Source organism: Veillonellales bacterium, from assembly GCA_039680175.1.
Taxonomy (GTDB): domain Bacteria; phylum Bacillota; class Negativicutes; order JAAYSF01; family JAAYSF01; genus JBDKTO01.
In genome coordinates, this window is sequence record JBDKTO010000045.1 from 57276 (window position 1) to 114946 (window position 57671).

The 57671-nt window shown below is 43.4% G+C and carries 58 protein-coding genes, 1 tRNA gene, 1 other RNA gene and 1 riboswitch (2 of these 61 cut by a window edge); all 60 genes read right to left on the bottom strand.

Annotation, left to right across the window (positions count from 1 at the left end):
* Positions 1–268 carry the 5' portion of a TldD/PmbA family protein gene (locus ABFC84_07395; GenBank protein MEN6412573.1) on the bottom strand. It extends 1067 nt beyond the left edge of the window, so 268 of the gene's 1335 nt are visible here — the first part of the coding sequence; it begins with the start codon at positions 266–268; its stop codon lies off the left edge, out of view.
* Positions 269–366: 98 nt separating this feature from the next.
* Positions 367–2022, bottom strand: coding sequence for a penicillin-binding protein 2 (locus ABFC84_07400; protein ID MEN6412574.1), 1656 nt, complete (start codon positions 2020–2022; stop codon positions 367–369).
* 132 nt (positions 2023–2154) lie between these two features.
* Entirely contained in the window at positions 2155–2373 is a 219-nt protein-coding gene (locus ABFC84_07405; GenBank protein MEN6412575.1) for a DUF4911 domain-containing protein, read from the bottom strand.
* Positions 2374–2376: 3 nt separating this feature from the next.
* Positions 2377–3597, bottom strand: a complete 1221-nt coding sequence (locus ABFC84_07410; GenBank protein MEN6412576.1) for a U32 family peptidase — start codon at positions 3595–3597, stop codon at positions 2377–2379.
* A complete protein-coding gene (locus tag ABFC84_07415; GenBank protein MEN6412577.1) occupies positions 3594–4202 on the bottom strand; it encodes an O-methyltransferase in 609 nt (202 codons plus the stop codon). The genes ABFC84_07410 and ABFC84_07415 overlap by 4 nt, the downstream gene beginning before the upstream one ends.
* Position 4203: 1 nt before the next feature.
* Positions 4204–5217 (bottom strand): endolytic transglycosylase MltG, encoded by a 1014-nt coding sequence (gene mltG, locus ABFC84_07420; protein ID MEN6412578.1) that lies wholly within the window; start codon positions 5215–5217, stop codon positions 4204–4206.
* A gap of 73 nt (positions 5218–5290) precedes the next feature.
* Positions 5291–5635: a DUF1292 domain-containing protein gene (locus tag ABFC84_07425; protein MEN6412579.1), complete on the bottom strand. Its 345-nt coding sequence runs from the start codon at positions 5633–5635 to the stop codon at positions 5291–5293.
* Between the two features lie 54 nt (positions 5636–5689).
* Complete coding sequence (gene ruvX / locus ABFC84_07430) at positions 5690–6118, bottom strand: Holliday junction resolvase RuvX (protein ID MEN6412580.1); 429 nt, start codon at positions 6116–6118, stop codon at positions 5690–5692.
* 44 nt (positions 6119–6162) lie between these two features.
* Positions 6163–6420, bottom strand: a complete 258-nt coding sequence (locus ABFC84_07435) for an IreB family regulatory phosphoprotein (GenBank protein MEN6412581.1) — start codon at positions 6418–6420, stop codon at positions 6163–6165.
* A 137-nt stretch (positions 6421–6557) separates the two neighbouring features.
* Positions 6558–9167: an alanine--tRNA ligase gene (alaS, locus tag ABFC84_07440; GenBank protein ID MEN6412582.1), complete on the bottom strand. Its 2610-nt coding sequence runs from the start codon at positions 9165–9167 to the stop codon at positions 6558–6560.
* Between the two features lie 88 nt (positions 9168–9255).
* The gene (locus ABFC84_07445; GenBank protein MEN6412583.1) at positions 9256–10281 is read right to left on the bottom strand and encodes an AI-2E family transporter; all 1026 of its coding nucleotides are present in this window, start codon (positions 10279–10281) and stop codon (positions 9256–9258) included.
* A gap of 53 nt (positions 10282–10334) precedes the next feature.
* A complete protein-coding gene (locus ABFC84_07450) occupies positions 10335–10535 on the bottom strand; it encodes a hypothetical protein (protein MEN6412584.1) in 201 nt (66 codons plus the stop codon).
* 221 nt (positions 10536–10756) lie between these two features.
* Complete coding sequence (locus tag ABFC84_07455) at positions 10757–11266, bottom strand: PRC-barrel domain-containing protein (protein ID MEN6412585.1); 510 nt, start codon at positions 11264–11266, stop codon at positions 10757–10759.
* A 101-nt stretch (positions 11267–11367) separates the two neighbouring features.
* A complete protein-coding gene (mnmA, locus tag ABFC84_07460) occupies positions 11368–12477 on the bottom strand; it encodes a tRNA 2-thiouridine(34) synthase MnmA (protein MEN6412586.1) in 1110 nt (369 codons plus the stop codon).
* Positions 12474–13646 (bottom strand): cysteine desulfurase NifS, encoded by a 1173-nt coding sequence (gene nifS, locus ABFC84_07465; GenBank protein ID MEN6412587.1) that lies wholly within the window; start codon positions 13644–13646, stop codon positions 12474–12476. Before nifS ends, mnmA begins: the two co-directional genes overlap by 4 nt.
* A gap of 56 nt (positions 13647–13702) precedes the next feature.
* Positions 13703–14965: a replication-associated recombination protein A gene (locus ABFC84_07470; protein MEN6412588.1), complete on the bottom strand. Its 1263-nt coding sequence runs from the start codon at positions 14963–14965 to the stop codon at positions 13703–13705.
* Between the two features lie 216 nt (positions 14966–15181).
* Positions 15182–15354: non-coding RNA, 6S RNA (gene ssrS / locus ABFC84_07475), on the bottom strand.
* A gap of 84 nt (positions 15355–15438) precedes the next feature.
* Positions 15439–17226, bottom strand: a complete 1788-nt coding sequence (gene aspS / locus ABFC84_07480) for an aspartate--tRNA ligase (GenBank protein ID MEN6412589.1) — start codon at positions 17224–17226, stop codon at positions 15439–15441.
* A 4-nt stretch (positions 17227–17230) separates the two neighbouring features.
* Positions 17231–18499 carry a histidine--tRNA ligase gene (gene hisS / locus ABFC84_07485; GenBank protein MEN6412590.1) on the bottom strand — a complete coding sequence of 423 codons (1269 nt, stop codon included), beginning with the start codon at positions 18497–18499 and terminating at the stop codon, positions 17231–17233.
* Between the two features lie 5 nt (positions 18500–18504).
* Positions 18505–20049, bottom strand: coding sequence for a coproporphyrinogen dehydrogenase HemZ (gene hemZ / locus ABFC84_07490; GenBank protein ID MEN6412591.1), 1545 nt, complete (start codon positions 20047–20049; stop codon positions 18505–18507).
* A complete protein-coding gene (locus tag ABFC84_07495) occupies positions 20039–20488 on the bottom strand; it encodes a Fur family transcriptional regulator (GenBank protein MEN6412592.1) in 450 nt (149 codons plus the stop codon). Before ABFC84_07495 ends, hemZ begins: the two co-directional genes overlap by 11 nt.
* A gap of 64 nt (positions 20489–20552) precedes the next feature.
* Entirely contained in the window at positions 20553–21581 is a 1029-nt protein-coding gene (locus ABFC84_07500; protein MEN6412593.1) for an AI-2E family transporter, read from the bottom strand.
* Between the two features lie 22 nt (positions 21582–21603).
* A complete protein-coding gene (locus ABFC84_07505) occupies positions 21604–22227 on the bottom strand; it encodes an MBL fold metallo-hydrolase (protein ID MEN6412594.1) in 624 nt (207 codons plus the stop codon).
* An 11-nt stretch (positions 22228–22238) separates the two neighbouring features.
* Positions 22239–22688, bottom strand: a complete 450-nt coding sequence (gene dtd / locus ABFC84_07510) for a D-aminoacyl-tRNA deacylase (GenBank protein ID MEN6412595.1) — start codon at positions 22686–22688, stop codon at positions 22239–22241.
* Positions 22685–24892 carry a bifunctional (p)ppGpp synthetase/guanosine-3',5'-bis(diphosphate) 3'-pyrophosphohydrolase gene (locus tag ABFC84_07515; protein MEN6412596.1) on the bottom strand — a complete coding sequence of 736 codons (2208 nt, stop codon included), beginning with the start codon at positions 24890–24892 and terminating at the stop codon, positions 22685–22687. Before ABFC84_07515 ends, dtd begins: the two co-directional genes overlap by 4 nt.
* Positions 24893–24927: 35 nt before the next feature.
* On the bottom strand, positions 24928–25467 hold the full coding sequence (locus tag ABFC84_07520; GenBank protein ID MEN6412597.1) for an adenine phosphoribosyltransferase: 540 nt from the start codon (positions 25465–25467) through the stop codon (positions 24928–24930).
* A 5-nt stretch (positions 25468–25472) separates the two neighbouring features.
* On the bottom strand, positions 25473–27509 hold the full coding sequence (gene recJ, locus ABFC84_07525; GenBank protein ID MEN6412598.1) for a single-stranded-DNA-specific exonuclease RecJ: 2037 nt from the start codon (positions 27507–27509) through the stop codon (positions 25473–25475).
* Positions 27510–27780: 271 nt separating this feature from the next.
* Entirely contained in the window at positions 27781–28212 is a 432-nt protein-coding gene (locus tag ABFC84_07530; protein MEN6412599.1) for a DUF456 family protein, read from the bottom strand.
* 75 nt (positions 28213–28287) lie between these two features.
* The gene (locus ABFC84_07535; protein ID MEN6412600.1) at positions 28288–29295 is read right to left on the bottom strand and encodes a hypothetical protein; all 1008 of its coding nucleotides are present in this window, start codon (positions 29293–29295) and stop codon (positions 28288–28290) included.
* A gap of 105 nt (positions 29296–29400) precedes the next feature.
* Positions 29401–30309, bottom strand: coding sequence for a protein translocase subunit SecF (secF, locus tag ABFC84_07540; GenBank protein MEN6412601.1), 909 nt, complete (start codon positions 30307–30309; stop codon positions 29401–29403).
* Positions 30310–30321: 12 nt separating this feature from the next.
* Positions 30322–31542 carry a protein translocase subunit SecD gene (gene secD, locus ABFC84_07545; protein MEN6412602.1) on the bottom strand — a complete coding sequence of 407 codons (1221 nt, stop codon included), beginning with the start codon at positions 31540–31542 and terminating at the stop codon, positions 30322–30324.
* A gap of 61 nt (positions 31543–31603) precedes the next feature.
* Entirely contained in the window at positions 31604–32269 is a 666-nt protein-coding gene (locus tag ABFC84_07550; GenBank protein ID MEN6412603.1) for a phosphohydrolase, read from the bottom strand.
* Between the two features lie 113 nt (positions 32270–32382).
* Positions 32383–32982 carry a 5-formyltetrahydrofolate cyclo-ligase gene (locus ABFC84_07555; GenBank protein ID MEN6412604.1) on the bottom strand — a complete coding sequence of 200 codons (600 nt, stop codon included), beginning with the start codon at positions 32980–32982 and terminating at the stop codon, positions 32383–32385.
* A gap of 10 nt (positions 32983–32992) precedes the next feature.
* Positions 32993–33298: a preprotein translocase subunit YajC gene (yajC, locus tag ABFC84_07560; GenBank protein MEN6412605.1), complete on the bottom strand. Its 306-nt coding sequence runs from the start codon at positions 33296–33298 to the stop codon at positions 32993–32995.
* A gap of 61 nt (positions 33299–33359) precedes the next feature.
* Positions 33360–34472, bottom strand: a complete 1113-nt coding sequence (gene tgt / locus ABFC84_07565) for a tRNA guanosine(34) transglycosylase Tgt (GenBank protein ID MEN6412606.1) — start codon at positions 34470–34472, stop codon at positions 33360–33362.
* 45 nt (positions 34473–34517) lie between these two features.
* A complete protein-coding gene (gene queA / locus ABFC84_07570; protein MEN6412607.1) occupies positions 34518–35540 on the bottom strand; it encodes a tRNA preQ1(34) S-adenosylmethionine ribosyltransferase-isomerase QueA in 1023 nt (340 codons plus the stop codon).
* 20 nt (positions 35541–35560) lie between these two features.
* Positions 35561–36934: a SpoIID/LytB domain-containing protein gene (locus ABFC84_07575; protein MEN6412608.1), complete on the bottom strand. Its 1374-nt coding sequence runs from the start codon at positions 36932–36934 to the stop codon at positions 35561–35563.
* A 17-nt stretch (positions 36935–36951) separates the two neighbouring features.
* Entirely contained in the window at positions 36952–37176 is a 225-nt protein-coding gene (locus ABFC84_07580) for a DUF2905 domain-containing protein (GenBank protein MEN6412609.1), read from the bottom strand.
* An 8-nt stretch (positions 37177–37184) separates the two neighbouring features.
* Positions 37185–38195: a Holliday junction branch migration DNA helicase RuvB gene (gene ruvB, locus ABFC84_07585; protein ID MEN6412610.1), complete on the bottom strand. Its 1011-nt coding sequence runs from the start codon at positions 38193–38195 to the stop codon at positions 37185–37187.
* A gap of 2 nt (positions 38196–38197) precedes the next feature.
* A complete protein-coding gene (gene ruvA, locus ABFC84_07590; GenBank protein ID MEN6412611.1) occupies positions 38198–38797 on the bottom strand; it encodes a Holliday junction branch migration protein RuvA in 600 nt (199 codons plus the stop codon).
* A complete protein-coding gene (gene ruvC, locus ABFC84_07595; GenBank protein ID MEN6412612.1) occupies positions 38794–39291 on the bottom strand; it encodes a crossover junction endodeoxyribonuclease RuvC in 498 nt (165 codons plus the stop codon). The genes ruvA and ruvC overlap by 4 nt, the downstream gene beginning before the upstream one ends.
* Positions 39292–39434: 143 nt before the next feature.
* Positions 39435–40010 (bottom strand): BofC C-terminal domain-containing protein, encoded by a 576-nt coding sequence (locus ABFC84_07600; GenBank protein ID MEN6412613.1) that lies wholly within the window; start codon positions 40008–40010, stop codon positions 39435–39437.
* Between the two features lie 81 nt (positions 40011–40091).
* Positions 40092–40829 (bottom strand): YebC/PmpR family DNA-binding transcriptional regulator, encoded by a 738-nt coding sequence (locus ABFC84_07605; protein ID MEN6412614.1) that lies wholly within the window; start codon positions 40827–40829, stop codon positions 40092–40094.
* Positions 40830–40912: 83 nt separating this feature from the next.
* Positions 40913–42409, bottom strand: a complete 1497-nt coding sequence (locus tag ABFC84_07610) for a 4Fe-4S dicluster domain-containing protein (protein MEN6412615.1) — start codon at positions 42407–42409, stop codon at positions 40913–40915.
* Between the two features lie 24 nt (positions 42410–42433).
* Complete coding sequence (locus ABFC84_07615; protein MEN6412616.1) at positions 42434–42676, bottom strand: NAD(P)H-dependent oxidoreductase subunit E; 243 nt, start codon at positions 42674–42676, stop codon at positions 42434–42436.
* Positions 42677–42696: 20 nt separating this feature from the next.
* On the bottom strand, positions 42697–43848 hold the full coding sequence (locus ABFC84_07620) for a SpoIIE family protein phosphatase (GenBank protein MEN6412617.1): 1152 nt from the start codon (positions 43846–43848) through the stop codon (positions 42697–42699).
* A complete protein-coding gene (locus tag ABFC84_07625; GenBank protein MEN6412618.1) occupies positions 43845–45545 on the bottom strand; it encodes a [Fe-Fe] hydrogenase large subunit C-terminal domain-containing protein in 1701 nt (566 codons plus the stop codon). The genes ABFC84_07620 and ABFC84_07625 overlap by 4 nt, the downstream gene beginning before the upstream one ends.
* Positions 45536–45790, bottom strand: coding sequence for an NAD(P)H-dependent oxidoreductase subunit E (locus ABFC84_07630; protein MEN6412619.1), 255 nt, complete (start codon positions 45788–45790; stop codon positions 45536–45538). Before ABFC84_07630 ends, ABFC84_07625 begins: the two co-directional genes overlap by 10 nt.
* Before the next feature lie 171 nt (positions 45791–45961).
* Positions 45962–46038: transfer RNA gene (locus ABFC84_07635), tRNA-Val, on the bottom strand.
* 45 nt (positions 46039–46083) lie between these two features.
* The gene (locus tag ABFC84_07640; GenBank protein MEN6412620.1) at positions 46084–47217 is read right to left on the bottom strand and encodes an acyl-CoA dehydrogenase family protein; all 1134 of its coding nucleotides are present in this window, start codon (positions 47215–47217) and stop codon (positions 46084–46086) included.
* Positions 47218–47317: 100 nt separating this feature from the next.
* On the bottom strand, positions 47318–47767 hold the full coding sequence (locus ABFC84_07645; GenBank protein MEN6412621.1) for a DMT family transporter: 450 nt from the start codon (positions 47765–47767) through the stop codon (positions 47318–47320).
* Between the two features lie 72 nt (positions 47768–47839).
* Entirely contained in the window at positions 47840–48568 is a 729-nt protein-coding gene (locus tag ABFC84_07650) for an alpha/beta hydrolase (GenBank protein MEN6412622.1), read from the bottom strand.
* A gap of 81 nt (positions 48569–48649) precedes the next feature.
* Complete coding sequence (locus tag ABFC84_07655; GenBank protein MEN6412623.1) at positions 48650–49231, bottom strand: peptidoglycan-binding protein; 582 nt, start codon at positions 49229–49231, stop codon at positions 48650–48652.
* 4 nt (positions 49232–49235) lie between these two features.
* Positions 49236–49409: riboswitch (cyclic di-AMP (ydaO/yuaA leader) on the bottom strand.
* Between the two features lie 48 nt (positions 49410–49457).
* Entirely contained in the window at positions 49458–50174 is a 717-nt protein-coding gene (locus ABFC84_07660) for a L,D-transpeptidase family protein (protein ID MEN6412624.1), read from the bottom strand.
* Positions 50175–50289: 115 nt separating this feature from the next.
* Positions 50290–51018: a 3D domain-containing protein gene (locus ABFC84_07665; protein ID MEN6412625.1), complete on the bottom strand. Its 729-nt coding sequence runs from the start codon at positions 51016–51018 to the stop codon at positions 50290–50292.
* 205 nt (positions 51019–51223) lie between these two features.
* The gene (locus tag ABFC84_07670; GenBank protein ID MEN6412626.1) at positions 51224–52444 is read right to left on the bottom strand and encodes a Zn-dependent hydrolase; all 1221 of its coding nucleotides are present in this window, start codon (positions 52442–52444) and stop codon (positions 51224–51226) included.
* Positions 52445–52489: 45 nt separating this feature from the next.
* Complete coding sequence (locus ABFC84_07675) at positions 52490–53161, bottom strand: hypothetical protein (GenBank protein MEN6412627.1); 672 nt, start codon at positions 53159–53161, stop codon at positions 52490–52492.
* A 124-nt stretch (positions 53162–53285) separates the two neighbouring features.
* Positions 53286–53417, bottom strand: coding sequence for a DUF2970 domain-containing protein (locus tag ABFC84_07680; protein ID MEN6412628.1), 132 nt, complete (start codon positions 53415–53417; stop codon positions 53286–53288).
* A gap of 157 nt (positions 53418–53574) precedes the next feature.
* On the bottom strand, positions 53575–55482 hold the full coding sequence (locus tag ABFC84_07685) for a glutamine synthetase (GenBank protein MEN6412629.1): 1908 nt from the start codon (positions 55480–55482) through the stop codon (positions 53575–53577).
* A gap of 182 nt (positions 55483–55664) precedes the next feature.
* Positions 55665–57671, bottom strand: partial view of a glutamine synthetase III gene (locus ABFC84_07690; protein MEN6412630.1) — the 3' portion only. The gene runs 75 nt beyond the window's last position; the window shows 2007 of its 2082 coding nt (coding positions 76–2082); its start codon lies off the right edge, out of view; its stop codon occupies positions 55665–55667.

The window sequence follows — 57671 nt, forward strand, 5'->3', positions numbered from 1 at the left end:
TAAAGCTATACTGACTATTAGCCAGTGCCTGACCTGCCAAATCCCCCAATTGATTAAAATTAGTGGAATAGGCAAATCCCACAGTACCTCTATCCGAGATAACCCGCAGTCCTATCCCCCTGTCCTCGGAAAATTTTAACGTTTCCAATTCATTATTAGCTACTTCGATCGTCAGGGATTTTGCGTCCAGCACATATGCCTCTGCTGCATAGCTGCCCATTCGTTTCGCTATCTGTACCGCTGCGTTTGCTAACGAAAGATATTCCAAAAATACCGCCCCCGTTTCGAGCTCTTGCAGCTCTATGTAACCAACATGAAGAACTTTCTCCGGCTGATTGGTGCTAAACTGTTCCTGCGTACTGCCTATTATGATTGGGATAAAATTGCAGTCATGATTTCCCGGAAGATCGGCGCGGCTACATCACCACCTGACATCCCTTCCTCTACAAGCACAACCATAACATATTGTGGATTATTCAATGGCGCATACCCGGCAAACCAAGCATGATTAATTCCCTGCCCCCTGCTATTCTGCCGCCCGGTTTCCGCTGAGCCGGTCTTACCTGCCGAGCCATAATTTTCCACATAAGCTGCCTGTCCGGTTCCATAATGAGTTACTGCCGTCATCATTTCCCGAATTTCTTTAGCGGTCTGCTTCGATAAAACCCGAGTGCCCTGGGAAACATGATCATTATGAATCACGACACCCGCAGAATTGGTAATCTTGCCAACCAGATAGGGATCCACTTTTACACCATTATTGGCGATAGTAGCAACCAATGATGCCATTTGTATTGGCGAGGCCTCCAAAGTACCCTGCCCGATTGCAAAATTTGCAAGTTCTCCCGGATAAAGATTCTCCGGGGAAGGTAAATTTCCTTCTGCCTCACCGTCAAAATCCAATTTGGTACGGTGACCAAAACCTAACTTTTGCGCAAAGGATACCAGTCTTTCCCCTCCCAGCCGTAATCCGACCTCAATAAACACAGGATTGCTGGAATAAGCCATTGCTTCAGTAAAAGTAAGACGTCCCCGACCGCCGCGATCAAAATCCCAGCCATTAAAGCGTAATTTATTTACATCAATATACCCGGGATCATAAAATATTTCATTAGGCCGTACCAATTCATTTTCTAATGCAGCCGCTGCTACCGCCAGCTTAAAGACCGACCCCGGCTGAAAGGCTGACACGGCACGGTTAAGCAAGGGAGCAGAATCATGCGAAAGATACTCATCAATATAATTGGCATCAAAATTTGGCCGAGATGCCATAGCCAAAACCTCGCCTGTTGATGAACGTAAAACAATAACCGCACCCATTTTCATGTGACGGTCCATAGACTCTTCCACTATTTTTTGTATATGAGTATCGAGAGTGAGGACTACATTATTGGGCCCGCTGCCATTTAAGAACCGCATTCTTTTATATCCTAAGCCGGGAATAATCTGCTGACCTGCGTCAACCAAAGCAGCTGCATATTCCGGCTGATTTCCCCTAAGCACATCATCATACATTGCCTCAATACCGCTGACTCCTTTATTGTCGGCCGTATTGATATAGCCGGTTATATGAGCTGCCAACGAACTATAACCGTAGCGCAGCTTTTCAGTGACTGCTACCACTCCCGGGATATTTAATCCATTAATTTTTTTTGCAGTTAACAAATCAATATCCGTCTTAAGTTTAAATGGCGAGCCATGTTCGGAAATTCTAGCGGCGATACGCTGCGGGTCCTGACCGGTAATATCCGCCAGACTGCCGGCTGTGGTATTCATATCCTGTACCTGGGCCGGAAAAACAACGATACTGAAACGCTGGGTTGTGTTTGTTAGGGGTACGCCGTTTCGATCAACAATTTCTCCTCTGGCGACCTCCACCGGAATTTCCTGCACCCGGCTGCTTAACCCTAAAACCGCTAACCTCTGACCGGTAAAAATTTGTAGATAAAACAACCGCCCAATCAACAATGTACTAATGAGCAGAAAAAAAAGCAACAGTTTGCCAATACGTAATCTTTCCATGCCGACTCACCCCAAACAGCCTTTCAACAAACATTCACTACTATTGTTGGCTGTTTAGGGGATTTTTACACATTGTCATGTTAGAAAATAGCTGCCGCCTAGTGATGAACATCGGTAGTTCACTCCAGCACTCTACCTATCCGTGTCGGAATCAAAATAGGTAATCTTCACTGCCAGATGATTTAAAATTTCCTTCACTTCTCCAGCTGTGTCCGGTGTAACTCTGACCAAAAGGATACCCTCTGCCTTATTCACAGTACTAACTACCCCTAAATATTCATATCCCTCCATAATCCGATTCACATAATTTATCACTTGAGGCTCGACCTGAATATAAATTTTTTCCGTCATATTTTATTGCACCCTTCGCCGTAGCATCGCATATTTAACCACCGGCCGGCCCATAGGCATCCTGACAAGCTGCTGGGGATGCGGCGCCACTGCCATAGTATTTCCCGCGGGATCCTGCATTTTACTGATAACCTGAGTAAAATTAGGCTGACCGGGCTGCATCACCTCAATGGTTTCACCTGTTTTCATATTGTTGCGCTGTTCAACGTCAGCCATCCCGGTCAACGGATCATACGTCTGCACCAAACCGACAAAATCATGGGTTTGTGTATAAGAGGAAGAGCCATAAATCTGATCATCCTTACTGGTTTGCTTAAAATAAAATCCGCTGGTATAAGCACGATGAGAAATCTTATTCAACTCTTCCAACCATTCTTGGCGTACTGCAAACTTATCGGGAGCCTCCATATACGCATCAATAGCTTCGCGATACACTTTAGTCACAGTGGCTACATAATGCACGCTTTTCATTCGCCCTTCAATCTTAAAGCTGTTCAGCCCACTTTGAATAAGCTCAGGCAAATAAGGCAATAAACATAAGTCCTTTGAATTAAAAATATAACTGCCGCGTTCATCTTCCGCGATAGGGAAAAATTGTCCCGGTCGCTTTTCTTCCGTCAAAGAGTATTTCCAGCGGCAAGGCTGAGCACATTCACCTCGGTTGGAATCGCGCTCCGCCAGATAATTACTCAGCAGGCAGCGCCCGGAATAAGAAATGCACATCGCGCCATGGACAAAAGCCTCCAGTTCAACACTCACTTTGTCCCGGATAGCTGCTATTTCCGACAATGACAGTTCCCGGGCAAGAACAACCCGGCGCACGCCAAGTTCCTGCCAGAATAGTACCGACGACCAATTCGTGTTATTTGCCTGCGTACTGACATGGACGGGTAATTCGGGTACTACTGCATGGGCAATCCGGTATACGCCCAAATCAGCGATAATAATTCCATCCACCTGGCAGTCCCTGAGGAAACGAAGATATCCGGAAAGTTCCGCCAAATCGTCGTTATGGGGAAAAATATTTACAGTAATATATACTTTTTTGCGGAGATGATGGGCAAAATCGACTCCTTTCCGCATTTCCTCTGCGGAAAAATTATCGCTAAAAGCCCTTAACCCAAATGATTTTCCGCCTAGATATACAGCATCGGCACCATAGAGCAACGCCATCTTCATTTTTTCCCAGTTGCCGGCCGGTGCCAATAATTCAGGTTTTTTCACTGTCTGCGCTCTCCTTGATAGTTCGAAACGGCGATACCGTCACCAACGTGATAGAAATCGGTTATAAAACGTTGATCCATAGTAACAAAATCAATATATTGCCGCAATCGTTTTACGATCGTCCGATAGCGGCGGGGCGGTTCCATATTTTCTTCTACTAACCCGCGAAAGAATATATTATCGGCAATAACAACGGCTCGCGCCATTAACTTATCCACTACCTTTTGCAAATAATCAAGATACTGTCCTTTAGCCGCATCAATAAAAACAAAATCAAAAGTACGGTCTAAGCGTGGTATTGCCTCTCCCGCATCGTCGATAAGAATAGTCACCTGGTCTAATTTACCAGCTTGTCTTAGATATTGCCGGGCTAACCTCGCTCGCTCCGGATTTTGCTCTATCGTCACAATTTTTGCCTGAGACGGTAACTGAGCAGCAATCAATAAGGTAGAATAGCCGATGGCCGTTCCTATCTCCAATACTGAGGAAGGCCGCCGCCGCCTCACTGTTTCTACCAAAAGACTTGCCCCAGCCGGACTAATGATGGGAACCCGATATTGTAAAGCGTACTGTTCCATTTGCGACAACAAACTTGTTTCCTTCATATTATTTACGTACCTGCTCAATCGCCGCCAGATGCTCTTCATATGTCCGGCTAAAATGATGCGCTCCTTGCTTATCCGCCACAAAATAAAGGTAATCTGTCACAGCCGGATACAAAACAGCCTGAATCGCCGCCTTTCCCGGGTTAGCAATAGGCCCGGGAGGAAGCCCTTTATTTTGATAAGTATTGTACGGTGAAGCAATCATCGTATCCTCAATTGACAATTCCGCTTTAGGATAACCTAAAATATACTGAATCGTTGCGCAGGACTGCAGCGGCATATCTTGCCGGATACGATTAAAAAAGGCACCGGCGATAAGGGGACGATCCTGTGCCAATTGAGCCTCCTTCTCTACTAAAGAAGCCAATATGACAACTTCTCGTATCGATAGCCCTAATTCTTTAACTCTTGCCCGCATTACCGGCGTAAACTGCTCATCAAACTGACTGACCATCATTGATAACAGCTGCTCTTCCGTTGTCCCCCGGGCAATGCGGTAGGTATCAGGGAAAATATAGCCTTCCGACTTATAAGTAACTCCTGTATTAGCCGTCGCCATATACGCATAAGGAGTATAATCCCGGGCCGCCGCTTTAAATTTTTCACTGCTGCCTAAATTTTTCTCCTCTACCAGCCTGGCAATTTGCTCAACGCTGTAACCTTCCGGTATCGTAATCTGTCGATAAGCCGTTTCTCCTTTGGCAAGCCTGGCTACAATCTGCTGCACAGACATCTCCCTGGTAAATGCATACTCTCCGGCTTGTAAAGAATTCTCCAGGTTATGCATCTTTGCCGCCAGATGAAAAACCATCACACTTTGAATCAGTCCTCGTTCATATAACAAATTGCCAATTTCATTAGCCGACATTCCCGGCTGTACGGTTATAATGACCGGATTTGAAATACTGGCAGCAACCGGCGTCACCCTTCCCTCATACACGGTGCTGACTATAATTATAATCGTTGTCATTACCACTATGAGCCATTTTACTGTAGTCGTATTATACTGCTGCATTTTGTCACCTCACTTGCTTCTATATACAAAATCATAACTACTATTATATACAAAAAGGCAAAAAAAATGAAGCCTATTCGGCTTCATTATCATCATCGGCCATCAATTCTTCATAAGCCTCGCGAACCTGTTCAAATTCCTCATCGGACGGGTCTACATATACTTCTTCGCCATTTTCGTCCACATCAATTCTAGCAATGTATACGTCTGTTTCGTCGCTGCAGCAATCACAACTGGAATCTTCGCATTCGCAGCCTTCTTCATCAATATCGATAGGTACTAAAATTGCGTATCGTTTGTCATCCACAGGAATAATCAGTTCTTCCCGGTAATAAAATTCATTACCCTCCTCATCTGTCATTACAACAACAATGTCTTCGTCCGTATCCTCAAGGTCTTCTTTATCAAAATCAGCCATTTTTTCACCTCATTTTTAAATGTAGTGTAATTTTATACTAGAAAACTTATCCTGTCAAGGAAGTTTTTGGTGTGATAAACTATCAAGATATCCTTGCAGGATAAACACTGCAGCCATCTTATCAATAACCCTTCGCCGTTTGGTTCGGCTTACATCAGCCGCAATCAGTGACTTCTCGGCGGCAACGGTAGATAGCCGTTCATCCCAGAACTGAATAGAAACCTGGGGAAATTCCTTCATGAGTGATTCAGCAAATTTTTGTACCAGTTCGCAGCGTGCGCCAATTGTCCCGTTCATGTTTTTTGGCAAGCCAATAACTAAAACATCCGACTCATAGGCCGCAATGAGCTCCCGCAATCTGAGTACATCTTTTTTTCTACCAGTTCTTCGAATCACCTCCACACCCTGGGCTGTTAAAAGCAATTCGTCGCTTGCCGCCACCCCGATAGTTTTATCGCCGACGTCAAGTGCTAGTATTCGCATACTTCCTCCTAAATATGTGCCTATACATCCGAATTATCCACGGATTATTTGTCTTTTAGATAAGCTCGCACCAGTTCTTCCAGTATTTCATCCCGCTCCAGTTTCCGGATTAACCCTCGTGCGTTATTGTGACTGGTAATATATGTCGGATCACCGGATAACAAATATCCAACCAGCTGATTAATTGGGTTATATCCCTTTTCTTTTAACGCCTGATATACGTTGCCGATGATGACCGACGCAGCATTACCTTCTTCACTGTCAACCCGGAACATCATAGTTTCTTGTGATAAATTGGACATTCCCCATCCCCCTCTCCACTATTATCTCCTTCTATATACCACTATATTCTACTGCCACTAAATTTTTCCTCTTACAATCGTAAAACTTATTCTACAAAAAGTGAGACAGACCGCTGCTGCCACCCTGCCCCGCTAAATTAACCAAGCTGATCTTTTATTACGTTCAATGCAGTTTGTAATGATGCCTGAATCTTTTCCGGCTGCCTGCCTCCGGCCTGCGCCATATCAGGACGTCCGCCGCCGCCGCCGCCGGCTACTTTTGCCGCAGCTTTTACAATATTGCCGGCATGGATCTTTTTAGCCACCGCCGCTTTTGTAGCCATCGCCACAAAGTTTACTTTATCCTGATGCACAGCGCCAAGTACTACCACCCCACAAGTTAAACGATTGCGAGCCATATCGGCTACCGACCGCAGTCCGTCCATATCCGCAGCCATAACCTGGCCGACAACGATTTGAACACCATTTACTTCCTGCATTTTGGCCATCAATTCCTGAATCTCCGTTTGGGCAAGCTTTGCTGTAAGTACAGCTACTTCATGCTCTACTTCCTTCAGCCGCAGCATGATACTGTCTATCCGGGTTATCACTTCTTCCGGACGGGCTTTTACAATAGCAGCAGCCTTTTTCACTACAGTTTCTTTTTCTTTGATATATTGAAGCGCTTCTCTGCCGGTTACCGCTTCAATTCTTCTGACACCGGAGCCAATGCCCGATTCACTGACAATTTTAAATAACCCAATTTCTGACGTACTGGATACATGGGTTCCGCCGCAAAGTTCTTTACTGCAGTCACCAACAATTACGACTCGTACCACGTCGCCATATTTCTCACCGAATAAAGCCGTAGCTCCCATTTCTTTAGCCAGTTCCTGAGTCGTTTCAATGATGCTGACGGCAATATTCTGCATGATAAATTCATTAACAATCGTTTCCACTTCGTCCAGCTGTTCTGGTGTTACCGGCGCAAAATGGGAAAAATCAAAGCGCAGCCGATCCGGTCCGACCTGAGAACCGGCCTGATTTACATGGTCTCCCAGAACCTGCCGCAAGGCACTTTGTAATAAATGAGTAGCAGTATGATTGCGGGTTGTATCCTGATGTCTGACTGTATTCAAAGCAATCCTAACGGTATCGCCGGTATTGAATGCGCCTTCAACAATCAGTCCAATATGATATCTGGCTCCATTAGGCAGTTTTTTGGTAGCTGTAACTTGCACCTTGCCCAGTGGTCCGAACAGAAAACCCGCATCTCCTACTTGACCGCCGCCTTCAGCATAAAAAGATGTTACATCAAGCACAATGCCAACCTCATCTCCGTCATGAGCTTCATCGACAATCTTTCCATCGCGCCACATTAGCTCAACTTTAGCCGTTTCAGCTTCAGGACTATAGACAAGCTTTTCAACCGATATACCGGACATATCCGGCAGTAAGACTCGCTCCTCGTGATTCTGACGGGCCAAGCGAGCCCTCTCCCGCTGTTCGTTCATTGATTGATCAAATACTGCCTTATCCAGTTCCAGATCATTTTCCTTAAGAATTTCCAGTGTCAGTTCCCAAGGGAAGCCAAAAGTATCATAGAGTTTAAAAGCAGTCACTCCGTCTAAAATTTTGCTGCCGGAGTGCTTTAATAATTCAATCTGATGATTCAGGAGCTCCATGCCTTGGACCAAAGTCGTCTGGAAGCGTTCTTCCTCCACTTGGATAACCTTCTTCAGGTACTCCTTTTTTCCCATTAAATCCGGATATGCTTCGGCAAACATAGCCACCACAATATCGACAATGTCCGCTAAAAAGGGCTTTTCAATTCCTAATAAGCGTCCGTGACGTATCGCCCGGCGCAGAATACGACGCAATACATAGCCGCGGCCTTCATTCGAAGGCAATATGCCATCACCGATCATCACCGTCATACTTCTGGCATGATCAGCAATGACTTTTAAAGAAATATCGGTTTTGGGTGACTGACCATAAGTTACTCCGGCCAATTGAGCAGCATGTTCAATAATGGGGAACAGCAAGTCCGTTTCAAAATTTGATCTTTTATTTTGCAGCACTGATGCAATCCGTTCCAATCCCGCACCGGTGTCAATATTTTTTTTGGCCAGGGGAGTATAGTTGCCGGCTTCATCCCGGTTATATTGCGTAAACACCAAATTCCATATTTCTAGATAACGGTCACAATCGCAGCCTACCCCACAGTCAGGAGAGCCGCAACCTCGTTCCTTGCCTAAATCAATATATATTTCGGAGCAGGGACCGCAAGGCCCAGGTCCGATTTCCCAAAAGTTATCTTCCATTCGTACAATTTTTTCAGCCGGAACGCCAATATCTCTGGTCCAAATATCAAATGCTTCATCATCGGTTGTATGTATGGTAATCCAAAGCTTATCCTGGGGCAGCTCGATAACTGTGGTGATAAATTCCCAGGCCCAGGCAATTGCCTCTTTTTTAAAATAGTCGCCAAAGGAAAAATTGCCAAGCATTTCAAAAAAGGTATGATGCCGGGCGGTACGTCCCACATTTTCGATATCACCGGTACGAACACATTTTTGACTTGTAGTAATCCGAGGATGAGGCGGTTTCATCTTGCCGGTAAAAAACGGTTTAAACGGAGCCATGCCTGCACCGATTAGCAGCAATGTCGGATCATTTTCTGGAATTAATGGATAGCTTTTCAATACTAAATGATCTTTACTGGCAAAAAATTGCAAAAATTTTTGGCGCAGTTCATTTCCTGTCATATTAATCAACCTAATCAACCTCCAGTTGTATGGGCGCATTTCTTATGGCATTATACATAATTCAGCTAACATTGTCAATAATTGGCGTCTATACAAGCAGACGATATACGTGAAAAATTACTACTTTTACAATCGCTGCAACCGGTACCCCTAACAACATACCTAACATTCCACCCACCTCTCCGCCGATAAAAGCAAAAAAAATAACGGATAATGGATGCATTCCTACGCTTTCACCTACTATTTTCGGATGAATAACGGTTCCCTCCAGCTGATGAATCAAAATAAAGAGAAGTGCTACTTTCAATGCCAGCCAAGGAGAATCCAACAGGGCCAGGGTCACCGCCGGAGCTGCCCCGATAATGGCACCAAAGTAAGGGATGAAATCAAGTATGCCTGCCAGCAGCGCTATAAGCAAGGCAAAATTAAGCTGTAATAAACAAAGTCCAATACTAACCAACAGCCCCACTATGACCGCTACGATAACCTGGCCTCTAATTATACCGCACAGCACTTTATCAATATCTTGTCCTATTAAAACGGCTTCCAGACGCCAGGCAGCGGGAAGCAGTTGAAGCAAATTTTTCTTTATTTCAAACCATTCCTTGAGAAGGTAGAAAGCCAATACCGGGCTAATCATCACGCCGATAAGATGACCGAAAAATTCAATAAATTCATTGATTATTGCAGCGATAAATTCCTGAATATTATTTTCCACTGTCAGCAATAAATCATCAAGGGCCAGTCGCAGGGAATAAGGTAAGGCGGAATTTTGATATTGGATTTGAAAGGCTTGAATCATAGCTTGTCCTCTTGCCGCCATTTCCGGAATATCCTGTCCGAATTCCTCCAATTCCCGCAATAGAATGGGGATAAGTTTAATGCCTGCCAGAATAAGCGAACTAAATAAAATGAAATAGATGATTAGGATTGACCAACCCCGCTTTACTCCCTGCTCCTCCAAATAGCAAACCGCCGGATTTAGCAAATACGCCAAAAAAGTAGCAATAACAAAAGGATATAATCCGCTGCGAACGAACCATAAAAAGCAGAATAATGCGGCAAGGGTAAAAATAATAACGCCTAAGCGTACGGATCGCTTTGTCGCACCCATATAGACCTCCTGATCAAGAGAATGAAAAAGGGAGACCTACGGTCTCCGGAGCATTATAAATCCATTTTCTTCATCAGCCGCTTACGGGTCCGTCTGGCTTGCCGCACGATACCGCGAGAAGTATCCAGAAGCGTATCCCTGCTGCGTTCGGCCATAAGTTTTTTTTGCGGCTTTGCTATTGGCGTTACTACAGCTCCTAAAACAGTTCCTAAAATACTACCCCACACCAATCCTTGCCAAAATCTTCCACTCATTTAATCACCCCTTTTATCCAAGTAAATTCATCGCAGCTTGTGAAGGAGCAACATATAAACTTAAAGTACCGTCATCTTGCACATTATAGATTTTGACATCTTGCCCTTGTAAAACAAATTCAACACAGCAATCCCAGCAATAATATTGATCGGTCCCTACTTTACCAATAGAACGGTGCCCGCACACAGGACAGGTTATCACCTTGAAACACCTCACACTCTTATATTGAATCACTTTCAGTATGAAGAAGTTTAGCCATTGATTCAGGAACAATCAACTTTTCTTCCCCGACTATCTGAACCGGCGGTAAGGGCATTGCCAGTCGTCCGGACAATAAATCGCCAACAACGCTGTCGGATACTTGGTAATCACTAATTTCACCGGTAACAGCATTAAATCGGATATCAACAAGCGTTCCCAGTTGAAGCCCTGCTTCAGTGAAAATTTGTTTATCAATTAGCTCCCGTAAATGATAGCTGCGGCTAGAAACAAAGGTTGAAAGCTCCTGTATTAGTGCAGAATTTCTGACCATGACGGCATCACGGCCAATGCTGTGTAGATTTCTAAACTCTATTCCCTGTTCCTGGGCAAACCAGTTAGCTGCTTTAAGAATAATGCCGCATACAGCTGCCTGCTCAATGTCCACAACAACTTCATAGACCTCACCAATCTGCCTTCCGGTCTCTATTTCCAATACCGGCAGTCCTAATAAGCTGCTTATTTTTTCCATTTACCGGCCTCCAAAACAGATTGTAAGCTTATTATAACCAAAAATCAAAGATTCTATTTGCCAAGCAATCATCAATATAACTAATTTTTTCTTCTATTGACTCACCGTACCACTTTTGCTATAGTTCCTCCGCCAATAACGATATCGCCGTCATAAAACACGACCGACTGGCCGGGGGTAATCGCTCGCTGGGGTTTATCAAAAACCACATGGACCGTTGTTCCGCCCGGAAGAGGTGAAATAACAGCAGCGGCAGGTTGAGCACTATAGCGAATTTTAGCCTCCACTCTGATGGCTTCTACAGGGGGATCAATTGCAATAAAATTTAAATCGTTGGCAAATAATTCACTGGCAAAAACATCCTCATTAGAACCAACGACAACTGTATTGGCGGTAAAATCCAATTCTACAACATAAAGGGGTTTTCCGGCAGCAAGTCCTAATCCTTTTCTCTGTCCGACAGTATACAGGGGCAGTCCCTGGTGAGTACCCAAAACATTTCCCCTGACATCGACGATCTTGCCTGGTTTCAGGGCTGCAGGGGCTTTTTCCGCCAAAAAACTTTTATAATCATCATTGGGTACAAAACAGATCTCCTGGCTATCCGGTTTATTGGCAACCGCTAAGCCAATTTCCCGTGCCAGCTGTCTGGTTGTCGTTTTATTATACTTGCCCAAGGGCATCAGAAAATGCTGCAAGGTATGCTGATTCAAATGATACAGCGCATAGGACTGATCCTTTGTCTGATCTATTCCTTTCCGCAGCAAATAGCGTCTGCGCTGTTCATCATACTCAATGCAGGCATAATGGCCTGTGGCCACATACTCTGCGCCCAACGCCATTGATCGCTGCAGCAATCCCGCAAATTTTACATAGCGGTTGCAGGCAATACAAGGGTTGGGAGTTTTGCCTGCGGCATATTCGCGAATAAAATAATTCACGACGGTATCCTGAAACATTTCACGAAAATTCAGCACATAGTAAGGAATACCAATCTTCTCCGCCACTCTGCGGGCATCGTCAACTGCCGACAGGGAACAGCAGCCGCGATGTTCCGGATCATCCTGGGACGATTGGTTATCCCAAATCTGCATTGTTGCTCCAATTACATCATAGCCCTGATGAACAAGAAGGGCGGCAGTTAAAGAACTGTCCACCCCTCCGCTCATCGCTACAACCACTCTGGTTTTAGCACACATAATCGAAATCACTTTCCTTTACGAGAAGCATTTACTGGTGAAATATTGCGTAACCGGTCAACAACCTCCGGGAGCACTGCCAAACAATAGTCAATCTCCTCTTGGGTATTGTCACGGCCTAAAGAAATTCTTAGAGATCCTTGAGCGACTTCCTGGGGCAAACCCATTGCCAGCAAAACATGGGAAGGATCAAGCGACCCGGAAGTGCAGGCGGAACCGCTGGATGCGGCGATTCCCTTTAAGTCCAAATTTAATAACAGCGACTCGCCTTCCACAGCTAAAAAGCTAAAATTTACACTGCCCGGCATACGAAGAACCGGATGCCCATTCAATTTAATATCAGAAACTTTTTCTTGAAGTCCCTTGATAAGTTTGTCCCGCAGTGCCGTTATATGAACAATTTTTTTTGTCATATCCCGTTTCGCAATCGCAGCGGCTTTACCCAGCCCAACAATACCCGGAACATTTTCGGTTCCGGCCCGCAGACTCCGTTCCTGTCCGCCGCCATGCTGAACCGCATCAATTCGTACCCCGCGGCGCACATATAAAGCACCGATTCCCTTCGGGCCATAAAATTTGTGCCCGGACAGAGTTAATAAATCAATGTTATATTCTTTTACATTAAGTGGATAATTTCCTGCTGCCTGTACGGCGTCTGTATGAAAATAAATTCCCTTCTCCCGGGCGAGTTTGCCGATTTCCGCAATTGGCTGAAGAGTGCCTACTTCATTATTGGCAAACATGACACTAATTAAAATCGTTTTATCCGTAATTGCCTGCTCGACATCTTCCAACCGTATCCGGGCATTCTCATCCACAGGCAGATAGGTAACGGCAAAACCCTGCTTTTCTAAATAATCACAAGTATGCAGTATGGCATGATGTTCAATGGATGTTGTAATAATATGATTGCCGCGCTGGCGATTTGCCAACGCAACTCCCTTGAGGGCAAGATTATCGCCTTCGGTTCCTCCGCTGGTAAAAAACAGCTCATCATTATTCGCAGCGATAAGGTCGCTTACCTGATCACGGGCCTCGCCAACCGCCTTTTTTACTTCCCTTCCAAAGGAGTGAACGCTTGATGGATTGCCGAATTTATCCGTCATATATTCCATCATTACGGAAGCAACTTCACTATCTACCGGGGTAGTAGCAGAATGGTCAAAATAAATTCTTTTCATACTGTCTCAGCTCCTTTATAAATATTTTGTATAGTTAGACTTGATATTATTCTGTATCAATTTTCTGGCGGCCTGTCTCGCAAACCAGCTAACCTTTTGGCAAATTCCCCTTCTTTGCCCCGGCCGCTGGGCTGATAATAAACAGTTCCCCTTAATTCATCAGGCAAATACTGCTGCTTTACATAGCCATCGGCAAAATCATGAGGATAACGATATCCGCTGCCATGGTTTAATTTTTTGGCGCCATGATAGTGAGCGTCCCGCAGATGAAGTGGAACTTTTCCGCATGATTTACTGCGAACATCCTTTAATGCGGCATCTATTCCCAAATAAGCGGCGTTACTTTTGGGTGCGGCGGCAATGTATGTCACGGCTTGAGCTAACGGAATTCGTGCTTCCGGCATACCGACAAACTGAACGGCCTGAGCCGCAGCCATGGCCAATTGGAGAGCCTGGGGATCGGCGTTTCCCACATCTTCCGCCGCACAAATTACAATTCTCCGGGCAATAAATTTAATATCCTCACCGGCTGCCAGCATTCTGGCCAAATAGTGTAATGCAGCGTCAGCATCCGAGCCCCGCATACTTTTAATTAACGCCGAAACAACATCATAATGATTGTCCCCCTGTTTATCATATACTTGTAACTTTTCGCCAACGACAGTTTCCACTACATGAATCGTAAGATTTTTGTTTTGCTCCGCTTCCAGCATAGCCGCCGCCTGTTCTAGAATATTTAACGCAACCCGGGCATCACCACCGGCAACAATAATAATCTTTTCTAGCGCAGCGTTATCATACTGCAATTGCAGCTTGCCAAGTCCCCGTTCCGAATCTCCCATAGCATTAATAAGAATTTGCTGCATTGCGGCAGAGCTGATTTCTTGCAGGTGTATAACGCGCATCCGCGATAGCAGAGGAGAATTGACCTCAAAATAAGGATTTTCTGTTGTAGCGCCAATGAGAATAATCCGCCCGTCTTCCACATAAGGCAATAGTGCATCCTGCTGTCCTTTATTAAAACGATGAATCTCATCAATAAACAATATCGTACGCCGCATATATAGTTTCAGCCGTTCTTTTGCGGCTTCCACCACTTTGCGAATATCGCTGACACCAGCTGCCACAGCATTTAGTTTTTCAAATTGGCAATTTGTCGAATTAGCAATCACTTGTGCTAATGTAGTTTTTCCGGTTCCTGGCGGTCCGAACAAAATAATGGAGGGTACCGTATCCGCAGCAATCATCTTCGGCAAAAACTTACCGGGTCCAATTATATTCTCCTGCCCCAAAAACTCTTTTAGCGTTCTTGGACGCATTCGCGCCGCTAACGGCGCAGCTTGAAGCAGATCATTTTTGTTGGCAAGTGAAAATAAATCCACGCTTACTCACCCTTTACCAAGTATTTCAAAATTGAAATTGCAAGGCCTTCATTGGCTTGCTAAATCAGCTTTTTATATCATTCTCGCAAAATCACCGAAATCCTATATAAAAAAAGAAAAACACTAACTCAAATCGGGTTAGCGCTGCTAAATTAAAACCCCGCCATGCCGTACTGCCGCTGTTTTGAACCTGCCTCGGCAGGTGGGTGCCCTCCTGATTACTTTATGTTTCCTTTTAAAGGCATACACGCCATAATCAGAGCGAGGCTCCCGCAGTAAATGTGTTGGCTCAAAACATTGGCATTACACGCACACAGTAGGGCTAAAGTTATTTCACTTTTCATACTTATCTTATCAAAGAAATCAGCAAATTGCAAGTCAGCCTGACAAGAAGATTTCTCCAAAGCAGTTTACTTTTTGAGCAAAATATTCGTTTTAATCGAAAGCTCCTTAAGCTGTTTCGTTGAAACCTCAGAGGGTGCTTGTGTCATAACGTCGGTAGCGCTCTGAGTTTTAGGGAAAGCGATGACATCACGAATCGAAGCTCGTTTCGCCATTAGCATAACCAGCCGGTCCAAGCCAAAAGCAATTCCGCCGTGAGGAGGAGTTCCGTACTCAAAAGCTTCCAAAAGATAACCAAATTTCGACATAGCTTCTTCCGGTGTCAACCCAATGGTCTTAAAGACCTGTTCCTGCAAATCCCGGTTATAAATCCGAATACTGCCGCCACCTATTTCAGTACCATTGAGTACCATATCATAGGCTTTTGCTTTAATCCGACCCGGATCACTTGCCAAATAATGTACATCTTCCATTCTTGGCGATGTAAATGGATGATGCATGGCAACCCAGCGTTTTTCATCATCATTAAATTCAAACATGGGGAAGTCCAAGACCCACAAAAAGGACAATTTGTCCGGATCGATTAAATTTAAGCGTCGAGCCATTTCCAGCCGCAATTGGCCTAAGGCAGCAGCTACAATATTCGGTTTGTCTGCAATAATCAATAATAAATCGCCAGTCTGAGCTTGTGTCTGTGCTGTAATCCGGTCAATAATTTCAGCCGAGAAAAATTTAGTAATCGGCGATTTAATTCCGTCGTCAGTATAACACATCCAGGCTAATCCCTTGGCACCATAATTTCCTACATAATTGATCAAGCCATCCAGTTCTCGTCGGGGAATTGCCGCATTACCTTTCACATTAATGGCCTTAACCTGCCCACCATGAGTCAAAACGGTTTCAAACACCTTGAAATTAGAACCTTTTACTGCCGATGAAATATCGATCAGTTCCATTCCAAAGCGCAAATCAGGTTTATCCGAGCCAAAGCGGGCCATCGCTTCGTCAAAGCTTAATCGCAAGAATGGGGTGGCAATTTCAGCCCCAATACATTGGTTAAAGAGGATGGTAACCATTTCCTCCATCATTTTTAAAATGTCCTCCCGATCAATAAAGGACATTTCGATATCAAGCTGGGTAAACTCCGGCTGACGGTCGGCTCTTAAGTCCTCATCCCGGAAACACCGCACGATCTGAAAATACCGTTCAAAACCCGATACCATTAATATCTGCTTAAAAAGTTGCGGCGATTGGGGCAACGCATAGAACTTTCCCGGATTCACCCGGCTGGGAACCAAATAGTCTCTGGCGCCTTCCGGTGAACTTTTAGTCAGCATAGGGGTTTCCACTTCCCAAAAACCATGCTTATCAAAAAAATCCCGCATTACTTTTGTGACCCGGTGCCGCAGCATTAAATTTCGCTGCATTTCCGGACGGCGTAAGTCCAGATAGCGATATCGCAGCCGCAGTGTTTCATCCACATCAATATGATCCTGAATATAGAAAGGCGGTGTTTTCGCGGCATTTAAGACGCGAAGTTCCGTACAATCCACTTCAATTTCGCCAGTGGACATATTGGGATTGATAGTCTCTGCTGTTCGGCGCTTTACTGTTCCTTTAATTGCCAGCACGTATTCAGAGCGAACCGCTTCGGCCTTTTTAAAAGCCTCCGTATCCATTTCCGGTGAAAAAACTACCTGCACCAAACCGGAACGATCCCTCAGATCAATAAAAATCAGGCCCCCATGATCCCTTCGGTGGGAAACCCAGCCGCATAAGACAACTTCACTGCCTTCATGCTGGGCTCGTAAGTCCTCGCAAGAATGTGTACGGTGTAAACCTTCCATTGTATCCATAATTTTATTCCTCCATCCCGGCTTGCACTTGCTGCACAACTTTGTCTGCATCCAGCAAATCCTGTAAACCTGTTTTCATATTTCGCAGCATCACTTTTCCCTGAGCTGCCTCGTCATCACCGATGATCGCAGTAAACTGGGCTAAATATTTATTTGCTTGTTTCATCTGTGCCTTTAGACTGCGTTCCATATAATCCATATCCGCTTTAATTCCCGCCTGCCGTAATGCCGATAAAAGCTTAACTGCACCAGCCTGGGCGCTATTATTTCCCAATGAAGCCACAAAAACGGTCAGTCGTCTGTTTGCTTCCGGCAGTAAGCCTTGCTTCTCCAAGGCCAGCAGCACTCGTTCCAAGCCAATGGCAAAACCAATACCCGGAGTTGAATCGCCGCCACATTCCGCGATCAGCCCGTCATAACGCCCGCCGCCGCATACTGCACTTTGTGCCCCAAGGGGCGCATATTGAATTTCAAAAGCAGTTTTGGTGTAATAATCCAGACCTCTTACCAGCCGGGGATTCAATGTATAAGTAACACCGGCCGCGGTGAGCATTTTCTGCAGCTGACTGAAATGCTCCTGACAGTCTTCACATAAACAGTCCGCTACTTGCGGCGCACCTTGGGAAAGCTGCCCGCAATTTTCATTTTTACAATCCAAAATACGCATAGGATTTCGTTCAAATCGTGACTGACAGTCTTTACACAGTTTTTCTAAATTTGGCCGCAAAAAATTCTGCAATTTTTTCCGATAAACCGGACGACATTGAGGACAGCCAACTGAATTCAAATAAAGCTGCAGATCATCCAAACCAAGCCGCTGCAAAAATTGAACTGCTAACATAATAATTTCCGCATCAATTCCTGGTCCCCTGGCACTTAAGGCTTCGACTCCAAATTGATGAAACTGGCGAAACCGTCCGGCCTGCGGACGGTCATACCGGAACATCGGGCCAACATAAAAAAGCTTAGTTGGCTGTGATTCCGCATACATTTTATGCTCCAAAAAACTTCTTACAACAGCTGCTGTATTTTCCGGCCGTAAAGTTACACTGCGACCGCCTCGGTCAATAAAAGTATACATCTCTTTTTCCACGATATCGGTGGTTTCGCCAATACCCCGAAGAAACAACTCCGTATGTTCAAAAATAGGAGTGCGAATCTCGTGATAGGAAAAGATACTGCAAATATCCCGCGCAATCTGCTCCACATACTGCCAGTGACCGATTGAATCCGGCAATATGTCTTTGGTCCCGCGCGGACCGGTTGTTAACATCCCTGCTACTCCTCCTCGCTGTCATCAAACAATTTCGCTACAAGCATCTGGCGCCTGCTCAGATAAATATCCAGATTCTTAATATATGTAGTAACATCCTTGGCATTATAACAACTTGTTAGATTGCCGGCTTTCCGGTTTACCGCTTTCGTAGCCGCAGCCGGCCCTATGCCAATAATAATTTGGCGTTCTTCCATGCTTTGAATATTGTATAAACAGGCAGCCCCAGGTTTTGTGTATCCTATATTTTCTAAATTACCCGTCATATATTTCTGCCTGTATAAATAATAAGGCTGCATGTCCATTTTACAAGCAAGAGAACCGGCGCTGTTTAACATTGCTGCCGTAGTTATCGAATCCGGCAGCAAATACTTGTGCTCCTCCATACTGTCGGCCTTAAGTGCTGATCCCTTTTTTAAGGCCAAAGTATGTACTGTAAGATTATCCGGACCAAGCAAATAAATTTGTTCCAATGTATTTCGCATATCCTGGATAGTTTCCCCCGGCAACCCGGCAATAATGTCCATATTGATCACCGGAATACCCGATGAGCGAATTTTACCGAATATGTTTATTATATCGTGTACAGTATGCATTCGTCCAATAAGTTTTAAAGTTTTTTGCTGCATGGTCTGTGGATTGACGCTTATGCGTGTAATCCCGTAATGCTCCATAATCTTGATTTTTCCGTCAGTAATACTATCCGGGCGACCGGCTTCCACCGTAAATTCATGTAAATCCTGTGTCACAAACCGCTCTGTTACCGAATCAAGCAGCCAGGCAAAATCATCGCTGTGTAAACTAGTAGGCGTTCCGCCTCCTATATAAATATTCTGAACCTTTAAATCATATCGTTGAATGATTTCCGCCGCCCGATCCATATCCTGCTCCAATGCCCGTAAAAATGTTTCCACCTGTTCTTGCTCCGGTAATATAGAGCCAGGGAAAGAGCAATACAGGCAGCGGGAAGGACAATAAGGGATCCCAATATAAATACTAATCATATTGTCGTCATCGTCCACACCGGATAAAATTTGATTTTGGCGGAGGGCAATATCTATAATCAAATCAATCTTTGCTGCATCCACCCCATAATCCCGATTTAGTTGCTGGCGAATTTCAGGCAGAGACATCCCCTGATCCAATAAGCGGTGTATCCTTTTGGTCGGTCGAACGCCGCGCAGAATTCCCCATGGGCCAGGGTTAATCCCGGTTATAGCACGCATTCCGTCTAAAAGGTTCAGCCGGACGAGACGATTAGCGGCGGCCTGGGGTGTTTCAGCTGTACAGTCGGAAGAGGCATGTCGATAGATCGTTTGCAAGGAGCCATCATCGGAACGGAACAGCAATTGAGTCGATACGCAAATATTGCCGTCATTTTCAATTCGATTCTGCACGCTGACAACACCTGGCGACAGGTCTTGCCGATTCTCAACAATACAGTCATGACATTCCTGATTCTCTGCAACTTGAAACAGTGCCATGATCTGCTTAACGGCATCTGCCAGCTGAGCATAAGGATGATTTACGCTAAACCAGTTAATTCTCACTATTTTTCTGGCACTCCTGGCAATAACCATAAAATTTAACTTGATGATCCACGATCTTAAAATTACTATTACGGGAAATAACTGTCTCGAGCGTTTCCAATAAATCATCCTCAAACTCTTTTACCTTACCGCAGGAAAGACAGATCAAATGATGATGTTGATGAGGTGTATCGGCCTCATTGATTTCATAGCGGCTGCGCCCGTCACCAAAATCCATTTTCCGTAAAACGTCTAAATCGCTTAATACTTCCAACGTACGGTAAACTGTTGCTAGCCCAATTTCGCTGGATTGACGGTGAACAATCATATGAACATCTTCCGCACAAAGATGTTCATCATGATGATCGAGAAAAACCTGTAGAATAATTTGACGTTGCGGCGTCAATTTATACTGACGTTCATGAAATTTTTTCTTTAGGTCATCCATATTAATTTTCATTTTGTCACCTATCTTTCACTTATTACTGAATAACACCGTATCCAGCATACTAAAAATCGACAGGCTATTGGTCCCACAGGTGTCTGATGAGCACTTTCAGCAAGGCTGCGACCGGGACTGCCAAAATCATCCCGACAATTCCAAACATCTGCCCCCCTATCAATAAACTAATAATGATAGTGGTGGGGTGCAAATCAATGGTATGTCCCATAATATTGGGTACAATGACGTGATTTTCGATTTGGTGAACTACTATAAAAAAAATCAGGACTTTTAAAGCCAATGATGGAGAGCCTAGATAAGCTAACAGTATCGCCGGGGCCGCCCCGATAATCGGACCAATAATGGGAATCGTTTCCGTAAGAGTGGCTAACAATCCTAAAACTAACGGGTATTCCACCCCTAATAAATACATCCCGCAGAAAACCGTGAAACCGATAGTGATGCTTACTAAAAACTGTCCCCGAATATATCCACTGACAACAGCAGCCAATTCGTCAATAATTCTGCGAGCCTTTTCCCGATTCTCAATAGCAAAATTCGCAACAAAGGATTCTTTCAGTACCTGCCAGTCTTTCAGAAAATAGTAAGTTAAAACCGGCACCACAATCAGCTCTATAATCCTGGTTGCAAAACTGAATACCGCATTTATGATTCTTTTCGTCAAGTCTATGGAATAAGCAGCTGCACTGGACACGATCTGTTCTACCATATTGGAAAGATTTTCCGGAACAGTTACCGAACTGACATGAATTTGAATTATTTTACTGATATCCTGGATTTTACTTATTAGTGATGGTAAATTAATGACAAATTTATCAAATTCGTTGATAAAAGGCAATAATACAAATGTTCCAATTACCACTGCCAATAAAATCGCACAACAAAAAGCCAAGAGCACGGCTGCTCCCCGCGCCATGTATAAGTGAGTAGGCCATAACCGAATACGGCAAAGATAACCGACCAATGGATTTAATATAAACGATAATACCACTGCGGCAATAAGTGGCAAATAAATTGAAGTCACCTGACTTAATAGTCCAATAAACAATAAAACGATTAGAATTTTAGTCCAATTTTCGCGAAACTTCACCGTTATCTCACCTGCATATCCATCACTGAATAAATGAGTTCATTTTACGTTCCCAGCCAATCGTCGTAGCCGGGCCGTGTCCGGGAAGCACTTTTATTTCATCCGGCAAGACCAGCAACTTTTCTTTAATGCTTGCAATTAATTGACTGTAAGATCCGCCGGGGAAATCTGTACGGCCGACCGACTCAGCAAATAAAGTATCACCGCAAAAAACAACATCCTCCGTTAACAAACTAATTCCTCCGGGAGTATGCCCCGGCGTGTACAATACTTTAAAGGTAAAAGATCCTACATGGATCAATTCTCCCTCAGCCAACAAACGGTCCGCAGGCTGTACGGCAACACTGCTGCCGCTAATAAACATAGATAAATTACGCTGCGCATTTGTCAGCATATCGGCGTCCTGCTGATGAATCAGCACCGGTGCACCCGTCGCCTGCCTTAGCGTATCGTTTGCTAAAATATGATCGGCGTGTCCATGGGTATTGATTATATAAGCAACAGATAATCGGTTGCGATTGAGCGCAGCGCTGATTTCTTCCGCATTGCCGCCAGGATCAATTATAGCAGCCTGTAATGTTTTTTCACAATAAGCAATATAACAATTGGTGCCAATATAGCCGACTTGAAGTTTTATGACTTTCATATCTGCACTCCTCAAAAATTTCTTTTACTATCCAAAAGAATAGTTACCGGGCCATGATTATCTAAGCGAACTATCATTTCTGCCTGAAATTGTCCATGTGAAACCCGAACACCGAATTCCTCACAAAAATGAATAAAAGTCAAATACAATTTCTTTGCTACCTCAGGGTCAGCAGCAGCAGCAAAGCTGGGACGGCGTCCTTTCCGGCAATCTCCCATCAAAGTAAACTGAGAAACTACTAGCAACTCTCCGGCGACATCAAGCAGAGATAAGTTCATTTTTCCCGCCGTGTCGGAAAAGATACGTAAATTTACAATTTTTTCCGCTAAATAGCGGGAATCCTGTTCGGTATCATCGCTGCTAATGCCTAATAGCACCGTTAAACTGTTGCCTACTTGAGCAATCAACTGTTTCTCTACAGTAACACTGGCCTTATCAGTACGTTGGATAACAGCTCTCATCCTGCTCCCCCTAAGTTTGGCGCCGCCCGGTAAACACTATAAACATCTTTTAATCGCCGCATTTTAGTCATTATATTCTCTAGTTGGACCAAATTTCGAATTTCCATACTTAATGTAATGGTTGCTGTTTTGTTTTTATGAGTTCTGGCATTAACCGAAGAAATATTCGTTTTACCCTCGGAAAGAATCATCATTAAATCAGTAAGCATTCCCGGCCGGTCCATACAAATGGCTTCTATCGTAACCTTATAAACGTTTTCCGAGGTAATATCCCAATTTACCTCTATCATCCGCTCATATTCTTCGGGTTGATTCAATATATTGGTACAATCCGCACGATGGACCGAAACGCCCCGGCCTTTGGTGATATAACCAATAATTGCATCACCGGGAACAGGATTGCAGCACCGCGCCAAGCGAACTAATACGCCTGATTCGCCTTCGACTAAGACGCCATGACTGGCTTTGCTTTTTGTATGTTTGGGCTTTAGCTCAGTTAAGAGCTGAGATAAATCCGGCGGAGTCGTACGTTTTAATTCCCTATTGTACGCTTCAATCAGCTTCGTCATGACTCCGTGCACGGTAACTCCGCCGTAACCTAAGGCGGCATACACATCCTCTTCTCCCGTAAGATTAAATTTTTTGGCAATCTCATTCAGACGATCACCTTTCGTCAATTCCCGCCAGTCATAGCCCAGTCTCTTACTATCCCGTTCAAGCAGTTCCCGCCCTTTATTGATATTTTCTTCTCGTTTTTCTTTTTTGAACCACTGGCGGATTTTATTGCGAGTTTCAGACGAAGCGACAATGTTCAGCCAGTCACGACTAGGGCCATTACTTTGTTTGGTAGTGATAATTTCGATAATATCGCCATTCACCAGCTTATATTCTAAAGGAACCATCTTACCGTTAACTCTTGCTCCTACACAGCGATGCCCGACATCGGTATGAATCCTATAGGCAAAATCAATTGGAATTGATCCTGCAGGCAAATCGACCACATCACCCCGTGGTGTGAACACGAAGACTTCATCGGCAAATACATCCAGCTTCAACGTTTCCATAAACTCTCTCGGATCCCGTAAATCCTGCTGCCACTCCAGCAACTGGCGCAGCCAGGATAATTTTTGCTCGAAGCCTTTGTCTGCTCCCTTGCCGCCTTCCTTATACCGCCAGTGAGCGGCGATACCGTATTCGGATGTACGATGCATTTCCCAAGTTCGGATTTGGATTTCCAAAGGCTGCCCCTCGGTTCCAATCACTGTTGTATGAAGGGATTGATACATATTGGACTTTGGCATGGCAATATAATCTTTGAACCGGCCCGGCAACGGCTTCCACATGGTATGTACAACACCTAGTGCGCCATAACAATTTTTTACCGAGTCCACAATAATTCGAACCGCCGACAGATCATAGATTTCACTTAAATCTTTATTCCCCTTGCGCATTTTTTTATAGATGCTGAAAAAATGTTTGGGGCGTCCTTGAATTTCCGCTTTTATGCCAACAATTTCCAATCGTTCAGCCAGTAAATGAATTGCTTCGTTTACAATCTGCTCCCGCTCACGGCGTTTCTGCTTTACTTTCTCAACTAATTCATAATACTTTTCCGGTTCTAAAAACCGAAAAGATTGATCTTCTAACTCCCATTTTATGTTTGATATTCCCAACCGATGTGCCAACGGGGCAAAAATCTCCAGTGTCTCTCGGGCAATCCGGCGCTGTTTGGCTTCCGGCATATATTTAAGCGTCCGCATATTATGAAGGCGGTCGGCTAGTTTAATCAGTACCACCCGTATATCCTTTGCCATAGCCAGAAACATTTTACGATAATTTTCCAGCTGCTGCTCTTCCTTGGATTTATATTCAATACGGCTCAGCTTGGTAACCCCGTCAACCAGTCGGGCAACTTCACTGCCAAACTTGTTTTCGATCTCTTCCATCGTAATGGCCGTATCTTCCACCACATCATGGAGTAATGCGGCACTGATAGTGATTGCGTCAATCTGTAAATCAGCCAATATTTTTGCTACTCCTAGGGGATGAAAAATATATTCTTCCCCTGAAACACGGAATTGACCGGTATGAGCATTTCGCGCAAAATCATAGGTTCTCTTGACTAAAGATAGCGGTGCATCCGGCTGATAGGACAATATTTGATTCATTATCTCTTCGATGCTTATGCTTTTATTGCTTCCCATATGTACATCTCCTGCGGCTTCCATTCTAACAAAGATTAATATATAACCAAGGAAACAATGTTATAATCAGAAAGCAATTGACGTCCGCCAAGATATGACAACTCAATCAAATATGATAAGCCTGCCACTTTTCCGCCGAGCTGCTCAACCAGATGAATAGCAGCCTGGGTAGTTCCCCCGGTCGCTAATAAATCATCAACAATCAATACCTTTTGTCCCGGTTGAATAGCATCCTGATGAATCTCTAATGAATCTTTGCCATACTCCAAATCATAACTATATTTCAAAGTAGCGGCCGGTAATTTACCTGGTTTGCGAATCGGAATAAATCCGGCTTGCAAAGCAAAAGCAACAGGCGCTCCGATGGCAAACCCCCGTGCCTCCGGCCCAACCACGACATCAATACCCGTTTCTTTAAACGGCCTGGCCATTTCAGCGATCGCTTGATGAAAAGCTGTTCCTTCTTTTAATAAGGTTGTTATATCTTTAAAGCTGACACCTTTTCCCGGAAAATCCAAAATCGTCCTGATCTTGTCGCCATAATTCATCGCATCATCTCCTCGTATCGTTGCCATCATAATTACGAAATTTCATACTGCAGCATTCCCTCAGAAAAAGTCGCTGAACAAGTAATATCCAATTTTTCCGCCGGTGGTGCAAGTAACGTGATAATCCTGCTTCCACCCGTTTCATACTGCCGAACCAGCCCCAATTCCTGTAAAACTGTCAGTGATATATCAATACCCCGCTCAGAAAGAACAGTCTTATATCTCAGTCGAATTTCCTGCATAATTTCTTTATTCGTTGCAGTAATGCCCTGGCTGCTTCCGGGAGAATGTTTTAATACCAAATAAACCTGACCGATTACAAGCCTGGCAGAATCACGCCGGCTATCACATTTAGCCGGTTTTACCGCAACAGAGTGTCGTATGTCGTGGACCCGCAATTGAACACTTCGCTGCCCCTGCCAGTCATTAAATCCGGGGTTAAATGCTATATCAACCGGCTGGTTGAGCTGCAGTTCTTCCGCTAAAAATCCCATCCCCCAGCCAACAACGCTTTTACTATGATTTCCCTGAATCACTTTGCCTTTCAAATGCTGTTTGCTTTGTCCCATCTTATATACGTCGGTCAAAATTATCCCCTGACAGGCAAATACCGGCCGGGAATTTCCCATACCATATGGTTCAAGACATGTCAGTTGTTCTAAAAAAGCAGTATCCATTTTATCGAGCATTACAGTGGAATCAATCTGCAGCTCCGGGATATAATCCTGCTCTGTTAGTACCCGTTCGGCAATATTATTCAGCCGCTTTCTCAACTCGTCAATATTGGAGGAAAGAATCGTTAATCCCGCAGCCATACAATGTCCACCGAACCGCAGCAATATCCCTTCGCACGACTGTAAAGCACTGTATAAATCAAATCCGGGTATACTGCGGCAGGAACCTTTACCGATACCGTCTTTTTCACTAATGATTACGGTCGGCCGGTAATATTTATCGACGATTCGTGACGCCACAATACCAATCACACCGGGATGCCAATTTTCACCGGCCAATACTATCACTTTGGCCTTTTCAACATTCATCCTGGCAAGAAGTTTCTCTGCTTCGGCAAGAATAGACAGTTCTAAAGCTTGCCGCTGAGTATTCTCCTCTTCCAATTTAGCTGCCAGTTTCGCTGCCTCGCTTTGATCTTCAGTAAGCAGCAATTCCACTCCCGCATCGGCCCGGCCTACACGCCCTACGGCATTTAGGCGAGGACCGATGACAAAGCCAACTTTACCGGCATCAATATTTTTATCTAAACCACAGACTTTCAATAATGCCTGTAAGCCTATATTTTTTGTCAACGGCAACAAGCGCAGCCCCATTTTAACCAACACTCTGTTTTCGCCTAACAGGGGAACAATATCCGCCACTGTACCGATGGCAACCAAATCCAAATACTGTAATAACGCTCCAGCAGCCTGATTTAACATTTGGCATAAAACCTGGCATAACTTATACGCTACGCCTACTCCCGCCAAATCTTTATTAGTATAATCACATTTTTTTTGCTGGGGGTTGACAATAGCATATGCTGCCGGTAAAATTTCCGGCGGTCGATGATGATCGGTTATAATGATATCCATTTTCCCCGCTAATAAAGCAACCTCATCCACAGCACTAATACCGCAGTCTACCGTAAGCAGCAGCGTAGTTCCGGAACAATGAAGTTCTTCCAGTGCACCACCGTTCAATCCATAACCTTCGCTTTGCCGATCCGGAATATAATAGTCCACCCGGGCTCCCAAATCGTCAAGGACTCTGTATAATAAGGCTGTCGACGTAATTCCATCTGCATCGTAATCACCATAAACAGTGATTTTTTCCTGCTTATTTAACGCTAAAATAATCCGTTTGGCAGCTTTTTCGACATCGCGCAGTAAAAACGGATCTTCTAAGCACTCCTCTCCACCGTATAAAAATGCTTTGGCCTCCCTCAAATTGGTAAGTCCCCTGTTTATCAAAACTTCCGCAACGATTCTAGAAACTCGCAGCTGGGTGCCCAATTTTTCAGCTAAATCTGAGTGATCTGCTAAAAAACTCCATCGCTTATGTATTTTAGTCATACATTCTCCCTAATATGAAAAATTATATCCAATTCTTTCATTTTATGCAAACTGGAAAAGTCATCAAAAAAGAAAGGCGTTAACTCGCCGCCTGTATGCCAATTATTATATATAAATTGTTTATTTAATTGTAACTAATTCTTGAATGCAACGCCATAATCCTGCCGGATGCAAAAAGAAAAAGTGCTGGTTAGCTACAGCACTCCCTGCACTCAATCCACGCCGCTTTAATCAGTACCTGTTGGGTTAGTTCTTCTCGTATATTTGTACCTTAAAAAATATACATCACCACAATGGAAATCATGAGCAAACCACAAGCAAACCGAAGCGCTGCCGCCGCCGCCAGCCGAAACAGGACTCTAGCGACTGTATTAAACCGGGGCAGCAATGTTTTACCTACAACCATTTCCCACAGCAGTGTGCCAAACACCGTACCGAATATGGCATCACTGGCAACTATTCCTGCAGCATTACCGATAGTAGTATCCGTACTAAAAATTCTGGAGACAGCAGCTGACCGCGTTAGATAAATACGTAATAATCTTCCGCCTGCTTCCGCTAACAGCATGAGCAACACTAAACTGAGAACAATATAAAAATGATAGTTTTCCCAGCCAAAAGCCAATCCATATAGCAGAGGACCCACTAAAATAATAATCGTTCCGGGAAGCCTTGGTAGTAAGGTACAAACAAGGCCTGTCATCATGATAAACATTGCGGCAAACTTTATAATCAAGGTGTTGTCCTTCCTTAACACATGCTGTCAGTATCATTATAACTATTTAATTCCATATTTATGTAAAAAATATACCGTATACCCAATAAACACTGCCATAATGACCCCGGTATAACTCATTAACTGCAATATAATGTCGAACCTTACGAAACTGCACACTCCTACGGCAGCTCCGGCAAAGCACATTGCCGGCCAATATGACAATCCGGTCAGAATGCTGATCTGTTTTGCATTCACCAGCATGGCCGGCGCCATGGTATTGATAAAGGCGCACAACAAAATAAAATTGAACAGCAGCATACCAAACGCCCCCCAGAAATGACCAACTGCTTGAACCAACGCTAAGGGTCCTTGGGATCCGGTAATAAGAATAACATGAGCCGCCGCCAATGTTATGACTCCTTCAAATAATTTAGCCAGGACAACCATGGCTATTGCCTTATAGCCTTGGCAGGCTAGTTGTGCAGCCGCCTCAACAACTAAAGCTGGACGCATTCCGCCGACATTATAGCCAATTAAAGCACAAACAAGCAACCAATCAACATGCCCTCCCATCGGTACGTTTCTAAATGATGGCACCCCATAGCCATAAAGTGTAATAAAAAGAATTGGCACCAATAACAATGCAACATAATTAGAAATTTTTAATAGTTCTTTACCATATCCGGCAGCCAATAAAGAAAAGGTGATAATACATATCGGCATTCCTAACCACAGAGGAATGCCGGTAACGGTAAACAAAATCCAGCCGGCAAAGTATCCCCCGGTAAGAGCGCTGGCAGGTAGGCAAATCGATAAAATAGTTATCGCCATCACTTTTTTCCCTGAATAACCAAACAATCGTTTAACCACACAAGTTAATTCCAACCCGGTTCTGACGCCAATCCAAGCCGCTAAACCGGCTACTATCGATCCAAATAGAATGTAGGCAAAAACAGAAGTTATATAGATATCCGATCCGATATTTGCAGCCATATCAGGTACTACTGCAATATTGTCGCCCGCGATATGGGCAATGGCAAGATAGATAGCAGTCAACAGCATCCACATGATGATTCACCTGCCTTTGTCGCTATTATGATATTAGAATAGCGATCGGATGGTGAATCAAAAAGGCTGTTGCTTTTTAAGCAACAGCCTTTCAATCAATTAGAATTATTTCGATCCTCTTGTTTTTACAGCCAGGCGCTTGCGATCGGAGATCTCCTTCCAGGTAACCCAAATTGGACTGGCGTTGCAGATGGAAGAATAACACCCACTCGTAAAGCCGATAATCAAAGCTAGAGAGAAAGTCTTAGTCGTCTCGCCGCCAAAGAAATATAAAGCAACAGTAGCAAACAAAACAGTGACAACCGTATAAATAGACCGGGTCATTGTTTGCCAAATGCTGCGATTGACTAAATCCTGAAAGCTCTCCGTCTTACGGTGTGTTTTTAAATTTTCCCGAATTCGATCAAAAATAACAATTGTATCATTAATTGAATACCCTACTATCGTAAGCAATGCCGCAACGAATGTTGCATCCACTTCTTTTTGCAGCAGCGAAAAGATACCCAAAACTACAAGAATGTCATGGACTAACGCTGCAATACCTGATACAGCAAATTTAAACTCAAAGCGATACGTAATATACAGAATCATAATAATCCAGGATATGACTACCGCAAGAATAGCATTTCTGGTAAGTTCCGAACCAATCGTTGCACCCACTTTTTCGACACGGAGCACATCAAAACTGCCGATATTTTGTTGAAAATTATCCAATACTACCTTGCGTTCATTTTCGGAAAGAACCCGCGTCCGAATAAAAACATTTTCAGCCGATTCAGATTGATCCGATAAAGCTAACTGAATCGTACTATTTTCCAGCTGTTCATCCTTTAATACTTCCCGCACCTCTGCCACTGATACCGGGCGGCTGAATTTCAAATCCAATAAAGTTCCGCCTGTAAAATCTATACCTAAGTTAAATCCCTGTACTGCAATTGAAATTAACCCAGGAAGAATAATCAGCGCAGAGAGCAGAAAAAACCAGTACCGCTTACTTATAATATTGAATTTCATTTCATCAGCCCCCTACGCCCCAAAAATTTTGCCATTTTTAAATATATTGGCATGCATCAGCATTCGCAGCATAAATCGTGTAATCGTAATTGCCGTAAACATACTTAAAACAATACCCAAGCCAAGGGTAATGGCAAAGCCTTTTATGGGGCCGGTGCCCAGAAAAAATAAAACAACAGCAGCAAGTAAAGTGGTAACATTGGAATCAAATATCGTCGCAAAAGCGCGAGTAAATCCCGCATCCATAGCAGTCCGCAGCGTTTTTCCTGCCCGGTATTCCTCTTTAAAGCGCTCAAAAATCAGCACATTGGCGTCAACTGCCATCCCTAATCCCAGAATAATGCCGGCTATACCCGGCAAGGTCAGTGTTGCATTCAGCATTCTCAAGGAAACCAGCAAAAGCATCAAATACAAAATCAAAGCAATATTAGCAACAAATCCGGATAACCGATAAAAGAATAGCATAAACAGGACAATAAATGCGATCCCAATCTCAAAAGCAAATATACTTTTCGCTTTCGAATCCTGCCCTAATGTCGGTCCTACTGTTCTGGTTTCCAGAACCTCAACTTTTACCGGCAAAGAACCGGAACGCAGCAAAATTGCTAAATTCTGCGCTTCCTCAATCGAACGGTTGCCGGTTATCACAGCTTTCCCGCCGGAAATGGGTTCTTCAACCACCGGGCTGGTAAGCACCTGCTTGTCCAATAAAATAGAAATATGCTTGCCGACATTTTTTGCTGTCAAATCAGCAAACTTTTTTCCACCTTCGTTTGAAAATTCCAGAGAAACCAAATTACGTTTGGACTGATCAATTTGCGCTTTCGCATCTTTCAGATCACTACCGGTCATCACCGTAATGTTGCTCTCATCCTGAAACTCAAGCAATGCGGTTTTCCCCAGCATTTCAATCGCCTTATCAGGATCTTTAACCCCAGGAAGCTCAACAATAATCCGTCGCTCTCCCTGCCGTTGGATCACTGGTTCGGTAAGACCTAGTTCATTTACCCGCCGTTCAATGATCTTAACCACCCGCTGCACGGCATCTTCATCCACTTTGGCCTCAGGCGTATCCACCGCTTCCAGCACAACGTGAGTGCCTCCTTGCAAATCAAGCCCTTGTTTCAGCGAATTTGCCAGGGGCGAAATACAATAGCCAAAAACGGCTAATACCGCAACGACTACTGCAATAAAACCAGACAATTTCCCCCATCTCAAAGATGTCTCCCCCATTCTTCTCTAATCCTAACATATATAGTCATTATAACTAGAATGTTATGGCAATGTCAACGAACTACAATAAACGGTTTCCATTAATAACCAAACCAAAGCGGCATTCTAAAAATTCAGCAGCCCTGCGGCACATAACCATTCGTGCCAAAAAAATTTCGAAGTATTCCATGACCGGACATATTTTAGTATCAATAGTCAATTCTAATGTAATAGTACGCGCCACTTTGTCTACCAGAAGAATACTGCATTCGGCAGCATAATTCACCCGGTCATGAATTTCAAAGGTAGCAAAATCCTTATTAGTAACACGTGTGCGATATACATCCGATTTATCGGCTAAAATTAAAGCGGAAGCTACATGATTGACAGCGTTGCCTCTTTCTTCTTCATGGTTGCCAACGGCTGAAATGACCAAAGCAATTTCCTCCGGCGGCAATTGAAGCCGGGATAAAATATGATGGGCCATAACTGCACCAGTGCCGCCATGATTAAACCGGTTAACCATATTGGCAATATCATGGATATATCCGGCAATAGCAGCAATCTGGCAATCCCGTTCGCTATAATCCAACTGCTGCAGAATCTCGTATGCCCGATCAGAAACAATCGCCGCATGGCGTTGACCGTGTTCCGTGAATCCTAACTGTCCTAAATACAAAGTGCTGCGGTTTAGATAAACACTGACTTCATGATCTTTTTTTAATTCCGCCACCGTAATAATAGGCATATGGAATCCTCCTCACAATTGCTATGAAGGTAGATGCAAAAAAACTAACAGCAGAGAACCAGTTTCGGGAAAGTGCTCTTTCCCCGTAGAGTAAAGGCAAAATGTAATGACAGTTACATTTTGCCTTTACCACAACTTAATATGCCCGCTTCCGTTAGTAAAAAATGCACCGGCCGATCATGTTTAGCAGTTGGAAGGTTGGTCAAAACATAAGATTGCCAGCAAACGCCAATCAAAACAGCTGAGGAAGCCTGCGGCAGAAAACGGTCATAATAACCGCCGCCCATACCTAAGCGGTTGCCAAAAACATCAAAAGCCACTCCCGGAATAAGTATCAGTTCAATGTTCCCGGGAGCAATAAATTGTAACCGATTGGGAGCAGGAACTTTCAGGCCGAACCGGCCTTCTGTCAGTTCACTCATATTGCTGATAAGTGCTGCATCCATCAAGCCCGGAGTTTCCCTTAAATAAGGAACACAAATCGATTTGCCATTTCCCCAGGCATGGGAAATAATTGCTTCCGTTTGCGGCTCGTCCGGCATTGACAAATATATCATTACCGTTTTTGCTTGCTGATACAAAATCCAATCGAATAAGTGCCGTGCCATACATTGGCTGCTTTTTTCAACAACTGCCGCAGCAAGCGAGCGGCGAGCAGTCAGTAAATCCTGCCGCAGGTTAATTTTCGCTAGGGTAGTTGAATCCAATGACATTCTGCGACAATTATTTATTTGTACCATTTTTAGCAGTACTCTGATGACTGGCAACGGCAGAACGGGATATATCGATTTCAACCTTTTCGGTAACTTTCAGCGTTACCATTTTGTCCGTAAGGGCAGTAATCGTACCATGAACTCCACCGATGGTAACAATACGATCGCCCTTTTTTAAACTGTCCAGCATTTCGCTGCGCTTTCGCTGTTCTTTCTTCTGGGGTCGATACAGCAAATAGTAAAAAATTACCACCATCAAAATAATTGGTCCGTATTGAACCAGTGTAGTAATTACGTCAGGGGACAATTCTGGCAATTAACTCAACCTCCTAATATTTAATCTTTCTTCTATTCCACATATTCCAGCTAAATCCTCTTTAGTACGATTGATATTGTTCCCAGAACTCCTGCCGGAAAGAAACAAATCTGTCATCTAAAATAGCCTGTCGCATTTTTCGCATAAAATTCAGCAAAAAATACAAATTATGAGTAGTCGTTAATCGTAAGCCAAAAATTTCATTTGTCTTAAGAAGGTGCCGGATATAGGCACGAGAAAAATTCCGGCAGGTATAACAGTCACACTCCGGCTCTATCGGGCGAAAATCCCGGGCATATTCGGCGTTTTTCACAACTAACCGTCCTCTTCCGGTCATAACCGTGCCATTGCGAGCAACCCGGGTTGGAAATACGCAATCAAACATATCAATACCGCGCATTACACCCTCTACCAAACAATCCGGTGTGCCTACTCCCATAAGATAACGGGGTTTATTTTCCGGTAATTGAGGTACCGTATGCTCAAGAAGCTCATACATCAACGGTTTTGGTTCTCCGACACTCAGTCCGCCAATCGCATAGCCGGGAAGATCCATTGCAACCAATGCCTGAGCGCTCATTGTTCTCAGTTCTTTATACATTCCGCCCTGAACAATACCAAATAAACCTTGGTCCTTTCTGGTGTGTGCTGTCTGACAACGTTCAGCCCAGCGGGAGGTACGCTCAGTCGATGCTTTGGCGTATTCGTATTCAGCAGGATAAGGTACACATTCATCGAAAGCCATGATAATATCCGCCCCTAGGGCCATCTGAACTTCCACGGCTTTTTCCGGTGACAGGAAGTGCTTTGACCCGTCAAGGTGGGAACGAAAAGTAACCCCTTCCTCCGTGATTTTTCGCAAAGGGCCTAAACTAAAGACCTGAAAACCACCGCTGTCCGTTAAGATTCCACGGTCCCACTGCATAAATTTATGAAGGCCACCAGCTTCTGCCACCAGCTCATGGCCGGGGCGGAGATAAAGATGATACGTATTACTTAAAATAATTCCTGCTCCCATTTGTTTGAGTTCATCCGGCGACATCGCTTTTACTGTTGCCTGCGTACCCACCGGCATAAAGATAGGTGTGTCAAAAACCCCGTGAGGTGTATATAAACGGCCGGCCCTGGCTCCGGTTTTCGAACAGCGTTTAACAAGTTCGTATGCTATAGTCAATCTGACTCCTCCCTTATATCAGGTTTTCATTCACGCTGCCCTGAATTAATAAATAAACATAGCGTCACCGAAACTAAAAAAGCGATATTGCTGCCGTACAGCTTCATGATATGCAGCCAATACCTTTTCCCGGCCGGCAAAAGCACTAATCAGCATCAACAATGTAGATTTAGGCAAATGAAAATTTGTTACAATTGCATCGATACATTTAAATTGATAACCCGGATAAATGAAAATATCTGTCCAGCCGCTTTTTGCCTCAACAAGCCCTGCCTGATTCGCGACAGTTTCTAATGTCCGAATTGCTGTGGTTCCCACCGCAATAATGCTGCCGCCCTGATGCTTGGTTTCATTAATCAAACTGGCGGTATCGGCAGAAATTGAGAAATACTCCCGATGCATAACATGCTGCGTAATATCATCCACATTAACCGGCCGAAAAGTACCCAGTCCCACATGCAACGTTAAAAAGGCCAAATTTACTCCCTGATTTTTTATCCGGGTCATGAGCTCCCGGGTAAAATGCAAACCGGCAGTAGGTGCAGCAGCAGATCCCCGTTCCCTGGCATAGACAGTTTGATAGCGATTTTTATCTTTTAATTGTTCCTTGATATACGGAGGCAACGGTGTTTCTCCCAGTTTATCCAAGATTTCCTCAAAAATTCTTTTAAAATGAAATTGCACAATTCTCCCGCCGAAATCTGTAGTGGACAGCACTTCGCAGCTCAATTCATCACTAAAACGGATTACCGTTCCCGGCCGGGCCCGCTTTCCCGGTTTCACCAAAGTCTCCCATTCATCCCCGGATTTTCGAGTTAAAAGAAAAACTTCAATTTTTCCACCCGTATCCACCTTAGTTCCTAACAAGCGAGCCGGTATTACTTTTGTATCATTAAAAACCAGGGTATCCCCTGGTTTTAAATATTCCGGTAAATTGTAAAAGTTTCGATGGGATATAGCTCCGGTCTGCCTATTAAACGCCAGCAGCCGGGAATGATCCCGAGGATCGCAGGGATGCTGGGCAATCAAATTCTCCGGTAAATCATAATCAAAATCGGATAGCAACATCAAACTAGACTCCTTTAAACTTAATATATTTTTATAATATCCACACCTTGGTAATAGTGTCTCAATATCTCTTTAAAATATGTAGTATCGCCTTTGGGGGCTCTATCAGCCATTACTTTGGCACCCCATTGAGATAATCCAAGACCATGTCCCCAGCCAAATCCATTGAATACAATTGTTTCACCAGGGCGTCCAGTAAGACGATGCACAGTATCTTTATCATTTAAAAATTCTTTTTCCTGACTGGCCGGTACATTCACTTCGATCTTTTTCTTTTCGTGATCACCGGTATTATCCGTAATCTGAACCTCAATCGCTTTTGGTACCGGAGTAACGATACTAATATCAAACAAAGTACTATCAAGTGTAAGGATGCTTCGCAGCTTATTACCCGATATCTCGACCATCCCCGCTGTTCCCATAATCCGAACAGTTTTAATCCGCCCGGAAATTCCCCGGTCAAATGCACTGACAGGCGGAGAAGTAAGCTTCGATAGTTGAAAAGCCTGCAAGCTGCCAATACTATAGCCATACCGTCGCATTATTCCTTCAAATTCCGTCGGCGTAAATTGCTTTGTCCACTTAAAATGAGGTGTGTTTTGATCTTCATCAACTACGCCGCGAAGGTAAGGTTGGTAAGTGCCCCAGACATTTTCACTGTCTTCCGTGTACCCACCGGAATTGCTGTGAAAATAGGCAGCAATCAGTTTCCCTTGATAAAGCACTGCCTGTCCGTAAGTATCATTAACGGCTTGTATAGCACCACTTGCTTCACTTTCCAACCCGCCGTACAACTGGCAATCTGTAGTAGAACAAACATCATATCCATCCGCCTGATGTTTGCCCAAATTGTACAATGCATATGTTCGGGCCGCCACTGCCTGAGCCTTTACCGCTTCCAACGGCCATTCGGGAGACACTTCCCTGGCGATAACTCCATATAAATACTGTTCCAGCGGTAAGGTATTCACTACCGTTAATCCATTTTTCCCTTGGGTCTGGTGAATGGTAATCTGGCCGCGATAACGGCGTTTATTGACTTCAACAAAATGTTCACCATCTTGATTTTTTAGCCTGACAGTGATGTTCTTACTGGGCTCTACCACCCCGTTAATGGCTATACCATCTTCCCGAATCGCTACATTCACCTTTTCCTTGGCAGTAAATTCTTTAATAATCTCCTTGGAACCAGCATTCAAAATTGCATAATCAGCATCCGACGAAATGATAATATTAGGCTGATTCGACCAAATACCGACCCGTATAGCAGGCTCGGCGGAAAAGCTGGATTGCTGCTCAATTATTCCTTTAGCGGCTGAAACCGGCGTTAAGAGAAACAGTAAAAAAAAGGTTAGGAGAAAAGGCAATAAAAAAAATATCGATTTTTGTTTCAATATGATTCTCCTCTCTGTTAGCGGTGAGAAATCAAATTAATGATAATCGTAAGAATAATACTAAGAAAAATACAAGTAACAACGGGAAAATAGAAATGAATTTTTTCCCCCTCAAGCTGAATATCTCCCGGTAAATTCCCAAAATGGAGAAACCTTCCGCCAAAGTAAAGCACACTACCGACAATAATCAGTATTATACCAATAAGAATCAAGGTTTTAGCAAAAGAATCAAATCCAAACACAACGACATTCACTCCCTGTCGCAGGAATCGCCGTACTTTATCCCAAGGTGTAAATATGCAGCTTTAGTTGCAACTCTTCCCCGGGGAGTGCGGTTCAGGAATCCCTGCTGCAATAAAAATGGCTCATATACATCTTCAATCGTCTCCGTTTCCTCGCTAATCGCGGCCGCCAATGTATCCAAGCCTACAGGACCGCCATTAAACTTTTCAATAATTGTCAGCAGCATCATTCTATCGGTAATATCCAATCCCAGTTTATCCACTTCCAGCATCGCTAAAGCCTTGTCGGCAATATCGACAGTAATAATGCCATCACCGGCAATCTGAGCATAATCCCGCACTCGCTTCAGCAGGCGATTGGCAATCCGGGGCGTTCCCCGGGAACGTTTGGCAATTTCCCAAGCTCCCTGTTCCTCAATAGCAATCGTAAGAATCTCAGCCGCTCTTTTAACGATGCACACCAACTGCTCCGGTGTGTAATATTCCAACCGGGAGATTACGCCGAAACGATCCCGTAATGGTGATGCTAAAGCACCGGCTTTAGTCGTAGCCCCCACTAATGTAAACGGTGGAAGATCCAGACGAACGGATCGGGCACTTGGCCCTTTCCCGATAATAATATCTAGAGCATAGTCCTCCATTGCTGCATACAATATTTCCTCAACATTATGTGATAAGCGATGGATCTCGTCGATAAACAGTACATCCTTGTCACCAAGATTTGTCAGCAAAGCCGCTAAATCTCCTGCCCGCTCAATAGCCGGTCCAGAGGTAACGCGAAAATTCACACCCAACTCATTGGCAATTATACCTGCCAGCGTGGTTTTACCTAAGCCGGGAGGTCCGTACAACAATACATGATCCAAGGCATCACCCCGGGATAGTGCGGCCTGTACAAAAATCGAAAGGTTCTGTTTTACTTTATCCTGACCAATATATTCTACCAGCCGCCGTGGCCGCAGACTGTATTGCCAGCCATCGTTATCCTGCTCATGGCCGGTAATAATCCGTTCCTCCATACTTACCTCCTGCCAAACTCTTTAAGGGTTAACTTGATTAATTGTTCCACTGAATAGCCTTTCTTTCCCAGCTTTTGTAATTCAGGTCCGATTTCTGCTTGGCTATACCCTAAACTAATCAGTGCTTGAGCGGCTTGGGACAAGGGATCATCCTTGCCATCCCATTCTCCTTCATCATCCGGTGCCGTTTCTGCTTCGCCGCCGCTGCCAACCTTATCTTTCAATTCCAGCACTAATCGTTCCGCAGTTTTTTTGCCAATACCGGGGATTTTTGTTAACATTGCCAAATTTCGGCTGCCGATGGCCAAGCGAAACTCATTAGGAGTAATGGACGATAAAATTCCCAGTGCTCCTTTCGGTCCAATCCCGGCAACTGATGTAAGCTGTAAAAACAGCTGATATTCATCTTCCGAAGCAAACCCATAGAGCAGCAAAGCGTCTTCCCGAACATGCAAGTAGGTAAACAAGGACGCCTCTTTACCCACGGTCAGCTTTTTCAGTGTAGAATTGGCAATAAAAACCCGATAGCCAACTCCCTGTACATCAATAAAACAATAATCAGCAAATAAATGTGACACGCGGCCACGTACATAGCCAATCATCGCAAACACCTCAGTCCCCGATTGATCGACAGGGAATGCGTGGTACATATAGCAATTGCCAGTGCGTCCGCTACATCATCAGGATGAGGCTTATCCGGCAAATTCAACAATCGCTGGGTCATGTAAATCACTTGTTCCTTCGTTGCCTTACCATAACCGACTACCGACTGCTTCACTTGCAACGGGGTGAATTCAGCAATTGTGATGTCGTTTTGCGCTGCTGCCAATAAAATAACACCGCGAGCCTGTCCCACAGCCATTGCCGTACGCACATTTTTATTAAAGAAAAGCTGTTCAACTCCCAGTACGTGCGGCTTATATTTTTTTATTAATGCATCAATGGCGTTATAAATTATTACCAGGCGATTCGCTGCCTGCATTGATGAACTGGTAATTACCGCGCCCTGATCGACTGCCCGTAAATGGCTTCCTTTCAACTCAACCAGTCCATAACCGCAAATCGCCGTACCCGGATCAATTCCTAGAGCTAACATCAAAGCAACCTCCCTTATTAGGTTACTTCGACAACTTCCTAAACAATCCCTTTTTATCCTGCCAGAAGTCCCATAGCGTTCTAACATACCGGCAGTAAACAAGCTTGCCGCTAACCAGCAAAAAATAGAGGGATTTTACCCCTCTATTTTGATTGCAGTCCTTCTAATGTACGTAACAACTCTTCCCTTGATTTTACAACCATGCCGCGTTTCAATTCTTCCACATCCTGCGGATGAAGCTTGTCCACCGCAATTTTCGTTACTTCCTTCACAATAGCTTTGGAACCGGGTTTGCCGTTAAACACAGCTACATATCCATCCTTAATCCCAATAAACATATTGTTCGCATGCTCACGGCAATAGCTATCCACTTTTAGGCTCATCACGACTTCGTGATTGTCGAATTTATCAATATTCCACCCCGAGTACATTTTCTGAACCTGAAAATAATTTAAACCAATCAGACTATCCGTCGCCTTCGTACGCAATTCTTCTTCATCGTTGCATTTCAAATATAGTATTCGCTGAACAATATCGGTATCTGCTGAAATTTTAATTTTTGTGTCCTGCTTAACAACCTCAGCTTCCTGGGGAATTAATGACCTATTTCCCTCCCCGTCCGGCACATGCAAAAAGTAATAGCAGACAAATCCTGCTGCCAATACCACTCCGGCCAAAGTTATTGTCATCCGCTTATTCACTTTAAAAAGTGGCAACATTGAAAACAACTCCTCATTTTCACGTTGCCACCATTATTACCAAAAAATACAAATCTTATACAAATTTTATACAAATTGAAACTATAGCAAATCCTCAGGGACATCAAAATTACCGTAGACTTCCTGAACGTCATCGTGTTCTTCCAACATCTCTACCAGCTTTAACAGTTTTTCTGCATCTTCACCGCTAAGTTCCACCATTGTATCAGGAACCATCGTAATTTCCGCGACTGAAGTTTTTATACTGTTCTGTTCAAGCGCTGCCTGCACCGTCTCAAAACCTCCAGGCTCCACAATTACTTCAAATTCGTCATCATGGGTTTTCATATCTTCGGCTCCGGCCTCCAATACAATCATCATGAGTTCTTCTTCCTCAGCCCCGGTTTCTTTGTCGATAACAAATACCCCTTTTTTCTTAAACATCCAGGATACGCAGCCTGACTCTCCCAAATTTCCGCCATATTTCGTAAAGAGATGGCGCATATCTGCAGCAGTACGATTGCGATTGTCAGTCATAATATCAACAATAATCGCCACTCCACCGGGGCCATACCCTTCATACGTTAATTCATCATAGTTGCTGCCGTCCAGTGCGCCAATGCCTTTTTGAATGGCCCGCTGAATATTTTCTTTTGGAACATTGTTCTCTTTTGCCTTCTGCAGCGCTAATTTTAATCGCATGTTTCCCGTAGGGTCACCACCGCCAATTCGAGCGGCTACTGTAATTTCTCGACCGATTTTAGTCGTAATCTTACCGCGTATCGCATCCATTTTCCCTTTTTTGTGTTTAATATTAGCCCATTTTGAGTGTCCCGACATATATTTGTTCTCCTCCTCCACACAATCTAAGACAGGCAATATTTTAGCATACTTAGAGTTGTTACGCAAAGTATCGCTGCTTTCTACTCCCGATGCCAGTGAACTCCCGATTGAACTTCAGCTGCAGCGAATTCATTTTCACCTGCTGTAATCGCTTTTGCCGACTTTGAAAAGTTTTCCACTAATTTCCCGGTTACTTTCATGTTTGTCAGTACTCCGGGACCGCCGACACAACCACCTTCACATGCCATGCCTTCAATAAAATTAATATCTGATTTTCCTGATATAATTTGTTGAATTGCCGTCATACAATTTTGTAAACCTTCACAGCTTTGCGGCCTTATATCTGTCCCCGGAGCAACGGTGTCCACCATATCCATTACGGACTGCATTACGCCCCCGGCCTTGGCAAAAGAGTTTCCATCCCGTGAAGCACTCGTTTCAAACACCGCTTCATTGATTTTAGCCATGTTTAGACCCGCACCTACCATCATACAAGCCAGCTCTTCAAAGGTAATCACATAATCAATAATACCCTCATATTGTTCGGCTTCGGCTTTTTTTGCAGTACAAGGCCCGACAAACACCACCACTGCGTCCGGCTCTCTCTGTTTTACAACCTTTCCTATAGCAATCATCGGTGACACAGTAGTAGAAACACTGTTAGTTTCTGCCGGCAAATGTTTACCAATCATGGAAACAAAAGCCGGGCAACAGGAAGTAGTCATGTATTTTCTTTGCCGGGGAACAGAAGCGGTAAACTCTTTGGTTTCTTCCAGTGTAACAATATCGGCTCCCAATGATACTTCCGCCACAGCATAAAAGCCCATTTTTTTCAATGCTTCCACTACTTGACTTGGTTTTACTTTAGCACCGAACTGACCAATAAAAGCCGGAGCTAAAACCGCGTATACCTTTTTTCCGGCTTTGATTGCCTGAATCAGTTGAACAATAGCCGAGCGATCACTAATGGCGCCAAAAGGACAAGCAGTTTTACAACTGCCGCACTGAACGCATTTATCATAATCTATTTCAGCGCAGCGATCTTTCCCGGCTTTGATTGCACCAAGATCGCACGCACTCTCACAAGGACGATTTACTTCAATAATGGCTCCATAGGGACAAGACTTTTTGCACATCCCGCATTCGACACATTTATTTTTATCAATGTAGGCACGATTCTGTACCACCATAATCGCCTGCTTCGGACAACTATTGATGCAATGATGCGCCAGACAATTGCGGCAGGCATTTGTAACGATAAATTTGTCAATCGGACATTGATCGCAAGCTACCGGCATAATGTTAATGACCGGCATATCGGCAATCTTGCCCCTCAAAGCATTTTCAACCGCTTCGTTAATTTCCAGGTCAGATGGCTGACTGAGCGCCAGTTTAATACGTTCTTTTAGCACTGCACGTTCTTTATACACGCAACAGCGATACCGCGGTCCCTCTTCCGTTACTACTGTATACAAAATACTATCGACATCCTGCTTGAGCTTCGCTTCAAAAGCCAGGCGGGCAATTTCTGTCAAAACTCTGCGGCGTAACTTGACAACTTCAGTTACTTGCGGCATATTCATCCCTCCAACAAACTCCAATTATTTTCTTTGAATATTATACTTTATGATTTCCATCAATTTATCCGGCGTCACTCCGGATATTAATTCTCCATTTATTTTTACATTTGGTCCTTTTCCACAAGCCTTTAAACAGCTGGAGCCCCGCAAATCAATATTGGCTTTTACATCTTCCGGCAGACCTTCAATCATTTCAATTAAATCCTGAGATCCTAATAAATAACACGCAGAGCCTACACAAACTTCTATTTTTAACATTGTCATCTAGATACACCTCCAAAATGTCAAAACCATTCAATATTTACATGTTTCCCTTTTGCTTGAAGCTCTGCCTGCAATTTTGACAGAACTTGCGACTTTATATTAATTTCGAAAGGAAAATTAGGATTTTGGTGGGCTGGATTTACCGCTTTACCAGCAAAAATTTCAATATAGTCGGCCTCCAGCAACATCCGCGTTAATAAAGTTGCTCCATCAAATTGCTTATCGACATAAACTAGTTCAGAGTCATTGATTCGCTCCAATACAGCATTTAAAGTCAAAATCCCTTCTGTGACTAAATCAATCCCTTTTACATGAGCTATCGGCGGTATCTTTTCATTATAACAAGACAAGTCTACCAATAATGATTTGCCAAGCTCCCTGCTGACAATATTGGCAGTCGTTCCTCCCGACACTATCTTCTTCCCGGATTTTCTCATAAATCTTTTTACAACTTCGCGATCATCCGCGGGATTCACCGGCGGGCCGGTAAGTAATGTCAACCGGCGGGCTTTTCGTAGTTTAACAGTTACTACCGTCGAATCATCACCCGGTAATCCCAAATAATATCCCTGACAGCAATTTATAATTTGTTCGCTTATATAGCTGGCACTACTCTCTTGTGCACAAATTTGGCGAAGCTGTCCGGCTATGCCCTTCCAGCCCCAGCCAAGTTTCAGTAACCCGCCAACCCCTGCATGAATCACTCCGTCGCTGACTGCCACTACAATATCATTCTCCCGCAGTTGACGGACGCCGACCCCAACGATTTTCCCACTGATATTCTTTTTTTCTACCGGAAAAGGAATCACTTTCCCATCCCGTATCAAAAAAGAATTAGGACAATCGAACTCCACAATAGTAGCTAAACCAGCCGGCGAAATTTTTATAATATGAAGTGTCGAATAGGCTATTTTTCTCTGCTGGCAAACCGGAAGTGTATCAGCAATGGTACTTACCACATCAACAAGCGGAATACCTCGCTGTAACATGGAAGATGCGATTTTCGTTGTTAATGTAGCCAAAATATTAGCTTTTACACCGCTTCCCAGCCCGTCTGACAGCACAATGATATTACCCTTGGGAGTCTGGGTTAAAACAACCTTATCACCGCATAATTCCTCCCCATCCTTAGACAGCTGTGCAATTCCCACTTCAGCATGAAGTTGGCTCATGAGCTTTCCTCCTTGCCTTTCAGTAACCACATCAATTCCAATAATGCCGACTTGGTTTCAGCCGTAGTTTCGCCAAGCAACCCAGCGATTTCCTGTGCCACATGCATTTGCTTATTAATAATTTCAGTAGATTTCTCCACCGTTTCTTCTTTCATCTTTTCCCATTCTTGAGCTCGTCTTTCCCGCTCGGTTACATCGGAAATAAAACCAATCACTAAGCCATGTTCCGGAACAGGTATAATCATTTGCTCGGTAACGATGCCGTAGCTGGGGTATTCCACCCGTGTACCAATCGTTTTTTTACCTGAATCAGCTGCTTCCAGAAAGTCGGAACAGTCGATAAATTCAAACAGATTTTCGCCTTTTTCCATCAGCTTTTCACTGCTAAACATCCGCTTTATCGCTGGATTAATATCCTGAATCACCATTTTTTTACTGACTACTATGATTCCAGTATCTGAATTTTCCACAATCAAATTGGCAAACGACTCTGCTTTCGATCGCATATAGGGAATGCACATTTCTGTCTCAGCCACTCCCCTGAACACCGCAATTGCTTTTTCGCGACAAGTATTATAACCACAAGCGCCGCAATTTTTTTCATCAGCCCGGGTAAATTTACCCGTCTGCTGAAGAATCAACCGGATTTCATTTTCACTGGGCTCAGGATTGACCACCGGAGTAGGTGTATATTTACAAGTAAAATCGAGAGTAGCCGGTATTTTAATGGCTGTTGTACCGCCTTTATAGCGGTTTGCATATTCAATCACTTGTAACCTTCTAAGGGGAATTGAGTGCTTACTGCCGCTTGCCGGTCCGCCTATGCAGCCGCCGATGCAAGAAAAGGCTTCAATAAAGCGTGGCGCAATTTCCCGCTTGGCTAAACTATCAAAAACTTCAATACATTTTTCAATGCCATCAACAGCAATGATTTCCGTGTCGAGAGTATCATGATTCATAAAAGATTTTAAGATACCGCCAGCCACTGGGAAATAGCGGGCATTCCCCAAAGGCTGAGGGATAAACGGTTCTATAACAGGGTGCACATTACTTTGGTTCATCCACTGCCGCAGTTGGGCAAACGTTATGACAGCGTCAACAGCACCTTTTTCCCTTTTTTCAGTCTGCTCAACAAACTTGGCATTGCAAGAGCCAGCAAAGACAACAAATGCATCTTCTCCATACTTTCGTTTCAGCAGCAATCCATTGGCCATCATGGGAGATACAATCGGAGCTAGATTGCCCACTAAATCAGGATAATATTTTCGGATCATATTGACAATAACCGGACAGTTGGAGGAAATAACAGTAGAATGTGCTTGTTTTAATAACTGTCGATATAACATTGATAACACCTGAGCTCCAACTGCCGATTCCTCTACTGCGCTAAAGCCTAATGCCTTGATAGTCGCTACCAATCGATCCGGCGTGTAGTCGGAAAATATGCCTACAAAGGAAGTAGCCATACTCAGAATTACTTTACGCCCGCTGGCAATCGCCTCTTTTATCGCCGGTACATGTGAATTGACGCGTTTGGCGTGCTGGGGACATTCTACAATACATTTACCGCAAAGTATACATTTATCCTCTAATACTCTTGCCAGCCCATTTTTTATACCAATAGCTTTAACCGGACATGCCCGTAAACAACGATGACAATCTTTACAATTCACTTTACGTGTATTAATTATTTGCATAGTATTCGCTCCAAAACTTTTTGCTTAAAAATTTCTGCGGCGTTCTGTTGTGAAACATGAGTGATTATTTCGTCATCAATCTTAACGACAACACCTTCCGTGCAATGTGCCTGACAAAATTCGCCCATGATCTCAACCATTCCCTCAACATGATATTTTGCTAATAGTTCTTTAAACTCATTTACAACACCATAAGCACCCCGTAAGTGACAGGCACTTCCAAAACAAATTGCTATCTTTACCATAGTACACCTCATCGGACTGATATTAAATAATTAACTAAATTCAATGGTATCATGATAATAGTACTTGTTCAATATTTAATTTCTTCAACGATAACCGCAAATAAATACAGGCCTTTAGCAAACAAAAACCTAAAAAGGCTTCCGATTACTCAGAAGCCTTCATTTCTAATCTGGTGGGGTTAACAGAACTCGAATCTGTGACCTCTACGATGTCAACGTAGCGCTCTAACCAACTGAGCTATAACCCCTTAAGCATTAATTATTATATTACGGTAAACAAAACTTGTCAAGGATTAATATATAATATGATTTGCAATAACCAAACGCTGAATTTGGTTGGTTCCTTCATAAATTTGCATGATTTTGGCATCACGCATGCATTTTTCTACCGGATATTCTTTAGAGTAACCATAACCGCCCATCACTTGTACAGCATCAGTAGTCACTTTCATCGCCATATCGGCGGCAAAACATTTCGCAATAGCCGATTCTTTCGCATAAGGCACCCCTTGATCTTTCAACCAACAGGCTTTATATACCAATAGACGGGCCGCTTCAATCTGCATTGCCATATCTGCAATCATTGCCTGCACCAGTTGAAAAGAAGCAATCGGCTTCCCAAATTGTTCCCGTTGTTTTGAGTATTTAACCGCTAAATCAAACGCTGATTGGGCCAGTCCGACAGAGACTGCCCCTACCAAGGGACGAGCAGCATCTAAAGTCTTCATGGCGATTTTAAAGCCTTCCCCTTCACGACCAATCCGGTTAGCAGCAGGAACGCGTACATTATCAAAGACAAGTTCACATGTGTTGGAAGCGCGAATACCCATTTTTTCTTCTTCTTTACCGATCGTAAAACCAGGTGTATTTTTTTCTACTATAAAAGCAGTTAAACCGCGAATCCCAGCATTTTTGCGTGCATTCGCAAAAATAACAAAAATTTCAGCCAACCCACCATTAGTAATAAAGCATTTTGTTCCATTTAATATATAGTCTTCGCCATCTTTTATAGCTGATGTAGCCACTGCACCAGCATCCGAACCTGCTCCAGGTTCGGTAAGGGCGAAAGCGGCCAGTTTTCCGTTATTAATAACCGAAAAAAACTTTTCTTTTTGTGCTTCGGTTCCCATAATCACGACCGGATATGCAGCTAGCGCATTAGCTGCCGCACTTGTAGCAACACCGGCGCAGCCTTTACTCAATTCTTCGTAAATCAAGGCAAGCGAAACCGAATCCAGACCAGGTCCATCATACTCTTCGGGAACAACTAAATTCAACAAACCAGCCTCATCAAACTTATCCAACAAGCCTGATTTCATTTTCCCTTCTTTATCCATCTCCAATGCAAACGGGCTGATTTCCTTTGCCACAAACTCCTGCGTCATTTTTTTTAGAGCCAATTGGTCAGGGGTAAGATTGAAATCCATGCTTTTCCTCCTTATCTTCCAAAAAGTCCTAGAAATAAGTATACCGCATAATAATTTTTTTGTTAACACTTATAACAAAATTTTTCTACATAAATGATAATTATTTAAGCAGCAGCCTTGCGCCAATCGCTAATAATAGTAATCCCGCTGCCTGATTCCAACCGCAAGGAATGCGTTCAAGACCAAATCCTCCGAAATGATCAATCAGAACAGCCATCAAAACCTGTCCCACAATGATCGCCGTCGTGGCATTTGCCACACCAACCTTAGGAATGCTTGCCGCAACCAAATAAATAATAAAAACACTAATAACTCCGCCTAAATAAGTGTACCAAGGCGCTTGCGGCAAAGCCCCCAAATTTCCCTTTCCCATCCGGCCGATAAACAGCACCATCATTAATAACACAGTTCCTATAATATGAACGACAAAAGTGGTTTCCAGCAAACCAATCACTTTACTTAACGCCGAATTTAATGACCCCTGAACTGCCATTAATATTCCGGAAATCAGAGCTAACACCAAAGCCATTACATTCGAGGAAATATCCAATACGCACACACTCCTTACGTTATAATAAAATAACTCGTTTTAGTATGTGCGCAAAAGTATAACTATACCGCTTTATAAAACTTGTGATGAAAGCCAATTAATAACAGTATCGGTTGCTTGTTCGGAGTGATGAAGAAATTGATGGTCACCCCCATCAATTACGGTTAATTGTTTTGGGCTTAAAATTTTTTCCCATAACATTTTTGCTTTGCAAACTGGTACAATAGCATCCTGACTACCGTGAATAATCAGTACAGGAATGGGTGGCAGCGATTTTGCCAAGCGCAGTAAATCAAAGTTTTCAAAATCCTTGACAAAACCCGGCAATAACTGCAAGAATCCCCATTCATCTTCTTTAATTATACTATTACCGGTCCGAAGCATCTCATAATCCTGTCCCAATGATAACCGAAAGGTTTCCTGTAAATCCCATGGCGTCGACCATAAACATAAACCGGCTATTTGTCGATCTGCGGCAGAAAATGCCAAAGCCGCACTGCCTCCCATGCTTCTTCCTAATAATATAATGCAGGGAGCAATAAAGTTGCGACAATAGCCAACAACCGCCGTCAATTCTTTCAATTGACACGATAACATTTCCTGAGGAGTAAAATCAAACCGCAGTACGTATACTCCCAATTTTGCCGCCCGGTTTGCCAGCTTGAAGGCCCGTCCGCCACCTTCTTTCGAGCCGCGAAATCCATGACAGATAATTAACACAGTATCAGAACTGCCGCCTACCGGTTCATGCAGCACGGCCGCCAATTGCTTGCCATTAGCTGAAATACTTAAACTTTTCACGTCTCATTCCTCCAAGCCACAGAATCAACCCGGCAAAGCAAAAATAAATTTGATCAAAAAAAGAAAACAGGCGTCTGCCTGTTAATCCATCACATAAATCGTAATTCGTTGAACCCCAAATTGTAAAGCGTCACTTCGGCTATCAAAGGCCAAGTCAATACTATTGCCCTTTATAGCTCCACCAATATCATCAGCAATAGCATATCCGTATCCTGGAATGTATAGACGCGTTCCCAGGGGAATCACCGCTGGATCGACTGCGACAAGCCCTTTTCGAACTAAATTTCCTCGACAAGTATAATTGGAATTGCCGTCATCATTGCTTGTATAGGCAGAAGCAATCACATTCAACGCTCTACTATATCGGCCTGGTTCTGAACTGGATCGTTCAAGATACATGTAGGTTTCTCTTCCCACAGTACCATCAACTACAAGCCCATTACTCCGTTGGAATTCTTTCACCGCACGTAGTGTAGCGGTGCCAAAAATTCCATCAATGTCACCGTTGAAAAATCCGGCATCTGATAACATTCTTTGGATAATCTGAACATCGTCACCCCGCATACCTACCTTAATCAGTTTGTCCCCCTGCGCGGCAAAAGCAACAGAATTAACCAAAAGTAAAACTAGCGTAAACGCTATCCATAAGTACCCTTTTCTCAATTAAATCACCTCTCTTTTAACGCCTCCGAGGTTAGCTGTCGGGTTAGGGCCAAAGAGAAGAATAGAGAAATAGCCCTTCCGTACGCCGGATTCACCCCTATATTTATATTGGTTCCCCCGTACCGAGACTTAAGTAAAATTTTCACTTAAGTCTATATGGATTCAGCATTGTATTTATTATACTATAAATTATTCATATCGTCAAAATATTTTTCTGACTTTTCAATTAAATTTCTAACAAATTGATAAGATTTTTCGTTACAATCCCAGTCGCTTCAAGTCCTTGTTCTGTTTGAAAACGTCGAACTGCTTCTTCTGTCATTGCACCAAAAATACCATCGGCTCTGGAATCCAAATAACCCAATTCCCGCAGTTTTATTTGTAGCAAAGCGACATCCGAACCGGTCATTTCGTATTTAAGCACTCGTTTAATTTTTACTTTGCGGCCCTCAATTCTTACCTCCGTACCAATCGGCACCCATTCAAACAGTTCTTCTATGTCGCGGTTACGCATACGAATGCAGCCATGACTGGCAAACTGACCAATTGACCAAGGGTTGTTAGTGCCATGAATTCCATAAATACCCCAGGGAACGTTAAGCCCCATCCAACGTGTCCCGAAACCCGATCCCCAATTATACGCTTTCCAAACCACATTCCATTCACCAATCGGCGTCGGCGTATCACTTTTTCCTACGGCAATACGATACTTTTTATACAGTTCTCCGTCACTATGCACTTCCAAAATTCGCTCCGGAATTTTAATCGCAATACTCACCAAACCGACAGGCATCCCGCTAGGCTGATTTTCAATCCCCGCTAATTCTTGTTCATCAATATATTCCAAACCTAAAATTCCGCAAATAATACTCATAATCAGAAAAATAGCAACGCCGCAATATACTCGCGATCGTTTCAATTTCAGCAGTCGAAGACCACTCAACCTATCCCCCCCTACAAACAAATCTTTTTCAATTATATGCAGTCGATGAATTTGATATTATGAGTCCTAATTCGAGAATAAAGATTTTATTAAAAAAACCGGCATTAATAGCCGGTTAGTTTAACGTATACACTTTTATATTTTTGATCCCATAGTCCAGCGCCTCTTGCCGGGTATTGAAGGCTAAATCAATTCGATTCCCCTGAATGGCACTTCCCTGATCGGCAGCAATCGCTTCGCCGTAGCCTTCAACCCAAAGCTTAGTTCCCATAGGAATAATCCGGGGATCAACGGCAACTACACCTTTTTGAATCACTCCGCCCATATAGGTTTGATTTTTCCATTTCCCATTATCAAGGGGTCCTGACGCATAAGCGGTAGCTGTCATATCCATTACCCGCCGATAGTTTTCTGGTGCTCCTGTCAGTGAATTGTTTTCCATCTCGACACTCGGTGTCAATATATTTGCTTCTTTTAACAATAAAGAAAGAATATCAACTTCATCCTTATGAGCAACCAGCTGCTCTTCAATCCGCTGTCCCAATTTCTGGCGTATGCCTTCTTGGGCAACCGAAATAATATTACTACTAACTGCCGTGGCCATAATATTTCCTTGTTCTTTTTTCCCTAAAGCATTTTGTGCAACAGCGCTAATTAAAGCATCGGTTTTACCCTGATCCAGTTGTTGTTTTATCTTAATCAATTCCTGTACGTTTGAAATTCTCGAATTCTGGGCAGCAATTTGCACTAATGAATCTTCTAACGATGAAGCATATGCTTGCGATACCGTAGGATAAAAAATGTTCAAAGCCAGCATCATTGCAATCATTACATTCTTTTTCATAAATAGCCCCTTTCAGCCGTATTTACCTTCCTATTTTACCATGTAGTTAACATAAATAATATCGGTAAATTTAGCAAAAAGCCTCCAAGCACCGAAGCGCCCGGAGGCTCACTTATTAGAGTATTCTTTTAACGCTAAAACGCCGATAACTTTTCTCACTGAACTCGGAAGGAATTAAACAAACAGCTAATATAAATTTACCCACCTACTTTGCTAATTCATAAAGTGTTTCCGCTAAAACATCAATTCCAGCCATAATATCTTCCGGATTGACATATTCATCCGGATTGTGACTCAACCCATCATGACAAGGAATAAAAATCATTCCGGCAGGTGCTAAATAAGCCATATTCATGGCATCATGCCCAGCCCCGCTATTCATCCGCTTGTATGTTTTCCCCGCTTTGCGACAAACCTTTTCGATTACCTGGGTTATCGCCTGATTCATTTGTACCGGTTTGTCAGCGGATAGCATTTCAATGGCCATGGAGGTTTCCTGTCCTTCGGCAATAGTGCTAACTGCATCCTTAATATCCTGCAGGCATTCGATAATACTTTTTTGATCCACACCACGAATATCTACCCACAATTCCACTAACCCAGGTATGACATTCATAGCGCCTGGATACACTTTTAACGCTCCAACTGTTCCCACCGTACCATAACGAGATTGTTCCAAAGCAACTTCCTGTATAGCCAGAATAATGGCTGCCGCACTCACCAGAGCATCGTGCCGATCTTCCATCGGCGTCGTTCCCGAATGGCCGGCAACACCCTGCACAGTAATTTTTAAACGGGTAGGAGCCGCAATCGCCTCAACAATGCCAATACTGTGACCTTCTTTCTCCAATACAGGTCCCTGTTCTATATGTAATTCAAGAAAGGCTTTGATATCCTGCTTATTTCTCATACAGTTTCCAATTGTTTCAAAATCAAGTCCCTGCTCCCGTAAAGCTTGAGGAAAAGAGATGCCTTCACAATCAGTTGCTTTTCTCCAAGCTTTACTGTTCCCCCTGCCAGTCATAGCTTTACTTCCCATTGTGGCATAAGCAAAACGGCTGGATTCCTCGGCAGCAAATACAACCACTTCTAAAGGATGGTTCGTAGAACGCTCCTTTAGACGCCTCATAGCCGCCAATCCCCCAACCACTCCCACTACGCCGTCATATTTACCGCCGTCAGGAACAGTATCCAAATGCGAGCCGGTAAGCACAGCCGGCAACCGTGGATCCATGCCTTCAAGGCGTCCGATTACGTTGCCGATCTCATCCTGCCGGACAACCATGCCGATGTCTTGCATTAACTTGATTACATACTGTTTAGCTTGCATATCAGCCTTGCTAAAAGCCTGCCGGTTTATACCGTGGTCTGCTTTCCCAAATTCAGAAATGTGTTGAATAATCTCCATGGCCCACTCTTTATCCATTTGTCCGCCCCCTCTCCATTCTGCAAATGATCTAATCGACTATGTTCAGCCTACTAAGTCCTGTTTTACCTTTTCGACACCCAGCCGATCTATCATTCTGCCCATCCGTTCATATTTATTTGCATTCTCTTTATAATAACTGACAATTTTATCGGCCAGAACCATCACTTCATCCGCTGTTAAATTTTGTGCCAATACATCAGCAATTCTTGGCTTGATGCCGGCATTGCCGCCAATCATTACCGTAAACCCTTTGGGAGTGCCCATGATGCCCAAATCTTTTACTGCCGGCTCGGTACAGGAATTCATACAGCCGCAAACTGCAATTTTAAATTTAGAAGGTAACGGTATGCCATGGTATTTCTCATCCAGCTTAAGCCCTAACGACACTGCATCTTGCTGAGCTAATTTGCAAAAATGAGTAGACGGGCAAATTTTTATACTGCGGACACACAAGCCAGCAGCCGCACCTTTATTCATTCCCAGTTCATCCCAAACCCGATCAATTTCCTCCGGTTTAATACCAACGATTGCAATGCGCTGCGCCGTCGTAAGTTTTAAGGCTTTAGCCTGATATTTTTCGGCAACATCCGCAATTTTACGGAGAAAATTGGGATCAAAGATAATACCTCCGGGAATATGGGGAACAACTGCATATGTTTCTCTATCCCGTTGTAAAATAGCGCCTTTATCTAATAAATCTGTTTTCCGTTCCATACCGTTTCCTCCCCAATTTATAAATATTATGTGAATAGTAATTATTATTAAACATTGAGATGCAAAATCCTTCCTTCGAATATTATTCCACACTAGAAAAGAGCATTTTGGGTAACGTTTGCCTTTACAGCACAAAAGAAATAATCATAAGAATCAGGATGACTGCGGCAGCAACTCCGCCGATAATTAACGCTGTTCGATTGAGCTTATCCATATCCTGTTTGTGATATGCCCTTTTGCCGATTCCTTTACTCACGTTTTTTAGCCTCCCAATATAAAATACCTTATTCTATTATTGTATAAATTTTCAAAAATTTCAAGACTTCTCGAGATTCTTCAAAAATTGTCCTGGGAAAAATTAAGTCCGTACCATTTTTCATGATACGGACTAATTTAACAAGCTTATTGGAGCATTAGCAAGTATGAATCATATTTTTCTTATACTCTACATATAACGCCTTTAACTCGTCAATTTTATCAGACATTTCAATCTGCAAATTCGATGCAGTTGCATAGTCACCAGCCTGAAGAGTTTCAACAATGCGAGTGAACAGACTCTTATCTGCAACCGTATCTTTGGCCAGATAAGTACGCACTGCTTGAATCTTATCCCAATTATACAAGTCAAAGTCTACGGCACTTTCCGCATCATGCAAGCATTTACTATTTTTAACAATCACTAAATTTTCGGGAATAATCCGTTTCGCAAGTTCGGTCTTCCAACGAATCAGCGCACCGGAAACAAAAGCATCAATAAGCTCCTGCCGCAGAATGTTGCCTGCTTTTAGAACTTCAACTTTGTCCGGATATTGTTTTAAGTGCTCCATGTTTTCCCAAACAGTAGCTACTGGTTTACCAAATAAACGGCTTCGTTCTTCCGCTGTGTAATCTTCAAATACGTCATGCTCGCTGCGATATGCACGATCAGTTTCCAAGTAGAATCCCGCTACACCCGGTTCTTTAGACAATTCTGCCAGAAGTTCTTCTGTTGTTTTACCTGATTCAATGGCAGCCTTTACCCCATCCAAAGCACTTAAATAAATTGCGGACAAAGCAACATACGTATTGGTATAAGGATTTGCAGCCCGCATTTCAAACCGAGTAGCCATCGGACTATTGGTGTCGCGAACTAATCCAGCTAAAATCGTCCTATTACGGGAAGGTACTGCAGGCGAGTGGCCCAAAGATGTAACAATACATACAGGTGCCTCAAAACCAGGTTTTAAACGATTGAGAGAATCATTGGTTGCTGAGATAAACGGATTAATAACTTCGTAATTTTTCAACAGACCCATGATGGAACCATAGCCAACGGCACTGAGAAAATCTTTTTTCATATCAGACGGCGAGAACAGATTTACAACTTTACCGGATTTTAATTTGGCAGCAATACCAAAGTGAGTATGCTCGCCGCTGCCAGCAACACCAATAATCGGTTTTGCTTTAAAAGTAACATCCAGTCCATTGGCGCGGAAGACTTCTTTAACAACAATTCTGGCTTGCAATTCATTATCTGCAGTTTGAACACCGTTAGCAAATTTCCAGTCGATTTCCAACTGTTCCATAACATGACTTAAATGTCCGGACTCATCAATTTGTGCCTTAATACCGCCAACTTCTTTATGCCCCATTTCCGGTTCAAGTCCGTAATTTTGCAGCATTATAATAGTTTGTTCCAACGCAGTGCGAACTTCACCACGAGTACGTTGCCAGTATTGTTCCTGCATTACCTGAGACGCAGATAATTCTGCAACATCAGCTTTATCAGCCGGAGTTTTCACCCAAAATTCCAATTCGGTAGCCGAAGTAAAGATAATATCATCTATATCAGCCGTAGGGACATGATCTAATCCAGCAATTTTCGGTTGTTTTTTAAACAAAGTTAATAATTCGGATTTAATATAGGCCAAGCTCTCAGCCAAAATAGAACGGGAATCTACCCGTAGACCATTGTGAACTAAAAAGCAGGGAATACGCAATGTACCAACGGGTTTACCGGTTGCCGCATCAATATGTTCATAATTATAATCAATAAACCAGTTCACTTCAGGATCAGCAATCATATCGACTTTAGCATTATTTAATGTAGCAATCCCGGTAAGCACTACTGACGATCCATCTGTCTGCACCGCAGTACCGGCAAAAAATCCAGCTATATCTTCAAGGAACAAATTAATTGGAATTTTTTCATCGGTATCATTACCTGCTAAATCTATCCCAACAAGAGATACAAATTTAATTTCCGGGTGGTCTTTGAGTAAATTAACAATTTCTTCTTTGCTTGTCCCGGCTGAAATTACATACAATAAATCATTAATCACATAATTCACCTCATTATTAATTTTTTGTATACATAGATTACACTTTATTGTATTCCACATTTAATATTTTTATCCTTCATAGGGCTATTTATCCAAGGCAAATAAACATGGCCCATATGACTTAAGAGGCTGTATAGTATAGGTTAAAAATCCCACACGATACAGCCCCTTTTTAATAAATCCTAAACATTAAATAACAGATCACCATAGGTAGGCATTGGCCATAGTTCTTTATCTACAATAGTTTCAAGCGTATCGGCAACTTCTCTTAACGCTGCCATTTTTTCAAACACATCAAATCTAAATACAGCAGCCTGCTCATAAGTATCTCCAGACGCTTTTGCAGCTTTCTCTACCGATTTCTCAAGAACAGCAGTCTTTTCCTTTAAGTCTGCAATCAGTGAAGCGGCTTCGGTTAACAGTTCAGTTTGCGCTGTTACGTCCGCGGCAATACCTGTTGCTTTAATTGTATTGATTGAAGCAGCAAGCTGGGTGGCAAATTTGATAACAGCCGGAAGTATTTGCCGCTTAGCCATTTCGATCATTGTTAAAGCTTCAATGTTAATCGTTTTAATGTAAGTTTCAAGTTCTATTTCATAATGGGATTCCATCTCGGCTCTGCTTAATACCCCATGTTTTTCCATGACTGACAAGTTCTTTTCACAAACTAATGCTTTTGCCGCTTCAACCGTAGTCTTGATATTGGGCAGGCCCCGCTTTTCAGCTTCAGCTACCCAATCATCGGAATAGCCGTTTCCGTTAAAGACTACCCTCTTATGCTTCGTTACGTATTCTTTAAGGATTGCTTTAATTTCAGCAGTTACATCCTTGGCCCTCTCTAAGCGATCAGCAACTTCGCTGAGGACTTCAGCTACGATAGTGTTTAAAACATAGTTCGGTGCAGCAATAGAAGCCGATGAGGGAACCATTCTAAATTCAAACTTATTTCCAGTAAAGGCAAAAGGAGATGTTCTATTTCTATCCGTTGCATCTTTAGGTAAAGCCGGCAATGTAGTAACACCGATTTCCATGAAGCCGCCATGCTTGGAGCTTGTAGCCCCACCGTTTTCTATTTGCTCTAAGATATCCTGCAGCTGTTCGCCTAAGAATATGGATACTATGGCCGGAGGAGCTTCATTAGCGCCCAGTCGGTGATCATTGCCCGGGTTTGCTGCTGATACCCGCAATAAATCTGCATATTCATCTACTGCTTTGATAACAGAGCATAAGAAAACTAAAAATTGTTTATTCTCGTGGGGAGTACGACCAGGATCAAGCAGGTTCATACCATCATCTGTTCCCATAGACCAATTATTATGCTTACCGGAACCGTTAATACCGGCAAATGGTTTTTCATGCAATAAGCACACCAGATCATGCCTTAGCGCAATTTTTTTCATAAGCTCCATAGTAAGCTGGTTATGATCGGTTGCTATATTTGTAGTAGTGAATATTGGAGCTAACTCATGCTGTGCCGGAGCAACTTCGTTATGTTTAGTTTTGGCAGCTACTCCAAGTTTCCAAAGTTCCTCATCTAATTCCTTCATATAAGCAGAAATTCTATCTTTGATGGAACCAAAATAGTGATCTTCCAATTCCTGCCCTTTGGGCGGCATTGCACCAAATAGTGTTCTTCCTGTAAATATTAAATCTTTTCTTTGCTCAAAAGTTTTCTTATCAACAATAAAATATTCTTGCTCCGGACCGACAGTGGTAATAACCTTGCTAGTTGTTGTATTTCCAAGAGCTCTTAATACCCTCATTGCTTGCTTTGATAAAGCTTCCATGGAACGTAACAGCGGGGTTTTCTTGTCTAAAGCCTCACCTGTGTAGGAACAAAAAGCGGTGGGTATATACAATGAACCATCTTTGACAAATGCTGGTGAAGTACAATCCCAAGCCGTATAGCCTCTGGCCTCAAATGTAGCTCTAAGACCACCGGATGGAAAAGAAGAAGCGTCTGGTTCTCCCTTAATTAATTCTTTACCGGAAAATTCCATTATGGCTTTGCCATCAGAAGTTGGTGATATAAACGCGTCATGTTTTTCAGCAGTTATACCAGTCAGCGGCTGGAACCAATGGGTAAAATGGGTTGCACCCTTTTCCACAGCCCAATCTTTCATCGCATTAGCTACTACATCGGCAATGGCTGTATCTAGAGAACGCCCCTCTTCAATTGTCTTCTTTAA

What these genes read in the sequence shown, in the direction of transcription:
- secF (MEN6412601.1), bottom strand. Translation starts at nt 30,309, where the DNA reads ATGAAATTCAATATTATAAGTAAGCGGTACTGGTTTTTTCTGCTCTCT.
- alaS (MEN6412582.1), bottom strand. Translation starts at nt 9,167, where the DNA reads ATGACAGGAAATGAACTGCGCCAAAAATTTTTGCAATTTTTTGCCAGT.
- queA (MEN6412607.1), bottom strand. Translation starts at nt 35,540, where the DNA reads ATGTTGCTATCCGATTTTGATTATGATTTACCGGAGAATTTGATTGCC.
- ABFC84_07555 (MEN6412604.1), bottom strand. Translation starts at nt 32,982, where the DNA reads ATGTCATTGGATTCAACTACCCTAGCGAAAATTAACCTGCGGCAGGAT.
- ABFC84_07515 (MEN6412596.1), bottom strand. Translation starts at nt 24,892, where the DNA reads ATGGGAAGCAATAAAAGCATAAGCATCGAAGAGATAATGAATCAAATA.
- ABFC84_07455 (MEN6412585.1), bottom strand. Translation starts at nt 11,266, where the DNA reads ATGGAAAAAATAAGCAGCTTATTAGGACTGCCGGTATTGGAAATAGAG.
- ABFC84_07470 (MEN6412588.1), bottom strand. Translation starts at nt 14,965, where the DNA reads ATGCGTCCAAGAACGCTAAAAGAGTTTTTGGGGCAGGAGAATATAATT.
- ABFC84_07670 (MEN6412626.1), bottom strand. Translation starts at nt 52,444, where the DNA reads ATGGATAAAGAGTGGGCCATGGAGATTATTCAACACATTTCTGAATTT.
- nifS (MEN6412587.1), bottom strand. Translation starts at nt 13,646, where the DNA reads ATGAAAAGAATTTATTTTGACCATTCTGCTACTACCCCGGTAGATAGT.
- ABFC84_07600 (MEN6412613.1), bottom strand. Translation starts at nt 40,010, where the DNA reads ATGTTGCCACTTTTTAAAGTGAATAAGCGGATGACAATAACTTTGGCC.
- ABFC84_07615 (MEN6412616.1), bottom strand. Translation starts at nt 42,676, where the DNA reads ATGACAATGTTAAAAATAGAAGTTTGTGTAGGCTCTGCGTGTTATTTA.
- ABFC84_07610 (MEN6412615.1), bottom strand. Translation starts at nt 42,409, where the DNA reads ATGCCGCAAGTAACTGAAGTTGTCAAGTTACGCCGCAGAGTTTTGACA.
- mltG (MEN6412578.1), bottom strand. Translation starts at nt 5,217, where the DNA reads ATGCAGCAGTATAATACGACTACAGTAAAATGGCTCATAGTGGTAATG.
- ABFC84_07625 (MEN6412618.1), bottom strand. Translation starts at nt 45,545, where the DNA reads ATGCAAATAATTAATACACGTAAAGTGAATTGTAAAGATTGTCATCGT.
- ABFC84_07520 (MEN6412597.1), bottom strand. Translation starts at nt 25,467, where the DNA reads ATGGCAACGATACGAGGAGATGATGCGATGAATTATGGCGACAAGATC.
- ABFC84_07665 (MEN6412625.1), bottom strand. Translation starts at nt 51,018, where the DNA reads ATGAAAAAGAATGTAATGATTGCAATGATGCTGGCTTTGAACATTTTT.
- ABFC84_07640 (MEN6412620.1), bottom strand. Translation starts at nt 47,217, where the DNA reads ATGGATTTCAATCTTACCCCTGACCAATTGGCTCTAAAAAAAATGACG.
- ruvC (MEN6412612.1), bottom strand. Translation starts at nt 39,291, where the DNA reads ATGTTAGCTCTAGGAATTGATCCGGGTACGGCGATTTGCGGTTATGGA.
- recJ (MEN6412598.1), bottom strand. Translation starts at nt 27,509, where the DNA reads ATGACTAAAATACATAAGCGATGGAGTTTTTTAGCAGATCACTCAGAT.
- ABFC84_07450 (MEN6412584.1), bottom strand. Translation starts at nt 10,535, where the DNA reads ATGAGTGGAAGATTTTGGCAAGGATTGGTGTGGGGTAGTATTTTAGGA.
- secD (MEN6412602.1), bottom strand. Translation starts at nt 31,542, where the DNA reads ATGGGGGAGACATCTTTGAGATGGGGGAAATTGTCTGGTTTTATTGCA.
- ABFC84_07550 (MEN6412603.1), bottom strand. Translation starts at nt 32,269, where the DNA reads ATGCCTATTATTACGGTGGCGGAATTAAAAAAAGATCATGAAGTCAGT.
- ABFC84_07620 (MEN6412617.1), bottom strand. Translation starts at nt 43,848, where the DNA reads ATGAGCCAACTTCATGCTGAAGTGGGAATTGCACAGCTGTCTAAGGAT.
- ABFC84_07405 (MEN6412575.1), bottom strand. Translation starts at nt 2,373, where the DNA reads ATGACGGAAAAAATTTATATTCAGGTCGAGCCTCAAGTGATAAATTAT.
- ABFC84_07505 (MEN6412594.1), bottom strand. Translation starts at nt 22,227, where the DNA reads ATGAAAGTCATAAAACTTCAAGTCGGCTATATTGGCACCAATTGTTAT.
- ABFC84_07400 (MEN6412574.1), bottom strand. Translation starts at nt 2,022, where the DNA reads ATGGAAAGATTACGTATTGGCAAACTGTTGCTTTTTTTTCTGCTCATT.
- ABFC84_07445 (MEN6412583.1), bottom strand. Translation starts at nt 10,281, where the DNA reads ATGGGTGCGACAAAGCGATCCGTACGCTTAGGCGTTATTATTTTTACC.
- ABFC84_07630 (MEN6412619.1), bottom strand. Translation starts at nt 45,790, where the DNA reads ATGGTAAAGATAGCAATTTGTTTTGGAAGTGCCTGTCACTTACGGGGT.
- ABFC84_07605 (MEN6412614.1), bottom strand. Translation starts at nt 40,829, where the DNA reads ATGTCGGGACACTCAAAATGGGCTAATATTAAACACAAAAAAGGGAAA.
- aspS (MEN6412589.1), bottom strand. Translation starts at nt 17,226, where the DNA reads ATGGATACAATGGAAGGTTTACACCGTACACATTCTTGCGAGGACTTA.
- ABFC84_07415 (MEN6412577.1), bottom strand. Translation starts at nt 4,202, where the DNA reads ATGAAGGAAACAAGTTTGTTGTCGCAAATGGAACAGTACGCTTTACAA.
- ABFC84_07435 (MEN6412581.1), bottom strand. Translation starts at nt 6,420, where the DNA reads ATGTCCAATTTATCACAAGAAACTATGATGTTCCGGGTTGACAGTGAA.
- hisS (MEN6412590.1), bottom strand. Translation starts at nt 18,499, where the DNA reads ATGTTAACAACCGGTCCGCGCGGGACCAAAGACATATTGCCGGATTCA.
- ruvX (MEN6412580.1), bottom strand. Translation starts at nt 6,118, where the DNA reads ATGCGAATACTAGCACTTGACGTCGGCGATAAAACTATCGGGGTGGCG.
- ruvB (MEN6412610.1), bottom strand. Translation starts at nt 38,195, where the DNA reads ATGGAGGAACGGATTATTACCGGCCATGAGCAGGATAACGATGGCTGG.
- ruvA (MEN6412611.1), bottom strand. Translation starts at nt 38,797, where the DNA reads ATGATTGGCTATGTACGTGGCCGCGTGTCACATTTATTTGCTGATTAT.
- ABFC84_07535 (MEN6412600.1), bottom strand. Translation starts at nt 29,295, where the DNA reads ATGTGGATGCTGTTGACTGCTATCTATCTTGCCATTGCCCATATCGCG.
- dtd (MEN6412595.1), bottom strand. Translation starts at nt 22,688, where the DNA reads ATGAGAGCTGTTATCCAACGTACTGATAAGGCCAGTGTTACTGTAGAG.
- ABFC84_07495 (MEN6412592.1), bottom strand. Translation starts at nt 20,488, where the DNA reads ATGAAAATTAATATGGATGACCTAAAGAAAAAATTTCATGAACGTCAG.
- ABFC84_07425 (MEN6412579.1), bottom strand. Translation starts at nt 5,635, where the DNA reads ATGGCTGATTTTGATAAAGAAGACCTTGAGGATACGGACGAAGACATT.
- ABFC84_07675 (MEN6412627.1), bottom strand. Translation starts at nt 53,161, where the DNA reads ATGGAACGGAAAACAGATTTATTAGATAAAGGCGCTATTTTACAACGG.
- ABFC84_07530 (MEN6412599.1), bottom strand. Translation starts at nt 28,212, where the DNA reads ATGACAGGCCTTGTTTGTACCTTACTACCAAGGCTTCCCGGAACGATT.